This window comes from Acinetobacter thutiue (assembly GCF_030385805.1).
Lineage (GTDB): Bacteria > Pseudomonadota > Gammaproteobacteria > Pseudomonadales > Moraxellaceae > Acinetobacter > Acinetobacter corruptisaponis.
The window spans coordinates 526,612-580,909 of the sequence record NZ_JAUDZE010000001.1 but is presented as its reverse complement, the minus strand read 5'-3'; the positions used below and the strand labels follow the sequence as shown (position 1 = coordinate 580,909).

The 54,298-nt window shown below is 39.7% G+C and carries 71 protein-coding genes, 2 pseudogenes and 1 riboswitch (2 of these 74 running past the window's edge); of the genes and pseudogenes, 39 read left to right on the top strand and 34 right to left on the bottom strand.

All coding sequences use genetic code 11. From position 1 onward, the window contains the following. Both QTA56_RS02825 and QTA56_RS02820 read left to right on the top strand, forming a co-directional pair. Positions 1-503 carry the 3' portion of an acetoacetate decarboxylase family protein gene (locus QTA56_RS02825; protein ID WP_267979435.1) on the top strand. The gene continues 244 nt to the left of window position 1, outside the view, so 503 of the gene's 747 nt are visible here — the last part of the coding sequence; its start codon lies off the left edge, out of view; its stop codon occupies positions 501-503. Positions 504-657: 154 nt separating this feature from the next. Continuing rightward, the gene (locus QTA56_RS02820; RefSeq protein WP_267979434.1) at positions 658-1,896 is read left to right on the top strand and encodes an NADH:flavin oxidoreductase/NADH oxidase family protein; all 1,239 of its coding nucleotides are present in this window, start codon (positions 658-660) and stop codon (positions 1,894-1,896) included. Between the two features lie 89 nt (positions 1,897-1,985). Here the strand turns inward: QTA56_RS02820 and QTA56_RS02815 are convergent. Next, positions 1,986-2,180: pseudogene (locus tag QTA56_RS02815) on the bottom strand (zinc-binding dehydrogenase); the annotation flags it as partial. Beyond that, positions 2,144-3,070 (bottom strand): acetoacetate decarboxylase, encoded by a 927-nt coding sequence (locus tag QTA56_RS02810; protein WP_267979433.1) that lies wholly within the window; start codon positions 3,068-3,070, stop codon positions 2,144-2,146. The gene QTA56_RS02810 and the pseudogene QTA56_RS02815, both read right to left, overlap by 37 nt. Positions 3,071-3,228: 158 nt before the next feature. On the opposite strand from QTA56_RS02810, the pseudogene QTA56_RS02805 reads away from it, so the two are divergent. Continuing rightward, a pseudogene (locus tag QTA56_RS02805) lies at positions 3,229-3,897 on the top strand (saccharopine dehydrogenase family protein); the annotation flags it as partial. Positions 3,898-4,062: 165 nt separating this feature from the next. On the opposite strand, the gene QTA56_RS02800 reads toward QTA56_RS02805, so the two are convergent. The 3 genes from QTA56_RS02800 to QTA56_RS02790 all read right to left on the bottom strand — a co-directional run bounded on the left by QTA56_RS02800 (position 4,063) and on the right by QTA56_RS02790 (position 6,673). Beyond that, entirely contained in the window at positions 4,063-5,067 is a 1,005-nt protein-coding gene (locus QTA56_RS02800; RefSeq protein WP_411956075.1) for an acetoacetate decarboxylase, read from the bottom strand. A 246-nt stretch (positions 5,068-5,313) separates the two neighbouring features. Beyond that, positions 5,314-6,120: a type 1 glutamine amidotransferase domain-containing protein gene (locus QTA56_RS02795; RefSeq protein ID WP_267979431.1), complete on the bottom strand. Its 807-nt coding sequence runs from the start codon at positions 6,118-6,120 to the stop codon at positions 5,314-5,316. A gap of 139 nt (positions 6,121-6,259) precedes the next feature. Next, positions 6,260-6,673 carry a MerR family transcriptional regulator gene (locus QTA56_RS02790; protein ID WP_267979430.1) on the bottom strand — a complete coding sequence of 138 codons (414 nt, stop codon included), beginning with the start codon at positions 6,671-6,673 and terminating at the stop codon, positions 6,260-6,262. 88 nt (positions 6,674-6,761) lie between these two features. Between QTA56_RS02790 and QTA56_RS02785 the strand changes: the two genes are divergently transcribed. Further along, complete coding sequence (locus QTA56_RS02785; protein WP_267979429.1) at positions 6,762-7,451, top strand: type 1 glutamine amidotransferase domain-containing protein; 690 nt, start codon at positions 6,762-6,764, stop codon at positions 7,449-7,451. A gap of 37 nt (positions 7,452-7,488) precedes the next feature. Here QTA56_RS02785 and QTA56_RS02780 read toward each other — a convergent pair whose 3' ends face one another. Together QTA56_RS02780 and QTA56_RS02775 are read right to left on the bottom strand one after the other, a co-directional pair. Next, positions 7,489-8,040 (bottom strand): hypothetical protein, encoded by a 552-nt coding sequence (locus QTA56_RS02780; protein WP_267979428.1) that lies wholly within the window; start codon positions 8,038-8,040, stop codon positions 7,489-7,491. 444 nt (positions 8,041-8,484) lie between these two features. After that, positions 8,485-8,673, bottom strand: a complete 189-nt coding sequence (locus tag QTA56_RS02775; protein WP_208728167.1) for a hypothetical protein — start codon at positions 8,671-8,673, stop codon at positions 8,485-8,487. 124 nt (positions 8,674-8,797) lie between these two features. On the opposite strand from QTA56_RS02775, the gene QTA56_RS02770 reads away from it, so the two are divergent. The 10 genes from QTA56_RS02770 (at position 8,798) to QTA56_RS02725 (ending at position 15,185) form a co-directional block, all read left to right on the top strand. Further along, positions 8,798-8,956, top strand: coding sequence for a hypothetical protein (locus QTA56_RS02770; protein ID WP_267979420.1), 159 nt, complete (start codon positions 8,798-8,800; stop codon positions 8,954-8,956). Then, positions 8,956-10,185: a phage/plasmid replication protein, II/X family gene (locus QTA56_RS02765; protein ID WP_267979419.1), complete on the top strand. Its 1,230-nt coding sequence runs from the start codon at positions 8,956-8,958 to the stop codon at positions 10,183-10,185. The genes QTA56_RS02770 and QTA56_RS02765 overlap by 1 nt, the downstream gene beginning before the upstream one ends. A gap of 15 nt (positions 10,186-10,200) precedes the next feature. Then, a complete protein-coding gene (locus QTA56_RS02760; protein WP_267979418.1) occupies positions 10,201-10,470 on the top strand; it encodes a hypothetical protein in 270 nt (89 codons plus the stop codon). A 403-nt stretch (positions 10,471-10,873) separates the two neighbouring features. Then, positions 10,874-11,077, top strand: coding sequence for a hypothetical protein (locus QTA56_RS02755; RefSeq protein WP_267979427.1), 204 nt, complete (start codon positions 10,874-10,876; stop codon positions 11,075-11,077). Positions 11,078-11,081: 4 nt separating this feature from the next. Further along, complete coding sequence (locus QTA56_RS02750; protein WP_267979426.1) at positions 11,082-11,336, top strand: hypothetical protein; 255 nt, start codon at positions 11,082-11,084, stop codon at positions 11,334-11,336. 138 nt (positions 11,337-11,474) lie between these two features. After that, positions 11,475-12,908: an EB domain-containing protein gene (locus QTA56_RS02745; RefSeq protein WP_267979425.1), complete on the top strand. Its 1,434-nt coding sequence runs from the start codon at positions 11,475-11,477 to the stop codon at positions 12,906-12,908. Then, positions 12,905-13,183, top strand: coding sequence for a DUF2523 family protein (locus tag QTA56_RS02740; protein WP_267979424.1), 279 nt, complete (start codon positions 12,905-12,907; stop codon positions 13,181-13,183). The genes QTA56_RS02745 and QTA56_RS02740 overlap by 4 nt, the downstream gene beginning before the upstream one ends. Next, positions 13,180-14,283 carry a P-loop NTPase family protein gene (locus QTA56_RS02735; RefSeq protein WP_267979423.1) on the top strand — a complete coding sequence of 368 codons (1,104 nt, stop codon included), beginning with the start codon at positions 13,180-13,182 and terminating at the stop codon, positions 14,281-14,283. Before QTA56_RS02740 ends, QTA56_RS02735 begins: the two co-directional genes overlap by 4 nt. A 222-nt stretch (positions 14,284-14,505) precedes the next feature. Further along, on the top strand, positions 14,506-14,688 hold the full coding sequence (locus QTA56_RS02730) for a hypothetical protein (RefSeq protein ID WP_267979422.1): 183 nt from the start codon (positions 14,506-14,508) through the stop codon (positions 14,686-14,688). Positions 14,689-14,996: 308 nt separating this feature from the next. Further along, positions 14,997-15,185, top strand: coding sequence for a hypothetical protein (locus QTA56_RS02725; RefSeq protein WP_267979421.1), 189 nt, complete (start codon positions 14,997-14,999; stop codon positions 15,183-15,185). Between the two features lie 371 nt (positions 15,186-15,556). Here the strand turns inward: QTA56_RS02725 and QTA56_RS02720 are convergent, their stop codons facing one another. Beyond that, positions 15,557-15,745, bottom strand: coding sequence for a hypothetical protein (locus tag QTA56_RS02720; RefSeq protein ID WP_208728167.1), 189 nt, complete (start codon positions 15,743-15,745; stop codon positions 15,557-15,559). A 124-nt stretch (positions 15,746-15,869) separates the two neighbouring features. Here QTA56_RS02720 and QTA56_RS02715 point away from each other — a divergent pair, with 124 nt between their 5' ends. Genes QTA56_RS02715 through QTA56_RS02705 form a run of 3 tightly spaced genes read left to right on the top strand, consistent with a single transcriptional unit; the run spans position 15,870 to position 17,542 of the window. Continuing rightward, complete coding sequence (locus QTA56_RS02715) at positions 15,870-16,028, top strand: hypothetical protein (protein WP_267979420.1); 159 nt, start codon at positions 15,870-15,872, stop codon at positions 16,026-16,028. Beyond that, positions 16,028-17,257: a phage/plasmid replication protein, II/X family gene (locus QTA56_RS02710; protein WP_267979419.1), complete on the top strand. Its 1,230-nt coding sequence runs from the start codon at positions 16,028-16,030 to the stop codon at positions 17,255-17,257. Before QTA56_RS02715 ends, QTA56_RS02710 begins: the two co-directional genes overlap by 1 nt. Before the next feature lie 15 nt (positions 17,258-17,272). Beyond that, the gene (locus tag QTA56_RS02705; protein WP_267979418.1) at positions 17,273-17,542 is read left to right on the top strand and encodes a hypothetical protein; all 270 of its coding nucleotides are present in this window, start codon (positions 17,273-17,275) and stop codon (positions 17,540-17,542) included. 321 nt (positions 17,543-17,863) lie between these two features. Here QTA56_RS02705 and QTA56_RS02700 read toward each other — a convergent pair whose 3' ends face one another. Then, complete coding sequence (locus tag QTA56_RS02700) at positions 17,864-18,199, bottom strand: hypothetical protein (protein ID WP_267979417.1); 336 nt, start codon at positions 18,197-18,199, stop codon at positions 17,864-17,866. After that, on the bottom strand, positions 18,199-18,450 hold the full coding sequence (locus QTA56_RS02695) for a hypothetical protein (RefSeq protein WP_267979416.1): 252 nt from the start codon (positions 18,448-18,450) through the stop codon (positions 18,199-18,201). The genes QTA56_RS02700 and QTA56_RS02695 overlap by 1 nt, the downstream gene beginning before the upstream one ends. 143 nt (positions 18,451-18,593) lie before the next feature. Between QTA56_RS02695 and QTA56_RS02690 the strand changes: the two genes are divergently transcribed. After that, a complete protein-coding gene (locus QTA56_RS02690) occupies positions 18,594-18,923 on the top strand; it encodes a helix-turn-helix domain-containing protein (protein ID WP_267979415.1) in 330 nt (109 codons plus the stop codon). Continuing rightward, entirely contained in the window at positions 18,923-19,198 is a 276-nt protein-coding gene (locus tag QTA56_RS02685; RefSeq protein ID WP_267979414.1) for a hypothetical protein, read from the top strand. Before QTA56_RS02690 ends, QTA56_RS02685 begins: the two co-directional genes overlap by 1 nt. Before the next feature lie 198 nt (positions 19,199-19,396). Here the strand turns inward: QTA56_RS02685 and QTA56_RS02680 are convergent, their stop codons facing one another. Next, entirely contained in the window at positions 19,397-19,732 is a 336-nt protein-coding gene (locus QTA56_RS02680) for a hypothetical protein (protein ID WP_267979417.1), read from the bottom strand. Then, positions 19,732-19,983: a hypothetical protein gene (locus QTA56_RS02675; protein ID WP_267979416.1), complete on the bottom strand. Its 252-nt coding sequence runs from the start codon at positions 19,981-19,983 to the stop codon at positions 19,732-19,734. The genes QTA56_RS02680 and QTA56_RS02675 overlap by 1 nt, the downstream gene beginning before the upstream one ends. 143 nt (positions 19,984-20,126) lie before the next feature. Between QTA56_RS02675 and QTA56_RS02670 the strand changes: the two genes are divergently transcribed. Beyond that, complete coding sequence (locus QTA56_RS02670; RefSeq protein WP_267979415.1) at positions 20,127-20,456, top strand: helix-turn-helix domain-containing protein; 330 nt, start codon at positions 20,127-20,129, stop codon at positions 20,454-20,456. Further along, positions 20,456-20,731 (top strand): hypothetical protein, encoded by a 276-nt coding sequence (locus QTA56_RS02665; RefSeq protein WP_267979414.1) that lies wholly within the window; start codon positions 20,456-20,458, stop codon positions 20,729-20,731. The genes QTA56_RS02670 and QTA56_RS02665 overlap by 1 nt, the downstream gene beginning before the upstream one ends. 147 nt (positions 20,732-20,878) lie before the next feature. Here the strand turns inward: QTA56_RS02665 and QTA56_RS02660 are convergent, their stop codons facing one another. Next, positions 20,879-21,886, bottom strand: a complete 1,008-nt coding sequence (locus tag QTA56_RS02660; protein WP_267980025.1) for an AraC family transcriptional regulator — start codon at positions 21,884-21,886, stop codon at positions 20,879-20,881. Between the two features lie 131 nt (positions 21,887-22,017). Here QTA56_RS02660 and QTA56_RS02655 point away from each other — a divergent pair, with 131 nt between their 5' ends. After that, the gene (locus QTA56_RS02655; RefSeq protein ID WP_267979413.1) at positions 22,018-22,719 is read left to right on the top strand and encodes an NAD(P)H-dependent oxidoreductase; all 702 of its coding nucleotides are present in this window, start codon (positions 22,018-22,020) and stop codon (positions 22,717-22,719) included. A 58-nt stretch (positions 22,720-22,777) separates the two neighbouring features. Here QTA56_RS02655 and QTA56_RS02650 read toward each other — a convergent pair whose 3' ends face one another. Then, entirely contained in the window at positions 22,778-23,524 is a 747-nt protein-coding gene (locus QTA56_RS02650; RefSeq protein WP_267979412.1) for an iron-containing redox enzyme family protein, read from the bottom strand. 346 nt (positions 23,525-23,870) lie between these two features. On the opposite strand from QTA56_RS02650, the gene QTA56_RS02645 reads away from it, so the two are divergent. Continuing rightward, complete coding sequence (locus QTA56_RS02645) at positions 23,871-25,100, top strand: GGDEF domain-containing protein (RefSeq protein ID WP_267979411.1); 1,230 nt, start codon at positions 23,871-23,873, stop codon at positions 25,098-25,100. A 115-nt stretch (positions 25,101-25,215) separates the two neighbouring features. Here QTA56_RS02645 and aroC read toward each other — a convergent pair whose 3' ends face one another. Further along, positions 25,216-26,307 carry a chorismate synthase gene (gene aroC, locus QTA56_RS02640; protein WP_267979410.1) on the bottom strand — a complete coding sequence of 364 codons (1,092 nt, stop codon included), beginning with the start codon at positions 26,305-26,307 and terminating at the stop codon, positions 25,216-25,218. A 10-nt stretch (positions 26,308-26,317) separates the two neighbouring features. Continuing rightward, the gene (gene prmB / locus QTA56_RS02635) at positions 26,318-27,328 is read right to left on the bottom strand and encodes a 50S ribosomal protein L3 N(5)-glutamine methyltransferase (RefSeq protein WP_267979409.1); all 1,011 of its coding nucleotides are present in this window, start codon (positions 27,326-27,328) and stop codon (positions 26,318-26,320) included. A 188-nt stretch (positions 27,329-27,516) separates the two neighbouring features. Between prmB and QTA56_RS02630 the strand changes: the two genes are divergently transcribed. Next, a complete protein-coding gene (locus QTA56_RS02630) occupies positions 27,517-27,783 on the top strand; it encodes an antitoxin (protein ID WP_267979408.1) in 267 nt (88 codons plus the stop codon). Next, complete coding sequence (locus tag QTA56_RS02625; protein ID WP_267979407.1) at positions 27,780-28,193, top strand: type II toxin-antitoxin system VapC family toxin; 414 nt, start codon at positions 27,780-27,782, stop codon at positions 28,191-28,193. The genes QTA56_RS02630 and QTA56_RS02625 overlap by 4 nt, the downstream gene beginning before the upstream one ends. A gap of 16 nt (positions 28,194-28,209) precedes the next feature. Here QTA56_RS02625 and QTA56_RS02620 read toward each other — a convergent pair whose 3' ends face one another. From QTA56_RS02620 to QTA56_RS02585, 8 genes are all read right to left on the bottom strand, one after another. Then, complete coding sequence (locus QTA56_RS02620; protein ID WP_267979406.1) at positions 28,210-29,397, bottom strand: vWA domain-containing protein; 1,188 nt, start codon at positions 29,395-29,397, stop codon at positions 28,210-28,212. 12 nt (positions 29,398-29,409) lie between these two features. Beyond that, entirely contained in the window at positions 29,410-30,261 is an 852-nt protein-coding gene (locus QTA56_RS02615; RefSeq protein ID WP_267979405.1) for an AAA family ATPase, read from the bottom strand. Positions 30,262-30,302: 41 nt separating this feature from the next. Then, a complete protein-coding gene (locus QTA56_RS02610; protein WP_267979404.1) occupies positions 30,303-30,689 on the bottom strand; it encodes a hypothetical protein in 387 nt (128 codons plus the stop codon). Continuing rightward, the gene (locus QTA56_RS02605) at positions 30,682-30,987 is read right to left on the bottom strand and encodes a YcgL domain-containing protein (RefSeq protein ID WP_267979403.1); all 306 of its coding nucleotides are present in this window, start codon (positions 30,985-30,987) and stop codon (positions 30,682-30,684) included. The genes QTA56_RS02610 and QTA56_RS02605 overlap by 8 nt, the downstream gene beginning before the upstream one ends. A 91-nt stretch (positions 30,988-31,078) precedes the next feature. Then, positions 31,079-32,221: a ribonuclease D gene (locus tag QTA56_RS02600; RefSeq protein WP_267979402.1), complete on the bottom strand. Its 1,143-nt coding sequence runs from the start codon at positions 32,219-32,221 to the stop codon at positions 31,079-31,081. A 292-nt stretch (positions 32,222-32,513) separates the two neighbouring features. After that, positions 32,514-33,110, bottom strand: coding sequence for a recombination mediator RecR (recR, locus tag QTA56_RS02595; RefSeq protein WP_004677443.1), 597 nt, complete (start codon positions 33,108-33,110; stop codon positions 32,514-32,516). A gap of 67 nt (positions 33,111-33,177) precedes the next feature. Continuing rightward, positions 33,178-33,507 (bottom strand): YbaB/EbfC family nucleoid-associated protein, encoded by a 330-nt coding sequence (locus QTA56_RS02590; RefSeq protein ID WP_004677441.1) that lies wholly within the window; start codon positions 33,505-33,507, stop codon positions 33,178-33,180. An 11-nt stretch (positions 33,508-33,518) separates the two neighbouring features. Beyond that, entirely contained in the window at positions 33,519-34,706 is a 1,188-nt protein-coding gene (locus QTA56_RS02585) for an O-succinylhomoserine sulfhydrylase (protein WP_267979401.1), read from the bottom strand. Between the two features lie 135 nt (positions 34,707-34,841). Here QTA56_RS02585 and QTA56_RS02580 point away from each other — a divergent pair, with 135 nt between their 5' ends. The 3 genes from QTA56_RS02580 to QTA56_RS02570 all read left to right on the top strand — a co-directional run bounded on the left by QTA56_RS02580 (position 34,842) and on the right by QTA56_RS02570 (position 38,094). After that, a complete protein-coding gene (locus QTA56_RS02580; RefSeq protein WP_267979400.1) occupies positions 34,842-35,927 on the top strand; it encodes an alpha/beta fold hydrolase in 1,086 nt (361 codons plus the stop codon). 3 nt (positions 35,928-35,930) lie between these two features. Beyond that, positions 35,931-36,803: an NAD(P)-dependent oxidoreductase gene (locus QTA56_RS02575; RefSeq protein WP_267979399.1), complete on the top strand. Its 873-nt coding sequence runs from the start codon at positions 35,931-35,933 to the stop codon at positions 36,801-36,803. Between the two features lie 343 nt (positions 36,804-37,146). After that, on the top strand, positions 37,147-38,094 hold the full coding sequence (locus tag QTA56_RS02570) for a metal-dependent hydrolase (protein WP_267979398.1): 948 nt from the start codon (positions 37,147-37,149) through the stop codon (positions 38,092-38,094). A gap of 103 nt (positions 38,095-38,197) precedes the next feature. Here QTA56_RS02570 and QTA56_RS02565 read toward each other — a convergent pair whose 3' ends face one another. From QTA56_RS02565 to QTA56_RS02550, 4 genes are all read right to left on the bottom strand, one after another. Beyond that, positions 38,198-38,398, bottom strand: a complete 201-nt coding sequence (locus QTA56_RS02565) for a hypothetical protein (RefSeq protein ID WP_267979397.1) — start codon at positions 38,396-38,398, stop codon at positions 38,198-38,200. 88 nt (positions 38,399-38,486) lie between these two features. After that, positions 38,487-38,690 carry a hypothetical protein gene (locus tag QTA56_RS02560; protein ID WP_267979396.1) on the bottom strand — a complete coding sequence of 68 codons (204 nt, stop codon included), beginning with the start codon at positions 38,688-38,690 and terminating at the stop codon, positions 38,487-38,489. Positions 38,691-38,760: 70 nt separating this feature from the next. Beyond that, positions 38,761-38,955 carry a hypothetical protein gene (locus tag QTA56_RS02555; protein WP_267979395.1) on the bottom strand — a complete coding sequence of 65 codons (195 nt, stop codon included), beginning with the start codon at positions 38,953-38,955 and terminating at the stop codon, positions 38,761-38,763. Positions 38,956-39,018: 63 nt separating this feature from the next. Beyond that, positions 39,019-39,279 carry a hypothetical protein gene (locus QTA56_RS02550; protein WP_267979394.1) on the bottom strand — a complete coding sequence of 87 codons (261 nt, stop codon included), beginning with the start codon at positions 39,277-39,279 and terminating at the stop codon, positions 39,019-39,021. Between the two features lie 265 nt (positions 39,280-39,544). Between QTA56_RS02550 and QTA56_RS02545 the strand changes: the two genes are divergently transcribed. From QTA56_RS02545 to QTA56_RS02535, 3 genes are all read left to right on the top strand, one after another. Continuing rightward, positions 39,545-39,814: a YARHG domain-containing protein gene (locus QTA56_RS02545; RefSeq protein ID WP_267979393.1), complete on the top strand. Its 270-nt coding sequence runs from the start codon at positions 39,545-39,547 to the stop codon at positions 39,812-39,814. An 86-nt stretch (positions 39,815-39,900) separates the two neighbouring features. Further along, positions 39,901-40,314, top strand: a complete 414-nt coding sequence (locus QTA56_RS02540; RefSeq protein WP_267979392.1) for an HIT family protein — start codon at positions 39,901-39,903, stop codon at positions 40,312-40,314. A 252-nt stretch (positions 40,315-40,566) separates the two neighbouring features. After that, on the top strand, positions 40,567-41,679 hold the full coding sequence (locus QTA56_RS02535; protein WP_267979391.1) for a porin: 1,113 nt from the start codon (positions 40,567-40,569) through the stop codon (positions 41,677-41,679). 60 nt (positions 41,680-41,739) lie between these two features. Here QTA56_RS02535 and QTA56_RS02530 read toward each other — a convergent pair whose 3' ends face one another. Together QTA56_RS02530 and QTA56_RS02525 are read right to left on the bottom strand one after the other, a co-directional pair. Beyond that, positions 41,740-42,363 (bottom strand): YidB family protein, encoded by a 624-nt coding sequence (locus QTA56_RS02530; protein WP_267979390.1) that lies wholly within the window; start codon positions 42,361-42,363, stop codon positions 41,740-41,742. Between the two features lie 166 nt (positions 42,364-42,529). After that, positions 42,530-42,991, bottom strand: a complete 462-nt coding sequence (locus tag QTA56_RS02525; RefSeq protein ID WP_267979389.1) for a DUF6231 family protein — start codon at positions 42,989-42,991, stop codon at positions 42,530-42,532. 30 nt (positions 42,992-43,021) lie between these two features. Between QTA56_RS02525 and QTA56_RS02520 the strand changes: the two genes are divergently transcribed. After that, positions 43,022-43,891, top strand: a complete 870-nt coding sequence (locus QTA56_RS02520) for a DUF2797 domain-containing protein (RefSeq protein ID WP_267980024.1) — start codon at positions 43,022-43,024, stop codon at positions 43,889-43,891. Between the two features lie 28 nt (positions 43,892-43,919). On the opposite strand, the gene lpxB is transcribed toward QTA56_RS02520, so the two are convergent. Beyond that, positions 43,920-45,104, bottom strand: a complete 1,185-nt coding sequence (lpxB, locus tag QTA56_RS02515; protein ID WP_267979388.1) for a lipid-A-disaccharide synthase — start codon at positions 45,102-45,104, stop codon at positions 43,920-43,922. Positions 45,105-45,352: 248 nt separating this feature from the next. Here lpxB and QTA56_RS02510 point away from each other — a divergent pair, with 248 nt between their 5' ends. The 5 genes from QTA56_RS02510 to QTA56_RS02490 all read left to right on the top strand — a co-directional run bounded on the left by QTA56_RS02510 (position 45,353) and on the right by QTA56_RS02490 (position 49,790). Further along, positions 45,353-45,646, top strand: coding sequence for a hypothetical protein (locus QTA56_RS02510; protein ID WP_267979387.1), 294 nt, complete (start codon positions 45,353-45,355; stop codon positions 45,644-45,646). 2 nt (positions 45,647-45,648) lie between these two features. Beyond that, on the top strand, positions 45,649-47,205 hold the full coding sequence (locus QTA56_RS02505) for a PepSY-associated TM helix domain-containing protein (RefSeq protein ID WP_267979386.1): 1,557 nt from the start codon (positions 45,649-45,651) through the stop codon (positions 47,203-47,205). Continuing rightward, entirely contained in the window at positions 47,202-47,492 is a 291-nt protein-coding gene (locus tag QTA56_RS02500) for a DUF1634 domain-containing protein (protein ID WP_267979385.1), read from the top strand. The genes QTA56_RS02505 and QTA56_RS02500 overlap by 4 nt, the downstream gene beginning before the upstream one ends. A 201-nt stretch (positions 47,493-47,693) precedes the next feature. Continuing rightward, the gene (locus QTA56_RS02495) at positions 47,694-48,581 is read left to right on the top strand and encodes a sulfite exporter TauE/SafE family protein (RefSeq protein ID WP_267979384.1); all 888 of its coding nucleotides are present in this window, start codon (positions 47,694-47,696) and stop codon (positions 48,579-48,581) included. Between the two features lie 117 nt (positions 48,582-48,698). After that, positions 48,699-49,790, top strand: coding sequence for a 3-deoxy-7-phosphoheptulonate synthase (locus QTA56_RS02490; protein ID WP_267979383.1), 1,092 nt, complete (start codon positions 48,699-48,701; stop codon positions 49,788-49,790). Between the two features lie 54 nt (positions 49,791-49,844). Here the strand turns inward: QTA56_RS02490 and ppa are convergent, their stop codons facing one another. Beyond that, a complete protein-coding gene (gene ppa, locus QTA56_RS02485) occupies positions 49,845-50,375 on the bottom strand; it encodes an inorganic diphosphatase (RefSeq protein WP_267979382.1) in 531 nt (176 codons plus the stop codon). Continuing rightward, positions 50,368-50,700 carry a DUF190 domain-containing protein gene (locus QTA56_RS02480; RefSeq protein ID WP_267979381.1) on the bottom strand — a complete coding sequence of 111 codons (333 nt, stop codon included), beginning with the start codon at positions 50,698-50,700 and terminating at the stop codon, positions 50,368-50,370. Before QTA56_RS02480 ends, ppa begins: the two co-directional genes overlap by 8 nt. Positions 50,701-50,760: 60 nt before the next feature. Next, a riboswitch (Fluoride riboswitch) is annotated at positions 50,761-50,843 on the bottom strand. A gap of 204 nt (positions 50,844-51,047) precedes the next feature. On the opposite strand from QTA56_RS02480, the gene QTA56_RS02475 reads away from it, so the two are divergent. Both QTA56_RS02475 and QTA56_RS02470 read left to right on the top strand, forming a co-directional pair. After that, positions 51,048-51,548 (top strand): hypothetical protein, encoded by a 501-nt coding sequence (locus tag QTA56_RS02475; RefSeq protein WP_267979380.1) that lies wholly within the window; start codon positions 51,048-51,050, stop codon positions 51,546-51,548. A 76-nt stretch (positions 51,549-51,624) separates the two neighbouring features. Next, a complete protein-coding gene (locus QTA56_RS02470; protein WP_267979379.1) occupies positions 51,625-53,736 on the top strand; it encodes a TonB-dependent receptor in 2,112 nt (703 codons plus the stop codon). Between the two features lie 128 nt (positions 53,737-53,864). Here the strand turns inward: QTA56_RS02470 and QTA56_RS02465 are convergent, their stop codons facing one another. Further along, a protein-coding gene (locus QTA56_RS02465; RefSeq protein ID WP_267979378.1) for a GntR family transcriptional regulator crosses the window boundary here: on the bottom strand, positions 53,865-54,298 show its 3' portion. It continues 259 nt past the right edge of the window; only the last 434 of its 693 coding nucleotides appear in the window; its start codon lies beyond the right edge, outside the window; it ends in the stop codon at positions 53,865-53,867.

The following is a 54,298-nucleotide window of genomic DNA, read 5'->3' as shown; positions in this document are numbered from 1 at the left end:
TGGGCAATAAAACAGGCATTTTTTGTCCGTGGATGATTCTGGATGATGATCGCGCCATGATTATTGGGCGTGAATTGCTCGGCTATCCTAAAAAAACTGGCGAAATCAGTTGGAACAATGATGGCACACGCATTACCAGTAAAGCCTCTCGTCGAGGAACGGTACTGATTGAAATGAATGCAATACTTGGTGATGTTATTGAGGATGCACCGCCTATTTTGGGATTGCCACACCGTAACATTACAGGTGGTTTGGGCTTGACCTTACCAAGAGAGGTCCGTTTTACCCCTAAAGAACATCCTATTGAAGTACGTCATGTGGAGATGGATTTACGCTTTACAGGCACAGAGAATGATCCACTGCATGAAATGGGATTGGGTAAGGTTGTAGAGGCACGTTTACACCGCTGTGATTTGTCTGGCGGCTTGATTCCACCCATTCAAATTCCACGTTTGAGAACACCACTTTTTCTGATGCGCCAGTTTAATCCACGTGTTTTATAAAGGGTCTTGTGCATCAAGTCAGCCAGGATTATTTAAATTTTTTTGCACCCAACTTTCATCTCTGGCAGCACGACAATCGAGTGATGATGGAACAATTAAAGCTGAAATTTCAAATTATTTAAATTTAAACCCTTATGCAAATAGGTATCTTCTAATGAAAAAATTACAAACCAGTCTAGCAAGTCCTTTGCAACAACCGCTGAAATTGCCTTGCGGTATCACCATTCCCAATCGTATTGCGAAATCAGCAATGAGTGAGCAATTGGCTGATCGTCATGGATCTCCAACAATTGCTTTACAGAAACTTTATGCTGCATGGGCGCGGGGCGGGACAGGGCTTTTAATTACGGGGAATGTGATGGTTGACTATCGTGCATTTGTAGAACCGAGAAATGTCGTGTTGGAAGATGAACAATTCTTGCAGGCAAATGCAGAATGGGCACAAGCCGCTCGGTCAAATGGCGGCAAAATTATTATGCAGATTAATCATCCAGGTCGAGTCGCTGTACTGCCGTTGCTAAAAAAACCAATCGCACCCTCAGCAGTTGGGCTGGATTTGCCACTTATGAGTGTAATTCGTATGCCACGTGCCATGAGTGAGTACGAAATTCTGGAACAAGTTCAACGTTTTGCAAATACTGCTGGATTGGCTGTAAAGGCTGGTTTTGACGGCGTTCAAATTCATGCTGCACATGGATACCTGTTATCACAGTTTTTATCCCCCTTATCAAATATTCGTACCGATCAGTGGGGTGGAAATCCAGAAAATCGCCAACGCTTTTTAATTGAAACTGTCCGTGCGGTACGTCAAGCGATCGGAAACAATAAAATATTGAGTGTAAAACTAAACTCGGCTGATTTCCAAAAGGGTGGATTAAGTCAGGAAGAGTCTTTGCAGGTTGCACTGGCATTAGAGGCGGAAAGTATCGATTTACTTGAAATATCTGGTGGTAATTATGAGTCTCCTGCACAGTTGGGCTATGCACCAGAGCGGCAGACGCAACGAGATGCTTATTTTGTTGATTATGCAACCGCATTGCGTAAGATGAGTAAATTACCACTGATGCTCACAGGTGGATTACGCCATGTTGATTTTATGAACCGTATTGTTGCAGACGGAACGGTTGACTTGATTGGTTTGGCACGCCCATTTGCTTTGCAACCAGATTTGGCAAAACAGTTATTGGCAGGAAAATCGGTACAGGAACCAGTAAACATTCCTGTGGTTGGATACAAGCCAATAGATGCTTATCTACAATTGGCTTGGCATGCAGCTCAATTTCGTCGTATTGGTCACGGTCAACAGCCTAAACCGATCAAAGGATTGATACCAACATTGGCTACATTTGGACCACGTATGGGATTTAATATTTTGACTCAGAATAAGTGCTAAAAGTTTGGATGATTATTCGAATGTAATGACGAAACTGAAACCCTGAGAAGTTAGAATTAAACTTCTTAACTTCTCATATCATAAAGCTGTCATTTCTTAACGATCAGGACCAGCTTACCCACATGCTCACCTTGCTGTAGAAATTCATGTGCCTGACGGGCTTCCTCAAGGTCAAATGATTTATATAGCAAAGGCTTTAGCTTCCCTTTGGAAATTAAAGGCCATACTTTTTCCTGAAGTGCTGCCATCACTTCTGCCTTTGCTTCAATGGATTTTTCCTTAAGGGTTTTGGTAAATTCAGTACCACCTGAGCATCCTGAATCACATCTAGACGAAGAATGGTAGAGGCACCAAGCTCATCCAGCAACTGACTTAAAGGCCCACCATGACGAACCAGTTTAACTTTTCTTGGCAACAGCTTCTGGGCAAATGACAGCACATTGGACTGCACCAACGTTTGGTGCCACACACCATCCACCTGATGCAACATGGTGGCCTCAGTCATATGCGACTCAGGTTTCACATGCTGTAGGGCTGGAGTGGGTATGGTTAAACTAAGGTCCACTTTACTTGATGGACCTGTCAGATTTGCCTGCACTTCAGTTTGACCAATATCGACATTAATTTCAGTCAGCCATTTAGGCAGTTGATACCCATATACACCACGCACTCGGGCAATTTCAGTATCGACAGGTAAGGCCAGCACATGGGCATAAAAATGGCGTTGGCGAATCGAATTCACCAATTCCAGCGCATGTGGTCCACGGGCGTTTGGTTTACGCACCACAATCGCAACAGATACTTCGTTGTAGGGATCATTGTCACAAACTGAATAGGTGAAAAAAGTCAGGGCAACCAACCCATAACTAGGAAAGGGTTGTAAGGCTTCGAGTGCTGCAGGCAGTTTTTTCCTGAGCTGTTCAATTGGAGCCAGCATCAGGACTTGAACATTGGCTGTACGGTAATAAAAATTGGGTGCCCATACCTTACCCACTCTCGACCCAACCAGTTTCTTAGGAATAGTACGGAAAAAATCAATATTGCCAGCAGCAGGGTCTTTTGCCACTTCATCCAGGTCAGGATTCATTCTAAAGCGATCATAATACCCCCCTTTAGGTACCTTGACTTTTTGTTGTCCAAACTCAACTTCAGTAAACTGTTTCTTTGTATTCATGTGATTTAGCCTTTAAATTGATTAAATCGCTAAATATGATGATTTAAAGTCATGTCATTCTTAGCGGATAGAATCACTATAAGATTAAAGCTAACTTTAGAGTCAAGCACCAAAATTTAAGATTTGAAAATAAAGCCACCTGTTCGTTTAATCAATGTGATGTGATTCCAACGGATTGCGTTGCGGCTGCACTTAAAGAGGCCCTACCTGATGCAACACATTTGGCATTGGGTTTTGACTCAAAAACTGGACTTTCTCCTGGTACTGCAAAAACCAGTACAGAGGGCATGGCTGAGGGTGGGAAAATCCGTAAAGCGGGTAAAATTACCACAGTCGCCTTAGGCCATCATGTCCGCAAGATTGACTTTGGTGATGGCAAAAAAAGTGCCATGAGTGTACCGTGGGGCGATGTCTCAACGGCATTTTATACCACAGGGATTCCCAATATTGAGGTGTTTGTACCTGCACCGCCTGCAATGATTTTTGGCGCAAAAATGTTGAATTACATACGTCCTGTATTCAAGCTGAAGTCTGTTCAAAATCTGATGAAAACTGCGATTGAAAAATCTGTGGTAGGTCCTGATGAAGAAGTGCGTGCCAAATTACCAACTTATGTATGGGGAGAAGCAAAAAATGCGCAAGGGCAGACTAAAACAGCACGTATTCAGACTGAAAATGCCTATAGTTTAACGATCAATGGTTCACTCACTGTTGTTCGCTATTTACTTGATAATCAAGTGACAGGTGGAACTTATACACCAGCAAAATTAATGGGTTATGGTTTAGTTACCCAAATTTCAGGTTCTGGGCCATTGGTTGTTTCATAATCTTGTTTTTAATATCAAGCCAACTACAGATATTTTGTTTGTAGTTGGCTTTGTATTTATATATCTGCTATTTTTCTAACTCTTACTAAACTTAGTTTTAAAATCAAATAACTTGAACTATATAAAAATGCCCCTTTAAAAGCTAAAGAGGCATTTTGATTGGGCTTATTTCTGCTTACTGTCTTTTGAATTGTCCAAAGATTTCAATGGAATTGGCATATTCAATGCCAACTGAGCATCCTTAACCACATCAAGACGTAACACTTTGCCAGCGCCCAATTCATCAAGCAATTTGCTTAATGGGCCGCCACTACGGACAAGCTGGACATTTTTGGGGAAGAGCTTCTGTCCAAATGCAAGGGTATTGGACTGAACTGAGGTTCGGTGCCATTGACCATCCACCTGATGGAACATGGTCTTGGTTTCAATACGGGATTGAGGTTTAACATTCTTAATTTTTGGCAATGGTGCTGTTAAACTTAAATCAGGCTTACCATCGGTATTAAAAATATGCGCCTGAACTTCTTTGGAACCAATATTCATATCAATCGGAGTGAGCCATTTAGGTAACTGATAACCATATACACCCCGTACACGGGCAATTTCAGTATCTACAGGCAAGGCAAGTACATGACCGTAGTAGTTATGGGTGCGCATTGAGCTGAATAACTCACTGGTATTAAAGTGATGGACGCCTGGTTGACGTACCACGACTGCCACAGACACTTCATCATAGGGGTCTACATCACCAACGGCATATGAGAAGAATGTCAATGACACTAGACCATAACCTGGAAAAGGTTGTAATGGTTCAAGTGGAGCAGGGAGCTTTGCCTTTAATTTTGAAACAGGTGCCAACATTAACAGTTGTACATTGCTGGTACGATAATAAAAATTTGGAGACCAAACCTTACCTACACGTGTCTCTACCAGTTTCTTAGGAATAGTACGGAAATAATCAATATTGCCAGCAGCAGGGTCTTTGGCAACCTCATCTAGATCTGGATTCATGCGGAAGCGGTCATAATAACCACCTTTAGGCACATTCACTTTATATGGACCAAACTCAACAACGGTGGTTGGTTGAGTGGTTGCTATATTTGAATCTAGTTGAGTTTGACTGACACTGGATTGCTCAGCATGAGCAGAGAAACTCAACAATAAACTCATTGATATAGCTGAAATTGAACGATGTAAATAAACTTGATTGAACACAGTGATGTTGCTCCTATAAACCTTAATTAAATGCTAAGATTAAAGTTAGGTTTAAGGTCAAGCTTTTTTTATAATTAAATAAATAATGTTGTTGGACTCTGCCGATATTAAAATTTTGGTTGATCTAGGATAAAAAAGAGCAATGAGTTATAAAAAAACCAGATCAATGTATTGACCTAGTTTTTAGAATAAAGATAAGAACTAATTTAAAGTTCTTAAACGTTTGACAACAGCTTCAGCAATTTCCTTGCTGGACTGAGGATTTTGCCCCGTAATAATCCGATCATCAGAAATCACATAAGAGGTGAATGGAATAAATGCACGCTTGTATTTAGCCCCACGTTCAACCAATCCATCTTGCAATGAGAAAGGCACCTGAGACTTAATTCCTGAAAGTGTCTCTTCAACATTGGCAAAATCTGTTACCACTTTACCTGCAATCAATGGTTTGCCATTTTGATCCTGCAAAGGCAATAATCCACCTACGCCATGACAGACTGCTGAAACTATGCCCCCTTGTTGATAAATCTTTTCACTTATATTTTTAAGCTCTTTATTGTTTGGAAAGTCCCACATAGTGCCATGCCCACCCGTATAATAAACCGCCTTATAGTTGGATGGGTCTATTGCACTTGGCGCCAGTGTAGTTTTAAGACGATACATAAACTTGGGATCTGCCAAGTGTGCCTTTGCAGATTTATCTAAATAAATGGATTTTAAACTACGCTCATCCAGTGGAACAGCACCACCTTGAGGACTGACAAAATCCATGTCATAACCAGCAGCAAGTGCAACATCATAAAAATGGGTGAGTTCAGTCAGCCATAGCCCAGTAGTATCAGATCGGGTAGGATAGGCCGAATGGTTGGTCATCACCACCAGAATCTTTCCGCTAGCTTTTGAAGATATATGTTGTGTGGCAGGTTCCGATGCATATGCATGACTGCCTGCCAAAATCACCATAAAAATACGGATCAACCAGTTTTGAAAATCCCAACGCTTAAACATGACAGGTTCCTCATTAATCACCTGTATCCAATCCTATGCTTAAAGCTGGGTTTAAGGTCAATAGGTTTTAAACATTGTCGATAAATGGAAGAGAAGATATTTTTATGATCGAAAATCTAGGCCTATACCATTGCGGTGGTTAGCCTTTATCATTGGCATAGTAGAGGTTAAGCAAACGCTGGGCATTTTCCTCGCATGTGATTTCATCAGGCTTATTGTTAATGGCATAAATCATCATGCGTAGATTTTGTTTACTGATCGCCAGTTTTTCCTCAAGATCTTCAATATCTTTTACCTTACTTTCTAGAAGACCAATTAGCACATCATGATCCCAATTGGTCACATTTGATGGCAAAAATGCTTTTATTTCCGTTAAAGAAAAACCAACCTGTTGAGCTTGCTGGATCAGGAAAAGCTGTTTAAGGTCATCCTCACTATATTCTCGATAACCATTCGATTTACGTTTTGCCTTGGGTAAAAGTTTGATCTGCTCATAATAACGAATAGTAGGCGTGCTCAAACCGCTTTGTTTCGATAATTCGCTAATATTCATTTTTACTGATTTCCCCTTGACTTTAAAGCTAACTTTAGGCTTATAGTTAAGCAAAAGCAAGATTAAAAATAAATTTAAGAGGTAAAGAATGTCTAAACGTATATTGCATATCGTCACCAATGTCGCAGCCTATGAAAACGTGAATCAGGTTACAGGATTATGGTTGGGTGAGCTAACACATGCATATGATGAATTCGAAAAAAAGAATTATATTCAGGATATTGTCAGCCCATTAGGCGGAAATTCTCCAATTGAACCAAAATCCTTGGGACGTTTTGTTGCAGATGAATCCGTTCTAAAGCGAAAGAATGATCCAGCCTTTATGAAACTCCTTGAAAATACCAAGAAACCATCTGAAATTAATTGGCAAGATTATGATGTGATTTATTATACAGGTGGTCATGGAGTGATGTGGGATTTCTTGGATAACTCTGAACTGCAAGAGATTACTAAAAATATCTACGAGAAAGATGGAATTGTTTCTAGTGTCTGTCATGGCTACTGTGGGCTATTGAATGTTCGGCTTTCAAATGGGCAATACCTAATCCAGGGTAAAAAGCTTACGGGTTTTGCATGGTGTGAGGAAGTCTTGGCAGGCGTAGCAAAAAAAGTACCATATAACGCTGAAGAGTTAGCGAAAGAACACGGCGCACATTATGAAAAGAAATTTATTCCTTTTGCACCCAATGTAGTGCGAGATGGAAATCTCATTACAGGCCAAAATCCTTTTTCTGCACGCATAACGGCCCACGCGATTATTGAGGCTTTGGAAAGTTAATACCTTTTATAAAGATTTAAGGATTTAAACAATAGGTTTAATGTATTAAGTAAAGTTCAGGCAAAATGATGCGAAACTCATCTTGAAGTTCTTCTTTAGACCACAGAACGATAAAGTTGATTTTCGCAGTTTTAATTTTATAACCTGACTTTATTTTCTCTAAAAGTTCCTGTTTAAATTTTTTGGAAAATTTGATCAAATATTGATCTTTTGAGTCTTTACAACCATACATATCTGCATATAAAACATCTCCACTCAATAAATGACGAATAGATTTTGCTTGAGTAATAAAATGATCCAGAATTACATCTTTATGGGTTAGGTATAAAACAAACTCTGATGGTGGAGTAAAAGTATCAATAACTTGCTGCTGATTGATCGAGACCTTAGCAAGTGTTGCTTGTAAATACTTAAAATCATGTGCTATAAAATTATGCCCACAGACATAAGCGACATCATTAATAAAAATTTCTAACTCACGGCTAGACTTCTTATGAAATTGATTTTGATTGCTCGTGATACAGCCAATGTCTAAAATTTTCTGGGTGCTTGGATCAACTTCTAAATCAAGAAATGCAATCAAGGTCATGGCAGAGTCTATAAAGGAAATGTGAATATTGGGATAGCTTAGCTTAGTCTAAAAAACACGTCAATTATCTAAATTATTTATTTCGCATAATATCAATAGGTTATGTTACTTTTCGTTGTCATTGGTACAAATAAAACCACTGGATTTTCCAGTGGTTTTTTTGTCAATGATGCGATTATTTCATGCGCACTCGAACGAAATTTAACATCAACCTACATTATGCGACATCGAAGTTCAAAGTGCGCGGGAGTAGGGAGAAGCGCTTGCCGCGTCCGTCCCGACCTCACGCGCACTTTGAACTTTTGAGAGAGGGCACACTGCTGTCTAATAGTGTGCCTGACTGGAAAATTTTTTTAGAAATCTGCTTATTTACTTAATTAATTCAAATGCTTATTGAATAATGAGAAAGTTTCGCAATAACCCTTGTTTTTGATTATTTTTTACTCACTTTTCTGTGTATTTTTTCTGCCATTCAATTACATCTTCTGCTTTTAAATCTTTTAAATATTTGTCTATTAGCGCATTAACTATGTCTGCTTCATCAATCGGTAATCTAGTTTGAACAATAAAGTCAATATGTGACTTTTGTATCATTGTTACATATGGCGTTTTTACACGATAGGTCTTAGACATTCTTCTAAACTCAGTCAAATATTGCTTATTTTATCATTGTGACAGTGTTGCATTGTTGCGTGCAACTATGGTACAAATGCCTCATTATGTTGCTTGTGACAACATCACAACATTGAGGTGCATCATGAATAAAGAACAAGCTTTAAATCAGATTCCTGATCCATATTTTTGCATTGAATGTAATTCACAATTAGATAAGTCTGAACTTGTTGAGCTGGTAATTCGTATTGGACATTCTGTTTTTGGTTGTCCGCATTGTGGTGCAGTAGTAGTACCTGTCTAATGCTCGATTTTGTACGCTACGCGATCCCGATCATACCTACGCACGTTCGTAGCCTTGATAATCATCATTGGTTCAATGGTGATATTCGCGATTATGGTGTACCTGCTGCAACTCGCCATGTCAGTAAACTGGACGATGGAACGACAATAACAGGGGAGTTGTATCACCCTTACGAATCGCTCCCAAGCGATTACACCGATATGGCCATGAAGTTCTTTACAAATACGATGAACACACCGCCATATGTTGAAATTAAAGGTTCACCTTTGAAATTATTGCAAGGCCATAACGTCTATGGCTTTGAATGTCTTCAATTAGCATCTGACCACATGCTCGGCATGTTGATGGAGGCATTTCCTCAGTTACTTCCAATTTTAGACTTTGCTAATACAGAAGTTCTTTGTGTCGATACGACATATCTAGTCCGTTTACCACACCAATCAATGGTTCAACCAACTTTAGATTACATGGCTAATTTGGCTGCTGGTCATCGTAAGGCTCGACAGGTTAAGTATGAGAATTTCATCTCATGGGGTAATGATGGCGCATCTATTCGTCCAAAGGCTTATGGCAAATTTGAAGAAGTAAAAGCCCAGTTACATAAGATCCAGAAGAAAGCAGACAAGGGGTGCCAACGCTCGAAAGCCTTAGTCTGTGCGATGCATGATGTTCTTCCATTCGCCAATGCTGTTGTCCGTCTCGAAGCACGGATAACTAAAACCTATATGTCCAAGAATGGCATTCCAACGAATTTATTTCAGCTAATCAAGCTGCAACAACAACAGCCAGAATTATTGCTACGACTCTGGCACGTAGCGTTTGACCCGATACTAGATCGAATGAAGGGTAAATATATGAACTTTTCAAATGATGCAGAAATTCTCGAATTATTTAAGTCAAGGTTAGTGACTTATAACATCAAAACTGGAAAGCCAAGCTTTACCAGAGCAAACAACGCAATGAAATTCTACTCATTGATACGTCAGATCGGATTGGTCGCTACTAAAAAACTTTATAACGAATCTGCCTTTTATAAAGCATTAGCGCATTTAGAAGCCTGCGAAATATCAATGGGTCACTTACAGAACCTTGCTAAGAATCCAAACGGCAAGGTTATCCCGTTTGTACGCTTATTCGAATTAAAAATGGCCGATCAATTGCCATCTGATTACGTTCAACCAGTTTCACCATACAGCCCTAAAAAACAGGGTTTATATCTAGTTGCCTAAAGAGAGGTTTTTACAATGCAAATTTCATTTAACAAACGCAACATTTTACCTTCTGTCTATAAAAAGGAAGACAAGGCTTATTACAACACAACGTTGTTTTCGCCAGTCCGTTATAGCCTGAACTTTGGTGAGGGTCTCATGCCAGTTGAGCAAATGAAAGCTGTGCTTGACCAATGCGCTGAGAATGCTCAGGAAGTCGAAGTTGAGTTTACAGAGTCACAGACTAAGTTTGGTCCACAATTGACAGTATTCAGCGTTAAGCCGTTGCCGAAGAAAGCGCCATGATTCATAAGCCATATTTACTTCAATCATTTGTCTTTACCAAGTCTTACTGGGCGTCATATACAGCATGTGATTGGTTTTGGTCTGATGATTATTTGTTATAAATCAAATGCTTAGAACTGATCAATATTAGATCGGTTCGTATAATGTATAATATGTCAATTAAATCAATAACTTACATATAAAAGGTTACCACAATGGACGGTAGAAGTGAAGCTCTTGAGGAAATGAAACAGGCGTTTCTGGATAAATATTCTGGCTTTGTCTCAACACTCAGCGATCAAATTTCGGACACATTACATGAAATGTGTCTTGAAGAACATCACGACTTATTGTCATCGAAAATCGTAAATGACGTGCTAATTAGCATGATCCTTTCTGATTTTCTTCACTAGGAATCTCAGCAATGACAGACGTTTATGCATGTGCATCTTTCGAGATGATCAACAACTTGCAGACGTGTGTTCAGTACATTCAGATTCACCAGTCTTGGCTGGATGAACTGAATAATTTAACCCGTGCCCAAGCCAACGGCATCATTACCGAAGCAATTACGTTTTGGCTTCTGTGCTGGGGGTATAGGGAACTACTTCAATTCATACGGAGATAAAAGTATGGAAAAACAAAACGAACAACGTAAACAGGATTTACGTTCAAAAGTAAACGACATCACAACCAAGGTTGCTGTTGTTGCCACGCCTTTAATCATGGCGACTGGTGCACATGCAGCCGATGGTGATGTGGATGTGGGTGTATTGGCTATCGGCGGTTTAGCTGCTGGTGCTGCTGCGATCTTTGCCGTTAAATCTGCGCCCTCCTTATTAATGTGGGGTTATAACCAGATTCTTGGTTTCCTCAAGCGCGGTTAATCGAATTTGACTCGATCGGGGCTGTATGGGTGCTCTCATACTGTCCCGATTTTTTTTAGGGGGTGTTTATGCAAGTTCTTTATTTAATTGTCGCCCTGATCGGCTATCTCATCATCATTGCACCATAGGCGGTTTTATATGAAATACGTCTATATATTCATTGTTTCTATTCTATTTCTTATCATTTCTTCAATTAATCAATCTTTTGCTGCTGGGTTTTCGGGTGCTGGTGCTTCTGGCGAATGGGATGAACCAGATAAATGTGAACCACAGTATGTTTATAGTATTGGTGGATTTACTGCTGCTACACCATCTGCTGCTTTTGATGCCTGGTTTTCTGCCCAGCCGTGGTCTACTACACATCCGCTTTCATATCCTTGGATTCTAAAATCTACTGTTCAAGTAGGTGATAATTTTAGTTACACTATTCAGTCTAAAAATTATCCAAATTTAACAGAGACTTATACAGTATTTCGTGTTGTTTCTGATGATTATGATCCGAACTGCAAAGACAAGTGCCCTGCGGGTTATGAAGCAGTAAATGGAAAATGTCAGCCGAAAAAATGTCCAGTCGGTCAAACGCTTGTAAATGGTAAATGTGTAGAGAAAAAATGTCCTGCTGGTCAGTCTCTTGATAAAAACGGTCAGTGTTTTGCTCCAGATGACTCATGTCCCGCTGGTCAAAAAAAGGTAAATGGTCGCTGTATAACTCCTCCGCCTGACGATCCAGATCCGAACTCTGAATGGCCCCCATTTTGTGAATGGGCTTCAATCATGTGTCAGTGGCATGAAGAGTGGCAAGAATGGTCTAATGACTATGCAGCCAATGAAGAAAAAGCAAATCTAGATCGAGAAGAGATTAAACGTTTAGCTCTTGATTCAAAAGAGAATCTTGACGACATAAAAGAAAAAATAGACTTAACAAACGATAGAATCGAAAACGCCAACATTAACAACCTTCAGTTCTATGAAGATGTTCGTGAATTTTTGAGGAACTATGATGGTTCGACTGATCCAACTGATGAATTTCCAGGACTACCTGCTTTTTGCGATTGGGCAAACATAGTCTGTGAATGGTACATAGACTGGAAAGTTGCCAACATAGAACATCAGCAACTCATGAATGACCAGATCACCAATGATATTGATTTGGCTGCTAAAAAAATGGAGCAGGATCAGGAATTCTATGCAGTTATGGATAAGGCTGCATCAAATGTGGTTGGCAATCAGGAAAAGGATTTAGAGCAGAACAAGAAGTTTTATGATGATGTACGTGACTTCTTCGACTGGTTCAAGGAACAGAAAGAAGAACAGCCAGAAAATCCTAATAACAACGGTGGCTCAGTTGTAGAAGATCAGAATTTTCAGCCTGACTCAGAACAACGTGTCAACTGGGTCGCTGCCTGTCCATTCGCTCCAAAAACGGACTCAATTGTGATTGAGGGTCAGACCACAAACATCCCCAGTGATTATTCAGAGATGTGCAATATAGCCCAGCAAATGCGTCCTATCGTATTGCTTGCGGGTGCTTTTATCTCAATGTTGATTATTGCAATGGGGTTAAAAAGATGATTCGTGTACTGGTTATACTTGCTGAGTTTCTATTAACACATGCAGTCCGTACCATTTTGCTTGGTGCTGCACTCGGATTAACTTCATCCGCATTTTTATTAACTGCCTTTAATGCTTATTTAAATGGTTTTCTTGGAATGGGTGGTGGAGTTAATTCAGGAATACTCGGTTTAGCTGCAATTGCTGGTCTACATATCGCACTCGGTATGATCATTGGCGCCATTGTTTTCACTGTCACTGTACAGTCAACATTCTTGAGATTCTTTAAAAAATGAGTACTTTACGATTAATCACGGGTGGTATCGGCTCTGGCAAGTCTCTTTGGACTGTAGACCAGTTGTTTAAGCTGAAGGATGAACAACCCGATCGAGTTATTTATACAGATATTACGGGTATTCAACACACTGGTATTATCTCAGTACCCGAAGATTTTGATTGGCGTGATGCTGTACATAATAGCCTTGTTGTATTTGATGAGGTGCAATATAAAGAGTTATTCAGCCGTCATAATTCAAAACGTGACAAACAGATTCTTGATTTAACCACGATCAGGAAAAGAGGTATTGAACTTTGGGTAATAACCCAGCGTGCTCGGTTTTTAAATCCCGATGTACTTGGCTTGGTAAATGAGCATGTGCATCTTGAGAAAAAAGCCTCTGAAGCTGCAAAGGTCTATCATTTTCTTGAAGCTGAAACAGCAATTACAGCTAAAAAGAAGTTGTTTGCGTTTAAGAAATACGTCTTTCAGTATCCAAAGCATCTTTACGGCTTCTATGAGTCGATCAAGCCTGATGCGGTGCATCACAAACGCTCTTGGGTTCATCAGGGTATTGTTCTTGTTATTATCACAATGATTATTGGATTGATTGCCGCATTTTTTACTGTACGCAATGCCACTAATCAGGGTATTTCTGTTCCTGGCATGAAATCTGAAAAATCGACAGATTCCGTAGATAAGACTAAACTTGCTACCAAGTCTGATGGATCGCCAGAGTCAAAGACCACTGAACAGCAAAACCAGCAACAGAACCAAGTGCAGATAGTCAAATACAATCCGAACCAGCCCTATGCAGTTGATTACTCACAATTTGACTATCAGGTATTCGATAAGCCTGTAATTTCTGGCTGTATCATCTATGCAAATGAATGTACATGCTTCACCCAACAAGCCACCAAGCTTGATATGTCGCAAAAGGATTGTAGACGTTATATGTCGGGTGATCGTCCGTTCAATGCTTTCAGGCAACCACAGCAACAACAATATCAGCAACCGCCAGCTCAAGCACAGCAAGAGAATCAGCAGTATGTGAACAACTACGATGCTGAATACATTGAGAAAATGCGGGAAGCCAAGCGTCAGGGGCTAATAAATTGAATTCACGGTCAGCACTCGGAGAGTGCTCTAACTTTTTTAACAAAAAAAAGTTAGTGATAACAACAGAATCACTAACTCAACACTCGCATGAAACGCACGTCTGTGCGCTAAGAATCAACGCAATCGCAAACCTTGACCCTCTGAATACAATGCTCCCATTTGCCGTTACACGGTAACAGCCGAGCGAAGCGACCTCACTTTCTGTTATAAAAAGGACATTTCATGAAACAGCGGTATTTTGTGAATCGGCTTGATTCAATCAATCCACTTTACTTGCAGAACCTGACTAAGAAATGGGTGCAATGCAGCTATTGCGGACGTACACTGATGTATATCCAGTTGATCAAACATCAACAGGTTTTTCATAATGATAACAGTGGTTTTATTCTTGACTGGGTGCTTTGATGACAGAAGATATTTTAGGTGTAACAGTATTGGTGTTTGCTATTCTTAAAACTGGTTTTTTGCTCTGGCTTTATATAAAAGATATGGATGATTATTAATCATGATGAAGATTTTTAATATTGTGCTGACAGTTTTGATGTTTGCTGTTCTTGCTGTTTTTGTTGCTGAAGCTAAGTCATGTCAGGAATATATTGATAAGAATTACCCTTATTGATTGGCATTTTCTTCCAATCTCGATTTAGCTGCAGCTGCGAGATCCTGGCTTAAAGTTGCATCTAAATTATTGATAGTTCGTTGGAGTGAAAAAAATGGATTGGCAAAATATGACATTTTCTTTAGATGAATTAGAAGACATTTGGGAAACATATCAGGCTTATGGTTCAACAAATAATTCTAAAGTTTTGGCAAAAATAGCGACTGAATATACTTATTGTCACTTATGCAATCACCTCATTCCTGTTGCAGATTTTCAGCAGCATTTTGATGATCATTATTAGACTGAGATTTCGCATAATATCAATAGGTTATGTTACTTTTCGTTGTCATTGGTACAAATAAAACCACTGGATTTTCCAGTGGTTTTTTTGTCAATGATGCGATTATTTCATGCGCACTCGAACGAAATTTAACATCAACCTACATTATGCGACATCGAAGTTCAAAGTGCGCGGGAGTAGGGAGAAGCGCTTGCCGCGTCCGTCCCGACCTCACGCGCACTTTGAACTTTTGAGAGAGGGCACACTGCTGTCTAATAGTGTGCCTGACTGGAAAATTTTTTTAGAAATCTGCTTATTTACTTAATTAATTCAAATGCTTATTGAATAATGAGAAAGTTTCGCAATAACCCTTGTTTTTGATTATTTTTTACTCACTTTTCTGTGTATTTTTTCTGCCATTCAATTACATCTTCTGCTTTTAAATCTTTTAAATATTTGTCTATTAGCGCATTAACTATGTCTGCTTCATCAATCGGTAATCTAGTTTGAACAATAAAGTCAATATGTGACTTTTGTATCATTGTTACATATGGCGTTTTTACACGATAGGTCTTAGACATTCTTCTAAACTCAGTCAAATATTGCTTATTTTATCATTGTGACAGTGTTGCATTGTTGCGTGCAACTATGGTACAAATGCCTCATTATGTTGCTTGTGACAACATCACAACATTGAGGTGCATCATGAATAAAGAACAAGCTTTAAATCAGATTCCTGATCCATATTTTTGCATTGAATGTAATTCACAATTAGATAAGTCTGAACTTGTTGAGCTGGTAATTCGTATTGGACATTCTGTTTTTGGTTGTCCGCATTGTGGTGCAGTAGTAGTACCTGTCTAATGCTCGATTTTGTACGCTACGCGATCCCGATCATACCTACGCACGTTCGTAGCCTTGATAATCATCATTGGTTCAATGGTGATATTCGCGATTATGGTGTACCTGCTGCAACTCGCCATGTCAGTAAACTGGACGATGGAACGACAATAACAGGGGAGTTGTATCACCCTTACGAATCGCTCCCAAGCGATTACACCGATATGGCCATGAAGTTCTTTACAAATACGATGAACACACCGCCATATGTTGAAATTAAAGGTTCACCTTTGAAATTATTGCAAGGCCATAACGTCTATGGCTTTGAATGTCTTCAATTAGCATCTGACCACATGCTCGGCATGTTGATGGAGGCATTTCCTCAGTTACTTCCAATTTTAGACTTTGCTAATACAGAAGTTCTTTGTGTCGATACGACATATCTAGTCCGTTTACCACACCAATCAATGGTTCAACCAACTTTAGATTACATGGCTAATTTGGCTGCTGGTCATCGTAAGGCTCGACAGGTTAAGTATGAGAATTTCATCTCATGGGGTAATGATGGCGCATCTATTCGTCCAAAGGCTTATGGCAAATTTGAAGAAGTAAAAGCCCAGTTACATAAGATCCAGAAGAAAGCAGACAAGGGGTGCCAACGCTCGAAAGCCTTAGTCTGTGCGATGCATGATGTTCTTCCATTCGCCAATGCTGTTGTCCGTCTCGAAGCACGGATAACTAAAACCTATATGTCCAAGAATGGCATTCCAACGAATTTATTTCAGCTAATCAAGCTGCAACAACAACAGCCAGAATTATTGCTACGACTCTGGCACGTAGCGTTTGACCCGATACTAGATCGAATGAAGGGTAAATATATGAACTTTTCAAATGATGCAGAAATTCTCGAATTATTTAAGTCAAGGTTAGTGACTTATAACATCAAAACTGGAAAGCCAAGCTTTACCAGAGCAAACAACGCAATGAAATTCTACTCATTGATACGTCAGATCGGATTGGTCGCTACTAAAAAACTTTATAACGAATCTGCCTTTTATAAAGCATTAGCGCATTTAGAAGCCTGCGAAATATCAATGGGTCACTTACAGAACCTTGCTAAGAATCCAAACGGCAAGGTTATCCCGTTTGTACGCTTATTCGAATTAAAAATGGCCGATCAATTGCCATCTGATTACGTTCAACCAGTTTCACCATACAGCCCTAAAAAACAGGGTTTATATCTAGTTGCCTAAAGAGAGGTTTTTACAATGCAAATTTCATTTAACAAACGCAACATTTTACCTTCTGTCTATAAAAAGGAAGACAAGGCTTATTACAACACAACGTTGTTTTCGCCAGTCCGTTATAGCCTGAACTTTGGTGAGGGTCTCATGCCAGTTGAGCAAATGAAAGCTGTGCTTGACCAATGCGCTGAGAATGCTCAGGAAGTCGAAGTTGAGTTTACAGAGTCACAGACTAAGTTTGGTCCACAATTGACAGTATTCAGCGTTAAGCCGTTGCCGAAGAAAGCGCCATGATTCATAAGCCATATTTACTTCAATCATTTGTCTTTACCAAGTCTTACTGGGCGTCATATACAGCATGTGATTGGTTTTGGTCTGATGATTATTTGTTATAAATCAAATGCTTAGAACTGATCAATATTAGATCGGTTCGTATAATGTATATTATGTTAAATAAAGTATTCCATGAACGGTTCGCCACTTGCTCTACCAGTTGTGCGAACCGCATTTGATTAAATCTAATTATTTGAATCCCAACTAATTAAATTTAATCAAATGTACTTTAAGTAACATAATATACATTATGCAAAATCAGGTCTGCTACCAGAGTGTGACCTACTGATCTGAATCCCCTAGCTTTAACCGCATATTATAAATGGGGGTTGCTCGATCTGAATTTTGAGGGCTTTCCTTTGTGTTTTCTTTGTTTTTGGTTGTTTTTTGAACTGGTTTTTCTTCATAGCGAGCCTGAGCAGCATCCACTCTATCTGACCATGTTTTTTGTTGTTCTTGACTAATGAGGTTTAACTCAAGGTATGACTTGATGAAGATACGCATCTTTGCCAAGTCTGACTGGAGAACCTTTTGGGAAATTGGCTTTTTACTCTCAAATTTAGAGATACGTTGTTCCAGTGAATCAACTAGTTTCTGAGTGTGGGCATTAACAATCATTAGCACTCACCCTCTAAAAACTCAGATATTTCAGAGTTGAATTTCTTGTAAGTATCTAAATAAGCGTCAATTTTAGAATAGTCATACGACCAGTCAGAGGCCACAACAGCCAACTGCTCTAAACATCTTTCTGTAGGTATTGCTAGGACACATGCCTCAACACAGGCGTTACCGTGTTCTGAAACGATTCTGGCCACCTCATTGAAAGCAGCCTGTATGAATTCTTGTCGGTCTTTATAAATTATATTCATAGCAAAGTTCACTAAATTGAACATAAATAGCGGTAATCCGCATGATGATTCAATACTCCGCTCAAGTCAACAAAATCATTCATTACTGAGTGATAAAAAGCGTTAAAGTGCGTAATTAATTGCTTTGTTAGCGGAAAACTGCCATGTCCATAGGTGAAAATATTAAGAAAATTTGTATTGATCTAGGAATAAATGGAAGCGATCTAGCAAAACAAGCGAACTTACCCAAGAGAACAGTTCACAGCATAATGAATGATGAGGGCGACCCAAGAGCCTCAAATATCAAGAAAATAGCTATTGCACTTGGGGTTAGTGCTGACACAGTTCTATTTGATGATGAAGAAATTGGAACAGATGGGGATTTAAAAATACTGTTTAGAGAATTAAGTCGCCTACAAGGCGAAAGTCGCGAATATGCAAAAAACGTAATTAAAGCAATCATTATTCAACAAAAAAATAAAGAGCTAAATTAATGAAATACCTAATAATTACTCTATTTATAATAACAAGCACCTATGCTCTAGCGATCGAAGAAAAATATATAAAATACTATGTGACATATAGTGAAAAATCTGGAAAAGCAATCTCAGCAGTAAAAAGTAAAGAGAAAAAGAATGTGGACACGGAAGAAGAAAAAGCAGCGAGCATAAAATGTGAAGAAGAAATAATGAGCCAAGAAGCCCAGCAATTATTCAAAAAAACAACCAACGGAAAGAACAAGATACTTGTATATATATGTAATTTATAGCCAGCCCCGAAGTCGCATAATGTTCGATTATGTTAAATAAAGTATTCCATGAACGGTTCGCCACTTGCTCTACCAGTTGTGCGAACCGCATTTGATTAAATCTAATTATTTGAATCCCAACTAATTAAATTTAATCAAATGTACTTTAAGTAACATAATATACATTATGCAAAATCAGGTCTGCTACCAGAGTGTGACCTACTGATCTGAATCCCCTAGCTTTAACCGCATATTATAAATGGGGGTTGCTCGATCTGAATTTTGAGGGCTTTCCTTTGTGTTTTCTTTGTTTTTGGTTGTTTTTTGAACTGGTTTTTCTTCATAGCGAGCCTGAGCAGCATCCACTCTATCTGACCATGTTTTTTGTTGTTCTTGACTAATGAGGTTTAACTCAAGGTATGACTTGATGAAGATACGCATCTTTGCCAAGTCTGACTGGAGAACCTTTTGGGAAATTGGCTTTTTACTCTCAAATTTAGAGATACGTTGTTCCAGTGAATCAACTAGTTTCTGAGTGTGGGCATTAACAATCATTAGCACTCACCCTCTAAAAACTCAGATATTTCAGAGTTGAATTTCTTGTAAGTATCTAAATAAGCGTCAATTTTAGAATAGTCATACGACCAGTCAGAGGCCACAACAGCCAACTGCTCTAAACATCTTTCTGTAGGTATTGCTAGGACACATGCCTCAACACAGGCGTTACCGTGTTCTGAAACGATTCTGGCCACCTCATTGAAAGCAGCCTGTATGAATTCTTGTCGGTCTTTATAAATTATATTCATAGCAAAGTTCACTAAATTGAACATAAATAGCGGTAATCCGCATGATGATTCAATACTCCGCTCAAGTCAACAAAATCATTCATTACTGAGTGATAAAAAGCGTTAAAGTGCGTAATTAATTGCTTTGTTAGCGGAAAACTGCCATGTCCATAGGTGAAAATATTAAGAAAATTTGTATTGATCTAGGAATAAATGGAAGCGATCTAGCAAAACAAGCGAACTTACCCAAGAGAACAGTTCACAGCATAATGAATGATGAGGGCGACCCAAGAGCCTCAAATATCAAGAAAATAGCTATTGCACTTGGGGTTAGTGCTGACACAGTTCTATTTGATGATGAAGAAATTGGAACAGATGGGGATTTAAAAATACTGTTTAGAGAATTAAGTCGCCTACAAGGCGAAAGTCGCGAATATGCAAAAAACGTAATTAAAGCAATCATTATTCAACAAAAAAATAAAGAGCTAAATTAATGAAATACCTAATAATTACTCTATTTATAATAACAAGCACCTATGCTCTAGCGATCGAAGAAAAATATATAAAATACTATGTGACATATAGTGAAAAATCTGGAAAAGCAATCTCAGCAGTAAAAAGTAAAGAGAAAAAGAATGTGGACACGGAAGAAGAAAAAGCAGCGAGCATAAAATGTGAAGAAGAAATAATGAGCCAAGAAGCCCAGCAATTATTCAAAAAAACAACCAACGGAAAGAACAAGATACTTGTATATATATGTAATTTATAGCCAGCCCCGAAGTCGCATAATGTTCGATTATGTTAAATAATAAATTTTAAAAAATTGATATTCAAATAATTTTTAAAACATAAAATTTTAAATTCTTATATAAATAATTTTCTATTTCACATGAATTTATCTGATTTCTACCCCAAACTATTTCAAAGATGCTTCTCTATAAAATTTTGGTGTAACACTTGTCCATTTTTTAAAAGCGCGTGAAAAATGTGAAATGTCTGCATAACCTAAACGTTCGGAAATTTCTTTAATTGATAACTGATTTTCTCTTAAAAGATTTTCTGCTTGCTGCCTGCGAATTTCGCCAATGATGTTTTGAAAAGATGTTTGCTCATTAGTGAGCTGGCGCTGCAATGTCCTTTCTGATATATGTAGTTTTTGCGCTACCTGTTTTAATGTTAAAGAACCAATATTCTCTTCATTACATGCCAATTGTTTAACCTGTGAATAAATAGAATTTATTTTTCCCTGTTTTAAAGAAAGTTTTTCAATGTCTCGTTTACACTGCTCCTGAATGAGCCGCAGAATCATTAAATCTGCTGTTTCTAAAGGAAAATCTAGTAGCTTTCTATCAAAAATCAGGCAATCATGGCTTTTATTAAAACTACAGTTTAGTAAATGATTATTTTCATAAAAAGTCGGTGCTGGCTGTTTAAACTCTATATCAATATTAAGATCAGTTTTGGCCAAATCTTTTAAGATATTGGAAAAACCTAACACCAGAAACATAACTCCATGATTATTAAATTTAAATTTCTGTAAAGGCTGATCAAAATATAAATATGCCTTATCGCTAATTATGTTTAATTTAGGTTTAAAAACCAGACAATGTAGACCAATATATTGTTCTAATATTTTTATTGCCTGCCCTAAGTTCTCCGCAGCTTTCGCGGCAACACCAATATGTCCATAACATGAGACTTTCATCTCTTGGGATAAATATAAACTAATCGCTGGCTGATTCGTCAGTAAAATCGCCTTTTCCAATAAGTAATTAAAAATACTGAAATCTATATACCAAAATGGCGCTTCTAAATGATGAGTGGAAATACCTGTTCCAGCCAATAATTGTTCTGCCGAAACACTCCATTGCTGCAACGTTTGCACCAAAAGATTAACATAGGTACCTGGTAGTTCAGGACTCATCGTGGTTTCTTGGAAATCCATCATATTGGCGTAAAATGGTAAAGACTGGCGGTTCATGAACTATGCCATGTTTACCATTTCCTGCATAGTAAGTTATCTGAGAAATTTATTATGTTACAGGTTATTAATTTATGAATATTCTGATTGTTCATGCACATCCAGAAGCACAATCTTTTACTACAGCATTAAAAAGCACAGCACAACATAGCTTTGAGCAGCAAGGACATCAGGTTGAAATTTCTGATCTTTATGCGATGAAATTTAATCCTGTAGCCTCACAGGATGATTTTACTGAATTGAATCAACCTGAATATTTTAATTACGCACTTGAGCAGCGTAACGCTTTAAAACAGAATCATTTAGCTGCGGACATTGAAATCGAAATTGAAAAAGTGAAACGAGCTGATCTGGTGATCTTCACATTTCCATTATACTGGACTTCTGTTCCTGCAATATTGAAAGGCTGGATTGACCGTGTGTTTGTCTCTGGACTTTTCTATGGTGGAAAGCGTTTTTATAATCATGGCGGCATGGCTGGTAAAAAGGCAATGCTGTGTTTTACATTGGGTGGTCGTGATTATATGTTTGGTGAAAATTCCATTCATGGACCGATTGAACAGTATTTATCTCCAATTCAACGCGGAACGCTGGCCTATGCAGGTTTTGAGGTATTACCACCTTTTATTGCCTACCATGTACCCTATATCAGCCAGAAAGATCGACAAGATATTCTTGTGGATTTTGAAAAATATCTGAAGCATCTTGATGAAATACAACCTTTAAAATTTCCTGTTCTAGAAAACTTTGATGAAAAAATGCAACCATTAAATTGATCAAAATATAAAAACCAGACAGCTATTTGGTATTAACTAAATAGCTGTTTTATGGATTTTAATTTTTATGCTGCAACTTATAGCACTCATCAAGAGCAAGTTCATAATAGGCCAATCCTTCTTTGGCGGCTAAAAAAGCCTTTCTCTGCAAAACTGGGTCTTTGTCACAGAGTCGCTTGATCAGTTCCATAGCTTCATAAGGATGTAGATCATCATAATGTGCATGTGCTCTTAACCAGGCAAGTGATCGTTTATTAATATTGACTTCTGGATGTTGGGTGTAGGTTTGAATTCCTTTATAAACCTGTATAGTCCAGTCCCCTGTTGCCCACTCAATTGCCAGATTTGTTGCGGCAATGCTTTCGGCCAGACTCCCTCGATAATTGGTTGTCCAGAGAAAATGATTGACTGCATTCATGGCGGCAGGTGGTCTTACTTCATTCAGCATTTCCAGTGTGAGGCCAAACCCCATTGCCCAATCCTGATACCAGTTTAAATGGCGTTCTTCAACCTTAATATTTTGAATAAGCCAATCCCTGGTTTCAGTTACACCATCCAATGAGAAAGAAGTTGCCTTGGCCAATGCTCCTGCCATATAGGAAGGAAAATGAGCCACTAAAGGGTAAAAGTTAAGTAATGCTGAACGAAAACATTCAAGGCTTAATGAACCACTCGCCATGTCTAAAAATAAAGGATGTTTACTCACTCTTTCTTTTGCAGGTAAAAGTTCATCCCAGAACCGTTGAGCCCATTCATTATGAGGGGTAATTTCTAGTTTTGTTGCATATTGATTCATAGCAGTCATTGCGATGCATCCTATTTCGTATGACTTGATTCAATCACATTCCATGATTGTTGCTTTTGTCTAAATTGTATCCTAATACAGTAAATATACAATCATTACTGTTTAATTTGTAACATTTTTTATTTCTTTAAGATTTTATTAAATTGAAACATTATATTAGTTCATTATTAGAACTTCTGATGAAAGTTGGAAATATGATAAATTCTGAATAATAAAACATGATTGAGTTAAAAAATTAATAATTTTTTATAATATGATACACATTTTGTTTAAATCAGTGTAACGTAGTAAAAAAATAATCCCTATTTGACATTTATAACAATATTTGGGAGTGGTGAGAGATAAGATGAAGTTGAAAGCTTCCAATCTATTGGGACAAGAACAAATCGACTTACTAATTTCTCGCGGGCTAAATTTAGTTTGGTTTCCTAAAGAATTAGAAGTGATCTATCGAGATCAGTACAGAAATGAGGCTGCCCATGAGTTTCGTTATCGTGCGCCCATCATTCTAGGTTTATATTTATTTCTTAGTTTCGGTATCTATCAGGTATTACCCCCTGTTTTGCGTCTTGAATGGGTCGCATATTACGGTTGGGTCGGTATTATCATTTTACTCGCCTGGCTACTAGCCTTTGTTCCCATCATGAATAAATGGTTTGACCATTATGTTTGTCTGGGATCAATGGGCGCTGTTGCAATTACATTCACCTTGATCAACGTATTGGAACAAGGCCAGCATAATGTGCTATTTCATGCTGCCATGATGTATGCAGTCGTGATTATCTATGGTTTCGTAGGAATGCGTTTCTACACAGCCATTCTTGCTGGATGGTGTGGTGGGCTTGTGGGTGTGATCGCCAGTACATGGCTAAGTGGTGATATTGATTGGACTTTTTTAAACCGCACCTATACTTTTAGCAGCTTTTTGGGTATGGCATTGGCATATGCCACAGACAGGCAACATCGGGAAAACTATTTACAGAATTGCATGATCGAACTTAATCGGCTGGAGCTCATGCGTCAGGCGCAGCAGCTTTCGATTCTGTCCCAGCAGGATGCCTTAACTGGTTTGGCCAACCGCCGTTATCTGGATGAGGTTCTTGAAAATGAATGGAAACGAGCTATTCGCCATGAAATGCCTATTACGATCATGATGATTGATATTGATTTCTTTAAACTATACAACGATACCTTGGGGCATATTCAGGGAGATCAGTGTTTAAGGCGGATTGCCATTTTATTGGGTTCAATTGCCTCTCGTAGTGGCGATCTCGCTGCCCGTTATGGTGGTGAGGAGTTTCTATTGTTATTTTCCATGACAGATAAGGATCAGGCTGTGATACAGGTACAACGGTTAATGGAGCTGGTTCGCAATATAGGAATTATTCATCCAAGAAGTCATGTTTCCAAGCATGTTACGATTAGTGTGGGTGTTGCAACTGTCACTCCTCATTTAAATGACAGCCTTTCAGAATTTATTTCTCAGGCTGACCACGCATTATATGTAGCCAAAAGTAATGGTAGAAATCAATATCATATTTCTACTTCAGATAATGTTATTTCTGAAGCACTATAATTTTGTTGTTGAATTTAATAATACTTAAAAAGGTTTTAAAGATATATTTAAAATACTATTAAAGCCACACATATTATTCATTCTATGTGTGGCTTAATTATAAGCTTATATTAAATTAAGGTTCAATTGGCTTAAATGGTGGAATCACATCGGCATTTTGTGCACGATGGCGTAGGAAATGGTCCATCAACACAATCGCCAGCATCGCTTCTGCAATTGGTGTAGCCCGCACACCCACACATGGGTCATGACGACCTTTGGTTAACACATCCGTGTTTTCCCGCTCAATGGTAATGGTTTTACCAGACGTGGTAATACTTGCAGTTGGTTTTAAGGCAATCGCAACACGAATGGTTTGACCACTTGAAATTCCACCTAAAATGCCGCCAGCATGATTGGCGAGGAAACCATCTGTGGTCAGTTCATCACGGGTTTCGTGACCAAACTGCCCTGCAACAGCAAAGCCATCACCGATTTCGACACCTTTAACTGCATTAATGCTCATCATGGCATGGGCAATATCAGCATCCAGACGATCAAAAACAGGCTCACCCCAACCCACTGGAACTTTTTCAGCAAGAATTTCCAGTTTTGCACCACAGCTGGTTCCCTGTTCACGCAATGAGGATACAAGCTTCTCAAAGCGTGGCACGGCATCAACATCACCACAAAAAAATGGGTTGTTCGGTACTTCCGACCAATCCAGCTTCTCAGCAACTTCATTACCAATTTGTGTGACATGGCCACGAATATCAATACCAAATTTTTCAGCAAGATATTTCTTGGCAATTGCACCAGCGGCAACTCGCATTGCCGTTTCTCGCGCACTTGAACGGCCACCACCACGATAGTCACGGAAGCCATATTTTTGTGTATAGGTGTAATCAGCATGTCCAGGGCGGAATGTCTGAGCGATATTGCCGTAGTCTTTAGATTTCTGGTCTGTATTGCGAATCAACAGGCCAATCGGTGTACCTGTGGTTTTACCCTCAAAAACACCTGAAATAATTTCAACCTGATCAGGTTCTTTACGCTGGGTCGCAAATTTAGAGGTTCCTGGTTTACGGCGGTCTAAGTCCTTTTGCAAATCATCTTCACACAGTGCCAAACCTGGTGGTACACCATCAACAATCGCCATTAATCCGACACCGTGCGACTCACCACAGGTGGTTACCCGAAAAAGTTGACCAATACTGTTCCCTGCCATTTTTAGCCCCTTAATTTTGAATGGATTGCTGGAATATATCTTTATAGCGGCGGCATTGTTCAGCAGTGAGTGCAAAAATACCTGTACCACCTTTCTGGAATGTCAGCCAATGGAAGTCAACGGTATTAAAGTTCTGACGCATTGCCCATTCAGAGTTGCCCACTTCAATCACAATCAGGCCATCCTCAGTAAGATAGTCAGCCGCTTGCGCCAACATCTTGCGAACCAAGTCCAAACCATCCTGACCCGCAGCCAAGGCTAACTCAGGTTCATGCAGGAATTCATCTGGTAAGTCCGCCATATCTTCTGCGTCAACATAAGGAGGATTGCTCACGATAAGATCATATTGATGTTCAGCAGGAATTTTTGCGAACAGGTCAGATTCAAGCAATGCAATTTGATACTGCTTGTTATGATGTTCTGCATTGATTGAGGCAACTTCCAGTGCTTCTTTGGAAATATCGGTTGCATCCACTTCCGAGTCTGGGAAAGCATAAGCCAAGGCCACAGCAATACATCCCGAACCTGTACACATATCCAGAATACGTTGCGGCGTTTTTGGTGCTGGATTCTCAGGTAAATTATTCAATGCTTCACGTATCTGCCCATTTTCATCCAGACAATATGGCGCAAAACGTTGTTCAATCGCCTCTGCAATTGGTGAACGTGGAATCAGTACACGCTCATCAACATAAAAAGGCTTATTAAAGAAATATGCAAGATTCAATAAATATGAGGTCGGAACACGCTCATTAATACGGCGTTCCAATAAACTTAAAAATTCAGCTTTTTCACTTGGTAAAAGTTTGGCGTCCAGAATCTCAGCATCGGCAGACCATTCCAGTGACAGTGTTTGTAAAACCAGAGCTGAACTTTCTGCAAAATAATCTTCTGTACCTTGCCCTAAATGTGCATCGTATTGGCGTAATGCGCTCACCCCAAAACGGATAAAATCCCGAATTGTTGATAAATGCTCAGACGCTTCTTGTAAATGTTCAGGGGAAATGGTTGGTCGATCCACGTAGGTCTCCACAGGCAAGGATTGCAAAACGGCTTATTCTACCGTGTTTTCGTGTTTTTTTTTCATGTTTATCTATGAATCTCCCGAAAACACAAAGTGAAGTTTTTCAGAATTGATTAAATACTATTCAATATTTGGATTTTATGCTTTAATGTACACACTATATGTACATACATTGGAGAACACTCATGAGTACACCAATTACATCCAGAGTATTTATGAATGGTAATAGTCAAGCAGTTCGCATTCCACAAGAGTTTCGTTTAAATACCAAACGAGTAGAAATTTTTTTAAATCAAAATGGTGATCTAGTGATCCATCCCATTGCAGAATCAAGTGAAAATCGAGGTGAAGCACTTTGGCAAGCCTTACAGGAATTTGATACTGATTTTGTTGAAATTTTGGAAAAAAATCGCCTTGATGATCATCAAGCCCAAGAGCGAGACGCTTTATGAAATATATGTTGGATACCAATATTCTGATTTATTTCATGAAGAATAAACCCCTGAGTGTGATTGAACGAGTCAATCAACTCTCACAGGATGATGAATTATGCATGTCATTTATCAGTTATGCAGAATTATTAAAAGGAGCATATGGTAGCCAAAGAAAAACTGTTGTTTTAAAACAGCTTGAAAACCTAATTCTGCGAATCCCTGTCCTTTATAGCACTCAACAACAACTCTGTGAGTATTATGCTCATCATGCACTATTACTCAAACAAGCTGGAACACCGATTGGTAATAATGATTTATGGATTGCAAGTCATGCACTTGCCGAAAAATGTATTTTGGTGACCAACAATTATAAGGAATTTAATCGTATTACAGATTTAACACTAGAAAACTGGGCTGATCCAGTATGAATCAGCCTTTTGATGTTTAACGAGATAAATACTTGGTCATATCCTCAATGCCTTTTAAGGTCATTGGATACATATGATGATCAAATACTTCCTTAATCCATTGAATGGTCTGGGTATAATGCCAATAACCCTCAAGTTCAGGATTCAGCCAAGCGGTTTTATCATAATGCTGGCGTAAGCGTCTTAACCACACCTCCCCAGCTTCATCATTCATATATTCAACTGAACCACCCGCAGACTTTAACTCATACGGTGCCATGCTGGCATCACCCACTACAATCACACGGTAATCACGCCCATAAGTGTGAAATAGATCCCATGTATTCATGCGTGTTGAACTACGGCGATGGTTGTCTTTCCAGACATAGTCATACAGACAATTATGGAAATAGAAATATTCGAGGGTTTTAAACTCAGATTTGGCCGCACTGAACAGTTTTTCGCATTCAGCGATATAGGCATCCATTGAACCGCCCACATCAAACAGCATCAGTACCTTGATACGGTTACGGCGTTCAGGCACAAGCTGTACATCCAGAATACCCTGTTTTGCGGTCTCACGGATGGTGCCGTCAACATCGAGTTCTTCGGCTGCACCCTGACGGGCAAACTTACGCAAACGGCGCAACGCAATTTGCATCTGGCGCGTGCCTAGAACCTGATCATCATCAAGATTCTGGTATTTACGCTGTTCCCACACCTTTACCGCTGAACGTTTACGCCCTGGCCCACCTATTCGGACACCTTCTGGATGATCACCAAAAGCACCAAAAGGTGAAGTTCCACCTGTGCCAATCATGCGATTGCCACCCTGATGTTTTTTATGCTGTTCCCGCAAGCGTTCTTCCAGCATTTTCATCAGTTCTTCGAGTGAACCTGCTTTGAGCAGTTCTGCACGCTGTTCAGGAGTGAGATGTTTCTCCAATAATTCAAGATCAAACCAGTCTTTTGGCAATTTGTGAACCTGTTTAAGCAGTTCATCCAGATCAAAAGTTTCAATGCCATCAAAGTAGTCTTTCATGGCACGGTCAAACTTGTCAAAGAAACGCTCATCCTTGACTAAAATGGTTTTAGCCAATTGATAGAACTCTTCCTGATCTGCAAAAACCAGACCTGATGCCACCGCCTGATTGAGATCAATCAGCTCACGAGTTGTTACAGGTACACCATATTTGCGTAAGGTGTAAAACAATCGTACAAACATTGGTAAACACTCTTAGCGGCGTGACATAAATGCTAAACGTTCAAGCAGTTGCACATCTTGTTCATTCTTGATTAACGCGCCATACAATGGCGGAATCGCTTTTGACTTATCGTGATTACGCAACACATCCTCAGGCATATCATCTGCCATGAGTAGGCTTAACCAATCAATCAGTTCAGAGGTTGATGGGGGTTTCTTCAAGTTTGGAATTTCACGTAACTTAAAGAACACCTGTAGGGCTTCACTGACCAAAGTATTTGAGATATTCGGGAAATGAACCGCGATGATGTCACGCATGGTGGCTTCATCTGGGAACTCAATATAGTGGAAGAAACAACGGCGTAAAAACGCGTCTGGAAGTTCTTTCTCATTATTTGAGGTGATGATCACAATCGGACGTTGGGTCGCAGTGATGGTTTCACCAGTCTCATAGACATAGAACGACATTTTATCGAGTTCATGTAACAAGTCATTTGGAAACTCAATATCAGCCTTGTCAATTTCATCAATCAGCAATACACAACGTTCTTCGCTGGTAAACGCTTCCCATAATTTACCTGGTTTAATATAGTTCTTAATGTCGTAGACACGGTCATCACCCAACTGACTGTCACGTAAACGTGAAACAGCATCATATTCATACAGGCCTTGCTGGGCTTTGGTGGTTGACTTGATATGCCAGGTAATCAGCTTTAAGCCCAAACTTTCAGCCACCTGTTCTGCAAGCAAGGTTTTACCTGTACCTGGCTCGCCTTTGACCAAAAGTGGTTTTTGTAAAGCACGCGCAGCTTTTACTGCCAGTTTCAGGCTTTCAGTTGCAATATATTGATCTGTACCAGTGAAGTGTTGTGTATCAGCAGACATTTAAACAACCTTATTTTTCTATCTTTACTTTGTGTGAATATTTAAGCGGAACGTACGGTTTTATTTGCAGCATACTTTGACCAGCAAAATCCAACCAGTAAACCTACACCAATGACAAACAGGATCAGTGACAGGTTTGACCAAATTAAAATATGCTCTTTGGTCAATACACCAAAAATCAGGCCAAAGACTGCTGGTGCCAATGCCGAGTTTGGACCCTCGGAAATCGTAGGCGTTGCCAGAATGGCAAATACAACAATCCATAGGATTCCACCGACTGGATTGGGTAAACGTGACATCAGGCGATACCAGCACCATAACGCAATGAGGGTCCCTGTCACATAAACAATGATCGCAACATTCTCTTCTGGGAACTGATCCAGTACTGACAGGATGTTGGACCAAATTGCTGTTAAAGTTTCAAGCACCGCGCAAACCCTCTGGTTCCACCGCATTTGGATTAATTAATCCCTCAGGTGGCACCTGGATAAAAAATCCCTTGGTGTGTAGTGAGTCTAAAACATGAAGAACGTTCACACGGGCAAGCTTGCGCTCATTGTGAAGCTCTAGATGCATGACAAAAGTCGCCTTGCCAAATGCTTGCAATACGGCTTCAGGAATACCATCAAACAGATTTTCTGGTTCCTTGTCATCAGGATAGTTTGGACGAGCAATATACATATACATTTCGTCTTTTTTGCTCGATCTATAAATATCGCAGTGCATGTTTACTCACAACTCTTATCAATCAAAAACAGCATACATGAAAAAAATAACAGGTACATTAAGGAATGTTAACGCAACAGTCGTGTTTTGTTTACTGGGAAATCTTCATTTGCGTAGCCAAATACTCAATGTCCTGCCGCAGCAGTTCAATCAATGGCCTGGTTAAGATTTCATAACGCCAGCCCAATAAATAGTTGGGTAAATCCTGCTCATCCAGATGAAAAACCACATGCTCATAAATCGCATTCAGCCATTTTTTTCGCAGCAAGACTTCTTTGGGAATGGCTGTTTCAAGAACCACACGCTCTATTAAAATCTCTATTTGTGGTGCCACTTCCTTGGAATTACTTTTTACAGGTCGAGCCATTCTTAATGGCCACTCATTTTCAGGGGGCAAAAACTTCAATAAATCTAAAATGGTTTTACCATGTTCACGCACAATATTCGGACGTATGTCTTTCACCTGAGCAAGCTGGAAATTATTACGTGGATTTTTCTCCACCAAATCAATCATGGTGGCATTTTTAAGGATAAAACTGCGTGGTTGATTAAGTGCCTTGGTGATTTGTTCCCGCCAGATACTGAGTTGTTGTAACTGCATTAACTCTCTACGTGAGTGGCGGTAATTACCAATATCTGTATAAAGCGCTGCAAGTGGTGTTTCCAGTGCAATTTCTTTGGTGAGATTTTGGCAATCCTCCAATACATATTGATAGAGACCTTTCACTTTTAGGTCATTCTTCAATGCATCAGCAAGTTTGGTTAAATAAAGAACATCATTGGCTGCATAGCTCATTTGCTCCTGAGTGAGTGGTCGAGCCAACCAGTCTGAACGTGTCTGGTCTTTCTCTATATCAATATTCAAACGAGTTTTTAAGGCATTCTGGTAGCTGACTTGTAGGCCATGTCCCAAAAACGCCATTGCCACCTGAGTATCAAAAACATTGCCAAGTGGTTTCTGGTCTGCATAATGATAAATCAGGTCAATATCTTCACCACAGGCATGGAAAATGTTCTGTTGTGCATTAAATATTTTTTGCCAGAACTTTACCAAATTCAGTGCAGTTCCATCCAACAAGGAAACCTGGCCATTTAAATTGATTTGGCACACCCCAAGTTTTGGATATAAGGTGTCAACCTTAATAAACTCAGTATCAAGTGCATAGGTGGAACATTGTTCCATTTGAGTAAGGAGAACAGCTAAATCTTGTTGCTGCTGGATAAACTGAAACATATTTGCTCAAGTAAAATAATAAAGAACCATTAGCAATAGCACTGCCAAATTGCAGTCATTGCTCAAGCGAAATCAAATGCAAAAATAAATTTAATCAGTATTCCACATGCAATACATGAAATTACTCCTTTTTCCATATCATCAAAAAACGAAAATCCTTTTCGCCTGCCAATAGTGCCACAAATTACAGCAAATATATCAACGATAATGTTAGACAAAATGTAAAACTTAATTATTTGTTTAAATTAACAGCATGAATTTAAAATAGATAAAATAATAATGGATAAACATCCTATTTCATCTTCATGCGGTTGTGTACAGCCTGGCTGAGTGTATGGCTATCCACATACTCAAGTTCACCACCCTGTGGTACACCTTGAGCAATTCGGGTCATGTGAATTGGCAAATGTTTAGTTGCCTCAACCAGATAATGCGCCGTTGCCTGCCCCTCAACTGTCGCATTGGTGGCAAGAATCACCTCTTCAATTTTCCCCTCACTTAGGCGTTGAACCAGATAGGGAATTCCAATTTCCTCAGGGCCTATCCCATCCAATGGTGACAAATGTCCACCGAGCACATGGTATTTACCACGAAAACTGCCGCTTTGTTCAATTGCCATCACATCCGCAGGCGATTCCACCACACAGAGAAGTTGTTCATCACGCTCCACAGAGGCACAAATGTCACAAATTTCGTTTTCAGTTAAGGAATGACAAATACGGCACTCATGGATATGGCTTGATGCCTCATGTAAGGCGTGCGATAAAGCGAATGCACCTTCACGGTTTTTCATCAGCAAATGCAATGCCATACGTTGTGCTGATTTTGGACCAACACTGGGTAAGATACGTAATGCCTGAACCAATTGTTCAAATCGTTCACTAAACACAAATAAACTCGATTGTTTTAGAAAAGCTTCTCCAGTCTTTTATAAAAAGACTGGAGAGTTTCTTGAATTAGAATAAACCAGATAAACCTGGTGGCAAGCCCATACCTGAGTTGGCACCTTGAAGCTTTTCTTCAGAAATCACTTCGGCCTGACGTACCGCATCATTAATTGCAGCGGCGATCAAGTCTTCAATCATGTCCGCTTCGTCCTGTAACAGCTCTGGGCTGATTTCGATACGCTTTACAACATTGCGGCAGGTCATGGTCACTTTAACCAAACCACCGCCCGCCTCAGCGTGAACTTCGGTTTTTGCAAGCTCTTCTTTGGCTTTTTTAATATTGGATTCCATATCCTTTTGCATGCGCTGGGCTTGCTGCATAAGCATATTAATGTTCATAAGTCTCTCTCTTAAATTAAATCTAAACCGCGTGATAAGTCGCGAATAATATCATTAATATCTTCCAAGCCAACAGAGACACGAATTAATCCTTCTTCAATCCCTGCGGCTTGTTTGGCTTCGGCAGACATTCTACCATGCGAGGTGGTTGCTGGATGGGTAATTGTTGATTTTACATCGCCCAGATTACTGGTAATCGATAGGAAACGCGTATTGTCAATCACCGTCCATGCGCCTTGACGCTCACCTCTTACAACAAATGAAACCACACCACCAAAACCCTTTTGCTGTTTTTTAGCAAGCTCGTGCCCTGGATGGTCAGGCAGCCCTGCGTAATACACTTTTTCAACCTTGTCATGTTGATGCAGCCATTCCGCCAGTTTTTGTGCACTTTCACAATGCGCTTTCATACGGATACTGAGTGTTTCCAAGCCCTTGAGGAAAATCCATGCATTGAATGGACTCATTGAATTACCTAGGGTACGCACAACGCCGTTAATTTCTTCAACTAAATCATTCTTGCCAACAACAGCACCACCTAAAGCCCGTCCCTGGCCATCAATATATTTGGTTGCTGAATAAAGAACCAAATCGGCACCAAACTTAATCGGCTGCTGTAACACAGGCGTACAGAAACAGTTATCCACTGCAAATAAAGCACCATGCGCGTGGGCAATATCTGCAATTGCCTGCATATCGCCCACCTGAGCCAGTGGGTTGGACGGCGTTTCAATAAACAATAGTCGTGTATTTGGACGAATTGCCTGTTTCCATCCCTCAAGATCACCCAAATCAACAAAAGTAACTTCAACAGCAAATTTGGCAACGTACTTTTCAAATAAGGCAATGATTGAACCAAAAACGGCGCGTGAACAAATCACATGATCGCCCGCTTTTAAATACGCCATACACATGGCATGTACTGCTGCCATTCCTGAACTGGTTGCAACTGCACGCTCTGCGCCATCCAGAACAGCCAAACGTTTTTCAAAAGCCTGTACGGTTGGATTGGTATAGCGTGAATAGGTATTACCCGCAATTTGTCCAGAGAATTTTGCAGCGGCATCAGCTGCACTTTCGCAAACAAACGATGAGGTTAAAAAGATAGGTTCACTATGTTCACCCTCAAAGGTACGATCATGCCCTGTGCGAATCGCCAGAGTGTCGAGTTGATATTCTAAATCATCGCTTGGATTCATGGTTTTGTATGCCTTATGATCATCATGCTTCAATATGCCAACATTTTGAGCGCCTAAGGTATTTAAGGTCAAGGCGTAAGATGAAATTATCGCTTAGACTTCATGCAATCTTGACTCATGATGAGACTTTCAAAGATGAAATCGCTTGTGGAACAACAAAAAATAAACTTTAAACATTTAGCCATGCGTGTGTTTGACGCAGATCGGCTGGTGCTGTCTCAATCAACCCCCTATCAAGTGATTGCCGAGTTTAAACAAACCCGTGTTCGTTTTTACGCCTCAGAAAACAAACGTTATAAAGAGCCGCTGGTCTTTGTTGCTCCGCTTGCGATCAATATGGATATTTATGACCTATATCCATATCGCTCTTTAGTCAAACATTTCCAGGACAGTGGTTTTGATGTGTACCTGATTGACTGGGGTAAACTGACCTATAAAAACTATCAGGTTAACTTTTTATCCTTTATTGATAAATTTATTCCAAAATGCATTGAAGCGATTCAACAACATTCTAAATCTGAAAAAATTTCTCTACATGGCTGGAGTATGGCAGGTATTTTCGTAACGCTTTACACAGCCCGCCATCCATCTAATCCAGTTAAAAACCTGGTCGTACTCGGTAGCCCAATTGACAGTTATGCTTCAGGCTATATTGGTAAGCTATACAAAACACTGGCTTATATCACGACACGCAACCCAACCATTAAGCACTATATCTACAACCGTTTACCAAAGCTGATGATTCATTCACCAGGCTTCTTAAACTCTTTAGGATTTAAACTACTCGATCCTAAAGGCTGGATTGATGGCAATATCCAGCTACTCAAAAATCTGGATAATCTCAAGCTGGTTCAGGAAGATGCCACCCTGAGCCATTTTCTGAATAATATGATCGACTATCCAGGCGGTATCAATCAGGACATGCTGTTTAATGTATGGCTACAAAATCCATTGAAGCATGGCGCAATCAAACTCAAAAATAAGACCATTGAACTTAAGAACATCAATTGTTCTTTATTGGTAGGTGCTGGTAAAGGTGACCAACTGGTTACATCTGATGCCGCTTTTCCACTGACCCAGTTGACAAGCAGTCAGGATGTCACGTTTACTTTAATCCCTGGCGGGCACTTAGGTTTAATGTCCAGTCAAAACAGTTCTATTGAGTTCTGGCCAACACTGACAAACTGGTTAGCCGAACGATCAACTTCTATCAAAAGGTAAACTATGAGTCAATCTGTTGCATTTATTGGTTTAGGCGCTATGGGCTATCGTATGGCAGCCCATCTACCAAAGCATTTCGAGAAAGTTTATGTCTGGAATCGAAACTTTAGTAAGGCTGAACAGCATGCAGCAGAATATGGAACTATAGCGGTTGAACTGGCTCAGGCAGTACAGGCAGATGTTATCTTTTCGTGCCTGCCAACAAGTGCAGATGTTGAGGCCTTGATTGATGGTGTTGAGATTAAAACAGGTGCAATCTGGATTGACTGTACCAGTGGTGTGCCAGAGACGGCCCGCCATCTGGCCGAAAAGCTAAAAGTACGGAACGTGGATTTTCTCGATGCACCTGTGAGTGGACAAACCATTGGTGCAGAGAATGCGACTTTAACCGTAATGGTAGGTGGCGATGTTCATGCGTTTGAACGTGCATATCTTGCAATGGCAGCCGTTGGAAAATTGATTCAGCATGTCGGTGATTCAGGTGCAGGCTTTGCAGTAAAAGCCATCAACAATATGTTGCTTGCCGTCAATTTATGGTCAGTTGCCGAAGGATTTACCACATTAAAGGCGCATGGTGTCAATCTAGATGCAGCACTCAATTGTATTAATGCTTCCAGTGGCAAAAGCCTTGTGACGGAAAATATCTTCCCTCAACGTGTATTGAGTCGTGAATTTCCATGCACCTTTGCCTTGCCCTTATTGGCAAAAGATACAGGGATTGCCTTAGACTTAGTACATGATGCAAAGCTTCCAGCCCCTATACTTGCCTTGACCCAAAGCTTGATTCAGGCTGCAAGTTTAACTGCCGAAGCGAATAGTGATTTCTCCGCAGCAGTTAAAATGTATGAATCATGGAGTAAAATTACGCTGGAATAGGATTATTTTTTAAAAACAATTGGTTGCGTTGTTTTTAAATTTGAGTGAATTTGACATTTGCCCTATATGATTTTGGGAAAATGGTCCTTTTCAATCAAAAAATCATGATTTGGAGGGAGGTGCAAACATTCCCTCACTTGACCTAAGGCCTAGGAAAATTTTAAGAAATACGGTGCTATGGCGGAAAGGTTTATGAAGAATGTTAGAAAGACTAATATAGACTTCTTATCTTTAAAACCATTTTATAGAGAATTTTGTCCTATAAGCACATGGTGATCTATTTTACTCAATGCTAAAAATTATCTATTCAATTTAATTAGTAATTTCGCATTGGGTGGCATATATGATCACAGAACATCATCAAATCAAAGCAAGAAAAGTATATTTCGATTTTTCTGAGTCTTCGGTATGTTGGATGCCGAATGATCCTCTGTGTTCACATATCGCCAATGGCATCAATATGCTTTTGCCAGCAGGTGAATTCTGGTTCTGCCGAGTATTCAATAAAGCCGTTCCTTATATTACAGATGAGAAATTAAAAGAAGAGGTTATTGGTTTTGTCCGTCAAGAAGCTGCCCATGCCCGTGCACATGAGAAAGCACAAGATTTTCTAAGGGAAAATGGCTACGATATACAAGACCCATTAAACCGTGCGCATCTTATTTTTAATGTCCTGTTGGGTGATAAACCTTTGGGTATTCCTTTTCTCAAAGGTGAAAAACTTGAGGAATATTGGCTGTTGTTCCGAGTAGGTGTAATTGCTGCCATTGAGCACTTTACAGGTACGATTGGACAATGGACACTTGATAGCAAGTCATGGGATACAGCAGATCCTGCAATGACTGATTTATTCCGTTGGCATCTTGCTGAAGAAGTTGAACATCGTTGTGTGGCGTATGACCTATTTGAACATCTGTTAACAAACAAACTTGGTTTTTATATTTCTCGCCAAGTCATTATGATAGCAATTTTCCCACTGTTTATTTATTTCCTTGCAGATTTCGCACGTAGTCTGGGTAAACAGGACTTAGAACATCAGGACATTCAGAAATTAATGCGTCGTGGATTTTTCACTTTTATTCGTGAATTTGAAAAAACTGCAACAAAAACAGATAACTTGCCAACCATTAAATACTTATGGAAAGCCACTTTACGTTGGGTGTCTCCAAAGTTTAATCCGATTCATGAGGGTGATACGGAACAGGCTTTGGCCTATATGGCCCGCTCACCAGCAGTACAGTACTTTGAACAAATAGCACAAGACAGTCCAAAGGCGGCTGTATTAAGTTAATGCCGCAAAAAATTATGCGAATTTTCTTAAACCTATTGTAGATAATTAACTTCTTAATTATTTTGACTTATTAAAAAAGCCCGCTTAATAAAGCGGGCCTTATTTATTCCTCAATCTCTATTGGATCACCATCTTCTGGGCGAATGTGTCGTTCACCATCATCCGCTGGGTCAACACTAGAACCGTCTTTGGTAATGCTATTATATAACTTATCCTCTTTCTTATCATCAATGAATTCCTCATCTTCAAAGTCTAGCGGTTCATCATCATCTTCAAAATTTAAAGGCTTATTCTCATCAATCATGTCGTTCTATCCCTTATTTAAGTTATGTCATTTCATGCTTAAATAATTGGCAGATACATTCAACAGTGAACATTCATCATTTATGTAATTATTTGAATGATTCTATTAATAAATTGACCAGCCTAGACGCTTCTTCCTCATTACCCTTGTTTACCACGTATGAACCATGACCGCTTGCTGTGGTAACCGTATCAATCGTTATCTTCACATTGCCATCTGGTGAAGTAAAAGTAGAAACCGCCACAATGTGATGCGTATTCAAATAATTTTCAGAATCAATTTTGACTAACATACTTATCTCCTTAATTATTGGAGAAATATATATCACAAGGATGTGTAACGCTTCGTGAGAGCGCTGTCATTCATTTGTTTCTCATTTGCCTTTCACGCCTATAAAGTCCCAATACCGATTTTCGCACATTGATTTCTTCTTCAGAGAAAGGCAGATGCAAAATCAACTCGGCACTAGTCAGGGAACTATTTTCAATCAGAAAACAGTCTTGGTCTGTAGTCCAGTTTGAAATGGGAAATTCAGGTTTTAAGCGGGTTCTTTTCATTCCCGCATTCTAATATATTTTGGGCAATTAAAAAGTCTACCTTTCAAGAAACTTTAGGTTGAATCACTTACTCATTCTATTGGTACAGTAATTATATTTTTCTTCTTTATTTTCGATTCCCACCGTATGAATACACGAACAAAATAGAAGTACCTTGCCATGTTCAATGGTGCTTGGTACATTTACCCCATAACACTTGCTATCAATCTCCCCTAGCCTGTACGCCATAATCCATTTACCTGAGTAAAAGGGATACCCCAACCCACCAACGACAATGGCGATAAGGATAAAAATAGGAAAGTTGTTTTTAATATATTTCAGCATCTTTAGATTCTTGGCAAGAAAAGCCCACCATCATGATAAGCCTTGAATATTAATTGATTAGCTTACATTTTGATTACAGTTAAGGTATAAATATTACCTGTCTTGCATAAGATCAAGTTTAAAAAAGCTTATTAGATATTCCAATACACTATTGAATTTTCATTAATACGCCTTATATTAGTACTAACGTTGCGACCAAAAGCATGCAGAATCTTTTATTCTACAAGACTTTTGGTTTATACCTTTTAAATTAGAGGATCACCTCATGAAGAAGTTTACAGTTGCGGTTTTTGCTGGATTAATAACCCTTACAGGGTTTAGTGTTCAAGCCGCAGCACCAGAACAAGAATGTAAAAAGTTGCAGGATGACTATAACCTCATTTATGCGTCTAAGGGTTTCTGTTTCAAGGATGCAGATGCCAAAGCCAAGTACGGCAATGAAAACTGCCATACCACCAAGCCAAAGTTTTCTGACAAAGAGCAACAACGTCTAGATGAGATTAAAGCTCGTCAAAAAGAGCTGGACTGTAAATAGAAACTGATTATTAGATTTTGTCCTCTCCTTTTTATTTTTTAGGAGAGGAAACTTGAATTATTCATATCCATATTAAGGGACTCATCATGGCTTACGATGACCAAAATATTTTTGCCCGAATTCTTCGTGGCGAATTGCCTGCGATTAAAATTTATGAAGATGATCAGGTTCTTGCCTTTATGGATATCATGCCCCAGGCAGATGGTCACGCTTTAGTGATTCCAAAGACTCCCGCAGTGACATTGTTAGACCTCCCTGCCGATGCAGCCGCCTACACCATCCAGATCGTTCAAAAGATTGCCCGTGCGATTGAGTCAGCACTGGATGTTAAAGGTATTGTACTCATGCAACTTTCTGGCGAAGCTGCTGGTCAAACTGTGCCGCATGTGCATTTCCATTTGATTCCAAGCTCAATTCATCATCTAGGCCGACACGCGGCTCAAATGGGTGATCAGGAAAAGATTAAGGCGATGGCTGAAAAGATTAAGGCTGCCCTGTAACTGATAATTTTTTCGTAAACGGAGTTGTTACTCCGTTTTTTATTTTATAACTATTTAATAATAAATGAGAAATAGAATTATTACTAAATATAAACCGTCATCAAATTGTCATTTTTCTTTCACTTCTCTGTCACACAGTTTGCCGATACTGCATACAAGTCAGTGAGCTGTGTAACTTTTTGTACATAAGCAAGCTTATAACAGTAACTAAGGCAACTGCCATTTACAAAAAAGTGTTTTGGAGAAATCTCAATGAAAAAATTGCTTCTTGCTGCTACTGTAGCAACTTTAGCCATGAATGCAGCGCAAGCAGCACCAACATTGTATGGTAAGCTCAATGTGACTTTGGATCAAATTGATAAAAATGGCTTTAAAGACGAAAGCGTAACTAAAGTAAATTCTAACGCTTCGCGTATTGGTGTAAAGGGTGAAGAGAAACTTACTGATAGCCTTTCAGCAGTTTATTTAGCAGAATGGGGTGTTTCAACTGATGGCGCTGGTTCTGATGCTGACTGGGGTATGCGTAACCGCTTTGTTGGTATCAAATCTGATGGGATTGCCACTTTAAAAATCGGTCAGTTTGATTCTTACTTAAAAACTGCTGCGGGCAACAACCAGGATATCTTTAACGATCACACTGAACTGGATATGACCAAGGTTCTTGCTGGTGAAGATCGTTTAAGCAACGTCATTGGTTTTGAAACTGATAAAAAATTACTGGGTGGATTAGCATTTAACATTATGTTCCAGCAAGGCGAACAAAATGAAAATGCAACAACCAAAGATCCTGTGACTGGTAAAGATGTCACTATACCTTTAACCAATGCTGCAGTTGGTCAAAAAGGTAGCCGCAATGGTTTTGGTGATGGTATCTCGACCTCGATCACTTATGAAAATAAAGATTTTGGTTTAGCGGCAGCAGTTGCGGGTAACTTTGCAGTTGCATCAAAGTATAACGCTTATAGCTTATCTGGTGTTTATACTGACGCAATTCGTGTAACTGGTTCACTAGACTTAAAACCAGCAGGCCTTGATGGTTTGGTACTTGGTGGGTTATGGCAAACTGCTCAACCAACAGATGATACTGTGACTGGTTTTAAAGGCTTAAAAGAAAATGCTTTTGGTGTAACGGGTGCTTATGCAATTCCATCAACACCAATTAAGTTAAAAGCAGAATATATCTCTGCTAAAACTGAAGTTGATGGTAAAGAAGACCGTAAAAACGATTTGTATGGTGTAGGTGCGGATTACCAAATCAATAAGCAAGCGCGTTTTTATGGTGTAGTAGGACAGCAAAAAATCGATTGGCAGAAAGATAACGACAAAAAAACCACAATCGGTTTAGGCATGGAATATAACTTCTAATTTGAAGTTCAGTTCTAAATAAAAAACAAAAGGGCGATATGCCCTTTTGTTTTATCCATTTTATTTCTTTAAGAAACCACTGACCAAGTTTAAAACTTGTTGAATATCATTGTTGGCTTCCTGTGGATTGGTATTTCCACCTTGTGGTGTTAAGGAATCAATCACTTGGGGCAAGACTGAAGCAATTGCACCATAAATGGCTGATTTAGGTGTTTGAGTTTGCTGGGCAACCTGCTCCACGTCTTGGTCATCAAATAGGCTTTGAATATTTTGCGCTGGAATATCCTGTGCATTTTGCTGTTGTGGATCGACCCAGCTTTGCACCTGGTTTGCCAAACCTGCATTTTTCAGTTTATCCAGTGCACCCTGCAAACCGCCCTGTTTTTGAATCCATGCAAGAATTAAAGGCAAAACGGCGATTAACAAGGTTTGTGCTGTGTTGCCACCTGCCGCATTACTTTGTGTTGAAGTATTGCCACCACCGCCTAATTGACCTAGCACAGAACCAAGAATTCCACCTAGACCACCTTGTTGCTGGTTTTGGGTATTTTGTTGCTGTTGTCCACCAAGCTGTCCCAATACCGAACCTAAAATTCCGCCTAAACCACCACCCTGACCTGATTGCTGCTGACCGCCTAAAGCCTGTTTTGCTAAAATTTCAACAATGTTGGTTAAATCTGTCATGACTTATATGTTCCTTTTGGAATTATTTATCCAAAAAGAATACGCTGCTTTGAATACACAAAACAAAATTGAATTGTTAAATTTTGCAAGAGCTTGCGATAAATCTCTATTCAATCTTGCCTGTTGAATGGTTGAAGTTCCACAGAAATTAAAACATTGCTGAGATTTACCAGCGGAATTTATTCCAGTTTTCAGGATTGGCCCAGAACTTGGAGTTAAACCAGTCTGGTACATGCTTATAGGTCAAAATATTAAACTGCCATAAAGCAAAATTACTATCATGTGTGGTCTTGTCAATGAGCTGGGTAAAACCCAGCGACCGCAACAGCTTTTCATCATCTAGTTTACTGACCACAACAATTCGTTTTGCCATGAGGTCACGCAGCTTCACCAATAACTGCGCCTTTTGTGTTTCATTGATGTCCTGCATCTCTTCAGTATCAAATAATACAAAACCTAAATCATAACGCTGTGTAAATGGCAGACTTAAAAAGTCAGTTACGTTAAAATACTGCCATTGAATTGAAGCATGATGGTCAATGTTCTGACCAATACACAGTGCGGTCGCAATGGGCTGTTCCTTAGATAAATCGTCTAGCATCGAAGTGATGACATTTTGTCCAGCCATAAGCCACCTAAGTTGAAAAGAGAGAGGATGATGGAACTACAAGGCATTTGCCATAAAATGCACGCAGCGCTCAAGACGCATAGTGTACCCGATCAGGCAATCCACAAGGCAAATGTTGAATATAAATTTATATTGGATCGTTCAGAAATCGACCTACCCTTTGTTTTAGGGCAAGAGTTGGAGATTGAATGGACAGGTAATATTTTCTGTACCTCATGCGGTGCCAAAACCCCAAAGTCATATTCACAGGGTCATTGTTTTAAATGTTTTAAAACCAAGGCGGAATGTGATTTGTGCATTATGAAACCCGAAACCTGCCATTACCATCTGGGTACATGCCGTGAGGATGAATTTGCACATAGTGTGTGTTTCCAGCCACATATCGTTTATTTAGCCAATTCAAGCGCCTTAAAAATCGGGATTACCCGTATTGTGAATATGCCCACCCGTTGGCTGGACCAAGGCGCAACGCAGGCACTTCCTATCCTGAAAGTGGGCTCACGCCGTTTGTCTGGACATTTGGAAACCTTGTTTGGCACACAGATTGCCGATAAGACTGACTGGCGTAAATTGCTTAAAGGTGAAGCTGAACCTTTAAACCTAATTGAACAGCGCGACCAGATTCTTGAGGAGTTTGCCCCTAAAATTCAAACAATTCGTGATGAATTTAGCCAAAATCTTGAGTTTAATGAAAATCTGGAATTTTTGGAAAATGAATTGCCTAGGGAATTTATTTATCCAGTTGAGCAATATCCAGAAAAGATTAAATCGTTGAATCTGGACAAAACACCCACAATTCGTGGTGTCTTGCAGGGAATTAAAGGTCAGTATTTATTACTTGATATTGGGGTGATCAATATCCGTAAATATACGGGTTATGAATTAATCCTACGTGCGTAAATAAAAAGGTGGCATTTAAGCCACCTTTTTATACTTCTTCTGTTTTTAAGCAACTCAAAATTGCCTGTACTGGGTCTTCCGTATTTCCTGAGATTAACTGTTTATGCATACTCAGGTGTTGCATCATTTGAATATGCGCCGTTTCGTGATTCATCAATCGTTCAATTTCTGCTGCCAAATGCTGTGGTGTGGCATCTGCCTGAATCAGTTCCTCAATCACTTTTTTGCCTGCGATAATATTCGGCAATGAATAATAAGGAATTTTGACCAGGAACTTGGCAATAATATAAGTCAGCCAGTTCAGTTTATAGAACGTCACCATTGGACGATGCAACAACATGGCCTCAAGCGTCGCCGTACCAGAGGCAAGTGCCACAATGTCGCTGGCATTCATCACCATACGACCAATTTTGGATTCTGCATCAGTATCTTCCAGAATATGGATTTTTACCTTTAGATCGGTATCCAGATTCTGAATCCCTTGCTCAATCTGCTGCTTACGTGCGTCATTAATTGCAGGGATTAAAAACTCAAGATCAGGATATTTCTTATGCAAAATTTCGGCTGTACTGATTAATAAAGGCAGTAAACGCTCGATTTCACCCCGACGGCTACCTGGGAGCAAGGCAATATGGGTTTTATGGGCAGACAGTCCAAGCTGATGCTTTGCTTCGGTAATTGGGTTTTTTAAGGGCAATTGCTTTGCCAATGGATGCCCGACAAATGCCGCAGGAACATCATAGTTTTGATAAAAGGTTTTTTCAAAAGGAAATAAACACAATACCAAGTCAATACTGCGTTTAATACCATGTACCCTCCCTTGCCGCCATGCCCAGACAGATGGGCTGACATACTGAACGGTTTTAATGGGTAGATTGTTTTCCTTGATGGTTTTGGATAAACGTAAATTAAAATCAGGTGCATCAATGCCAATAAAAATATCGACTGGATGTTCAGTCCAGCGCTCAACCAGACCATCGCGGACTGCAAATAATTTTTTCAGGTCCTTTAATACTTCAACAATCCCCATGACGGATAGAATTTCCATTGGGTAATAACTATGGAAACCCTCGGCAATCATTTGTGGACCACCGATCCCTTCAAATTCAGCGTCAATTCCTTGTTCGCGAAAACTACGCATAAGCTTTACCCCTAGAGTGTCTCCAGAGACTTCACCCACAACAATGCCAATTTTTAGTTTTTGCTTTAACAAGACCTACGCCCCTTGCCAGTATTTAAAAGTATTCTAACAAAATGATTTTACACCGAATCATAAAAAATCATGTAATTTGTTGATGTGCAGTAAAAATTGCTTCTCATCTAAGATAGCATTAAATAATCCTAATACCATCTGGATTTGCGATAAAGGAACAATTGCTTGAACTTTACTTAAATAATATTATTAACAATAATCATTTTCATCTTTTATTTCTTCTCTTCTTAGTGTTTTTATGACTATTTATGGCTAAATCCACCACCCCAACTTTTGTCTATCGACTCAGTATTTTTTATCGTTTTGCTTTCACGTTCATATTGGGTTATGTCTGTATGGTGTATTTAAGCCTATGTCTAGGCACTTTATTTACCCACTTTATGGATAAAGCGGAAAGCATTTACCTTGCGGCATTTATTTCCATCCTGTTTTACCTAGTTTTTATCATTATCAGTTTTTGTTCACATTCATTGGTGAAACTCACATTGGTTAGTCTGATTTTAGCAGGCGCATTATTTGGCTTATCTGTAGGTTTAAATTAAAAATGCAAAATAAAGGCGTTCGTCAATCAATGGCATGGTTACATGCCTGGACAGGCTTAATTTTTGGATGGTTGTTGTTTGCCATTTTCCTGACAGGAACCAGTGCCTACTACCGACACCACATTAATCTATGGATGCAACCACAGCTTGCTCAGTACCAAGTCAATCAGGAAACTGCGATCCATACAGCAACAGAATATTTAGAAAAACATGCTGCCAATGCAAAGTCGTGGTATCTGAACATTGCCAACCATGAAGAACCTGTCAATCAAATGTATTGGGAAAAAGCGGATGATGGTTATGAAAGTCGTACACTGGATGCAAATACAGGACAGGAACTCAAGTTATCAGCCACTCAGGGTGGAGATTTTTTCTACAGCTTTCATTATCAGCTTTATGGTATTCCCTATCTGGTGGGGCGACTGATTGTCTGCTTTGCTGCCTTTATCATGCTGATTGCATTGGTTTCAGGCATTATCACCCATAAAAAAATTATCACTGATTTCTTTACCCTCAGAACCTTTAAATCACAGCGCTCATGGCTGGATTTTCATAATGTTTCCTCTGTGCTGGCATTACCGTTTTTCCTGACCATTACTTTTACAGGTTTGGCGATTTTCTTCTACCTATACCTACCATGGGGAATGAAGAAGTTATATCCAGACAATTCTTTTCAGTTCTTCACTGAAATCAGGACGGTGAGTCAAACACCAAATAACACTACACCACCAAGTAAAGCGAATATGCTGCCTATCGACACATTGTTGCAGCAAGTGAAGCAACAATGGGGAGATCAGGCTTTAGCTTCAATCGAGGTGAAAAACCCGAATACTGATCAGGCCATCATTACATTTAAGCAGCTTGAAGACCGTTCCATTACCTTAAATCAGGCAGAGATTAGCTTTGATGGAACGGGTAAAATTCTAGGCAATACCAGAAACAATAGCGCCGTCGCCACCCTCCATTCAGGCGTGTATGGCTTGCATATGGCAACCTTTGCACAGCCTGCACTTCGATTTGCTTTTTTCTGTTCGGGTATTTTGGGCTGTTTAATGATTGCCTCAGGTTTGCTGCTATGGAGCTTAAAACGTCAAATCCAGAATAAATCGGATCAGTTCCATGTTGGATATTATCTGGTTGACCGTTTAAATGTTGCCGCATTGATTGGATTGCCAATCGCAATGTTAAGTTATCTGTTGGCAAACCGATTGGTGCATATTACCGAAGCTACGCCAAACTATGAAATTTATACATTTTTCACGGTTTGGGGCTTAAGCTTTATCATTGCACTATTCACTAAAAAACAATATTTATGGAAATCCCAAATTGTTGTGTTTGGATTACTTGCACTTGCCATACCTTTATATGACCTGATTTATTTGATCAATCATCAACTGATCTCAGATATGAAAAATTATTGGGTATTCTTGAGAGTCGATTTATTCCTGATTGTTTGCGCGATATTTGCAGTGTTTATCTTTAGAAATATCCAGCCGATTCAGACAAAGTCCGTGCACAAAATTAAAGCCAAGCTGGCAAAAAATGAGGTGAAAGTATGATCATTTTTAGCCTTTTACTCATACTTATGGGCATGCTCATTTTATATAAATGCAGCGCCAAACAAATCACCAAAGCCAAGCCAACACAACAACAGTTTTTAAATCGTTTTAGAACACAGCTCAGACTTGCTGCATTTTTATGCTTCCTGCTTGCTGGTAGTTTGCTGTGCTTCAAATATGGCAGTTCAATTGGATTTATCAGTTGGTGGATTTTCGCCACCCCTATCACTTTTTTACTGGTTTTATGGGTGAATGATGTCACCAAACAACCGCAGAAAAAATCATAGCTGGTTCATTTGGAAACATCATCAACAACCGTCTATTTTAAGCAAGAAACCCAATAAAAATATTGGAATGTTCAAATAAAGCTAAAGCATTTTTAAAATTCTTTAGCTTTTTTTTGCATAAGTAAATCACTATTCATCACAACGAGTTATCTAAAAAAAGCATAAGATATGCGAGTTTTAGCATAATTAGGCATATTGTTGATGTTTGGTCCTATTGAGTTCATTTTAGCTGGTGTTTTAGTTGGCTTCTGTGTGGGAATTACAGGTGTTGGTGGAGGTTCATTGATGACCCCTATCCTTATCAGTTTATTTAAAATTGAACCCCATATCGCAATTGGTACAGATTTACTTTATGCCTCAATCTCAAAATTCTGTGGTTCAGTTGTTCACGCCAAAAAGCTGAATATTGTATGGCCAATCGTGCTGTGGCTTGCATTGGGAAGTATTCCCGCTTCTTTTGCAACCTCCTGGATGCTGGAGCATTACTTAAGCCAGTCAACACACTATAAAGCTGTATTAACCATGGTTTTGGGTTTTATGTTGACCTTAACAGGGATTTCAATTGTCTTCCGTGCCCAAATTGAGAAACTGTTTGATCGTTTCCGTAACCGTGAACAGGCCAATATGGAAAGCGAGCAGCACGCGCTACAACATAAACGTCATTACATCCTGATTATGGGCGTGGTGTTAGGTATTTTTGTGACCCTATCCTCTGTAGGCGCGGGTGCTTTCGGTATCATGGCCTTGGTGATTATGTTCCCGAACTTACCCATGATTCGTATTATTGGTTCAGACGTGGTTCATGCCGTATTGCTGACCGCAGTTGCTGGTTTAAGCCATATGTCTTCTGGAAATGTCGATTTCACCCTGTTGATGTGGTTACTTGTCGGTTCTATTCCAGCCATTATTATCGGTACTTTAATCAGCTCGCATATGCCTGAAAGACTAATTCGTAGAATTCTGGGTATTACCTTGTTTGCCCTGGGGGTGAACTTTATTATCAACCCTGTGAAAGCCAAGCCAAAACCAGTTGAAACCCATCAGGCGGTGGTGATCCAGCAGCCTAGTTCAGCAACAAGCCCTGTTTAAAACCCAATTGCCGATTGATTCTGCACAAATCATGCGATTCGCTAGTTAATCAATCGGCTTTTCATGCTATATTCGTAGACAAAATAACCTCTTCTTTCGATTGAATTTGTGACAGCAATGAATACTCTACAGCCAAATCCAGTTTCCCAGCCAGATATCAATGACGTTAATATTAAAAGCATTCAAACCTTAATTACTCCAGCGGAACTCAAAACCGACCTGCCTTTGTCTGACATCGCCTCTCAAACGGTACTGCAAGGTCGTGAAACTGTACGTAATATTTTAGATGGTAAAGACAAACGTCTGTTCGTGGTAATTGGCCCTTGCTCCATCCATGACCCAAAAGCAGCGCATGAATATGCTGACCGTTTAAAAGAACTGAGTGAAAAGGTCAAAGATACTTTATATCTGGTGATGCGTGTTTATTTTGAGAAACCACGTACTACTGTGGGCTGGAAAGGCCTGATCAATGACCCTGACATGAATGATTCATTCAATATTGAAAAGGGTTTGCATATTGGCCGTCAACTGTTGCTTGATATTAATGAAAAAGGGCTACCATGTGCTACTGAGGCGCTTGACCCGAACTCACCACAATATTATCAGGACCTGATTTCATGGTCTGCGATTGGCGCACGTACCACTGAAAGCCAGACGCATCGTGAAATGTCTTCAGGTTTGTCTTCTCCAGTTGGCTTTAAGAACGGTACAGACGGCGGCTTGACTGTTGCAACCAACGCAATGCAGTCGGTTAAGCATGGTCATAGCTTCCTGGGCCTAAATGAAAATGGCCAGGTTGCGATTATCAATACCAAAGGCAACCCTTATGCCCATGTGGTATTACGTGGCGGTAATGGCAAACCGAACTATGATGCAACTTCCGTTGCCGAAGCTGAGGCTGCTTTGGCAAAAGCAAAAGTCAGCAACAAGATTATGATTGACACCAGTCATGCCAACTCAAACAAAGACCCGTACCTGCAACCTTTGGTTTTAAAGAACATCACGGAGCAAATTCTGGATGGCAATAAGTCAATCGTGGGAATCATGGTGGAAAGTCATTTAAAAGGTGGTCGTCAGGATATTCCTGAAAACCTGTGTGACCTTGTATATGGTCAATCTGTGACAGATGGCTGTATCGACTGGGATACCACTGAAAAAGCCCTGCTGGAAATGGATGCGGCATTAAAAGAGGCCTTGGCAAATCGCTAAGACTGCTTAAGTCAAAAGAAAAGCCCATAATTTTTATGGGCCTTTCTTTATCCATTATTCTTCATGTGCTGGATAAGCCTGTACCGATTTTATAATCTCATCCCTTGCTTTCTGGGCATTCTCCCAGCCTATAAACTTAACCCATTTACCCTGTTCCAAATCCTTATAATGTTCAAAAAAGTGCTGGATTCGGGCTAGAATCAGCGGATGAATATCATCAATATCCTTGATATGGTCATATAAGGGTGAGGTTTTACTGTGTGGAACGGCAATAATTTTTGCGTCCATACCATGCTCATCTTCCATATACATTACACCAACTGGGCGGCTACGAATCACTGAACCTGCCACCACAGGATAAGGCGCAAGTACCAACACATCCAGCGGATCGCCATCTTCACTCAAGGTTTGTGGAATATAGCCATAGTTCGCAGGATACGACATTGCCGTACTTAGAAAACGGTCAACGAATAAAGCATTGTATTCTTTATTCATTTCATATTTTACGGGTGCATTGTTTTCTGGGATTTCAATCAGGCTATAAAAATCATCAGGAATATTCAAGCCAGCAGCCATATTAGTCATTGTTGTTCCCCTTGTTGCCTACACTGCCAAATTCAATTGATGTTTTGCTATAAAAGATTGAAATGTTTTCTTGGGAAAGTGTTGCGAACAAAGACTGTTCCTGCTCAATATCCACGATAAATTCAATTTGTACTGGACGATCAGCCAGTTCAAAAAAATGGGCTGAGTGAGGTTTGCCTTGACGGTCAAAACTCTGGATACCGTTGTTTACGGTTGCGCCTTTTAATCCTATTGTTTTGGCTACTTCAAGTAACCATTCATAAAGGGGTTTTCCTTTATAATTCTCATTTTCTTCAAGATAAAACTTGAGTAGATAACCTTTCATACGCATCTCCAAAAATAGAATGCGTAAACCTACGCACCCTATTTATTGCTATAAACTTAGGGTAACGTAGGCATCATCAGCCACCAATGACTGTCAATCATGGGGCAGTTTGTAAAAGGAAGAATGCCATTTCCTTATCTGAACAGATTTATCATATTCCTATCAAAGGCAGTTTGCAATTGAGTGTTTAGCATTGCAATCAAAGTCATTCATTCAAAAATCAATATACAAATAAGGCATATATAACTGAGATATGCTTTCAGTAAAACGTATCCAATATGTTTTGTACTGTCATATTTTTTTAACTATACTGCTGCCACATTTCCCCTACGACCTATATCGCTGATATGAAGTCCAGTTTTCGTCAACACTTGCTCAAGTGGCGTGCCTCTCTCGGTGCGATCACTTTGCTTTGTTTACTCTGGCATATCTTGTTACCCACGATGGTACATACAGGGGTCGTACCCGCACTTTATGCAATGCCAAGTCATTGTCAGGTCACGGAAATTCAGAATAGCTTGATGGGTTCAGAGTCACATTCTGGTCATCATCAGCACACTATGAATGAAATGCATCAGCAGCATTTACACGTGGCTGAACATCATCCGCTCAGCAAATATGCTAAGGAGGTTTTTGCCCTTGCCAGTCAAATCATGAAGCATTGTCCTTTATGTACGCATGGACTGGATGCGGCTGTGATTGTGCCCCTGATTGCACTGGTTTTGCTATTTGTACTGGGCTGGTTTAGTCGTATACGATGCCTATGCCATGTGTGGACAGAAGATCTGCACATTCCACGCCTCTTTTATATTTTTCCCATCAAGCAGGCCCCACCACTTGCCCTATAAACCGCAATTTTTTATACAACGTATCCAGTGAAGCACTGCGGTACAGCCTTGTTTATTGCTTTTTATAGAGTTGAATATGAATACTCAATTTCGTTTGTCAGTATTAACGGCGGCATGTCTTTCGGTGAGCTATAGTGCGGGGACATGGGCAGATACTTCATCTAAGGATGAGACCAAAACCCTCGCCACAATTGTGGTCACCGCCAGCCGTGATGGTGAATCCATCAACAATACCCCCGCTGCCATCAGTAAAATAAGCAATCAGACCATTGACGATAAGCACGCCACCTTTATTGGTCAACTCGTCAATCAAACGCCTGGCGTTTTAATGAATGATCTGGGTAATGAACAGCACATGATGTCCATTCGCCAGCCGATGACCACGGCGGCGGTTTATCAATATCTGGAAGATGGGATTTCGATTCGTCCTGTTGGCGTGTTTAACCACAACGCACTTTATGAAGTGAATTTGGCAGGCATTGATAATATTGAAATCCTGCGTGGCCCAGCAAGTAGTCTATATGGCAGTAATGCGATTGGGGGAACGATCAACTTTTTGACCAAAGCACCGAGTTTAAATCCAACGGCAGATTTGGGTCTCAGCGCAAGTTCAGAGGGATACCGCCGCGTAGATCTTGGCGCATCCAATACCTTTGATACAGAGTTAGGTGAACAGGGATTAAGACTGTCTGCTTATGCAACTGATCGTGGTGATAGCTGGCAGGACCATGCGGAAAGTAACAAGCAAAGTGTCACGTTACGACATGACTGGCATATTTCCGATGCAACCCAAGTCAAGAATATTGTCAGCTATAACCACTTAAAAGCGGATATGACAGGCAGCTTAAATTTAGATGACTACAACAGACGGCCAGGTTATAGCTATCAAACATTTACCTACCGTGAAGTTAACGCAACGCGGCTTTCATCTCAATTAAGTCATCATTGGAATGATCAGCAACAAAGTCAGATGATGGTGTATTATCGCGATAATACCACCGAGCAAAATCCAAGTTATAACATCCGTACCGATGTGAAAAATGGTAAACCAACTGGAACCTATAGCGGACAAACCACCTACAACGCCTTTCAATCTTATGGTTTAAATGTACAACATTCAGCCAATCTGGATCAGGTTAAACTGACCGTGGGTGCAATGGCGGATCATTCTCCAAATCAAGCCAAAACCAATGATATTGAAGTATTCCGTGACCCAGAAACGCTGGTTTATACAGGTTATCAGCAACGTCAATTGCTGCGTGACTTCAATGTTGATGTCAATAATCAGGCGATTTACACACAGGCGAATTGGCTGGCTCTACCGAATCTAAATCTGGTCGGTGGTGCGCGCTATGACTGGATTGCTTATGACTATGACAACCAATTAACACCATCAAAAGTGACAGGTGCACCTGACGAGAAACGTAGTTTCCATAAAGCCAGTCCACAACTGGGTTTCGTCTGGAACATCACACCAGAAATGGATATTTATAGTAATTGGTCTCAGGGTTTTGTTCCACCCGAAGTCAGTAGTTTATATGGTGCAAATTTGGTTACGCCTAATCTAAAAGAAGCAACATTTAACAATGTCGATGCTGGTTTACGTTTTAAATTATTAGATGATCGTCTTGATGGTGAAATTACCCTGTATCGTTTACAAGGCAAAGATGAGCTGATCAGTTATACCAAAGTTGACAATACCCGCGAGCCACGTAATGCAGGAAAAACACGACACCAAGGCATTGAAATTGGTGGGACATGGAAAATCAATCAGGTTTATGACCAGCGTTTAAAACTGTCTGGCAGTTTGGCAAAACATGAATATAGAGAATTTGAGCCATCCACTATTCTCGACTATAGTGGCAATGCCATGCCAAGTGCCCCAAAAACATTTGGTACAGTTGAATACCAGATCAAGCCCATTCCTGAACTGTTACTTTCAGTTGAGGGTGTGTATGTGGGTTCTTACTGGATCAATGATGCCAATACTGAAAAGTATAATGGACATACTGTTCTCAACTTGCGCGCCAATTATCATCGCAATACTTATGAAGTCTATGGACAAATTCTTAATGCGGCAGATGTACATTATGCTGAAAGTACCTCTTTTAGCAACAATCAGGTAGGTTATACTCCTGCTGCACCGCGTACCTATTTAATGGGTTTGCGTTATCATTTTGGTCAATAGTAAATAAAATCTCTATCTTTACCTCTCCCTGCCTCTCTCCTAAAAAGGAGAGGGAATTCACGAATTCTATAGGGGGTTGAATTTTCGTATGTTTACCTCTTTTTATAAAAGATGAGGAATATATTCCCTTAGTAAAACTGACTAGAATCCAGCATTTGCAGGGTGATTTTTTTCACTTCATCACGGCTTTGCATGATATGGCTTTCTATCGCAATTAAAGCCTGATCAACCTGACGCTCAAAAATAAAACCCAATATTTTTTGATGTTCCTGATAGGTTGCCTCTACCCGATATTGCTTGGAAAAATCCAGACGGCGAATAATACGAATTCTTTCGCTTAAATCTCGATGAATTCGTGCCATTTCATTATTACCCGCAGCCCTGACCAAAGCACAGTGAAAATCTTCATCCTGCTGTGATAATTGTTTAATATCTTTTAAATATTGATTTGGTTCAATCATCCATAAATCTTTTAAAACCGATAATTCAACTGAATTTTGATGATCAATTTGGCAAAGTTTTCGGATTGAATCTTTTTCCAACACGATGCGGATATCGTACA

Bases quoted from the DNA above. Each gene is read 5' to 3' on its own strand.
- QTA56_RS02820 (WP_267979434.1), top strand. From the start codon at position 658: ATGAAAAAATTACAAACCAGTCTAGCAAGTCCTTTGCAACAACCGCTG.
- QTA56_RS02810 (WP_267979433.1), bottom strand. From the start codon at position 3,070: ATGAATACAAAGAAACAGTTTACTGAAGTTGAGTTTGGACAACAAAAA.
- QTA56_RS02800 (WP_411956075.1), bottom strand. From the start codon at position 5,067: ATGAGTTTATTGTTGAGTTTCTCTGCTCATGCTGAGCAATCCAGTGTC.
- QTA56_RS02795 (WP_267979431.1), bottom strand. From the start codon at position 6,120: ATGTTTAAGCGTTGGGATTTTCAAAACTGGTTGATCCGTATTTTTATG.
- QTA56_RS02790 (WP_267979430.1), bottom strand. From the start codon at position 6,673: ATGAATATTAGCGAATTATCGAAACAAAGCGGTTTGAGCACGCCTACT.
- QTA56_RS02785 (WP_267979429.1), top strand. From the start codon at position 6,762: ATGTCTAAACGTATATTGCATATCGTCACCAATGTCGCAGCCTATGAA.
- QTA56_RS02780 (WP_267979428.1), bottom strand. From the start codon at position 8,040: ATGACCTTGATTGCATTTCTTGATTTAGAAGTTGATCCAAGCACCCAG.
- QTA56_RS02775 (WP_208728167.1), bottom strand. From the start codon at position 8,673: ATGTCTAAGACCTATCGTGTAAAAACGCCATATGTAACAATGATACAA.
- QTA56_RS02770 (WP_267979420.1), top strand. From the start codon at position 8,798: ATGAATAAAGAACAAGCTTTAAATCAGATTCCTGATCCATATTTTTGC.
- QTA56_RS02765 (WP_267979419.1), top strand. From the start codon at position 8,956: ATGCTCGATTTTGTACGCTACGCGATCCCGATCATACCTACGCACGTT.
- QTA56_RS02760 (WP_267979418.1), top strand. From the start codon at position 10,201: ATGCAAATTTCATTTAACAAACGCAACATTTTACCTTCTGTCTATAAA.
- QTA56_RS02755 (WP_267979427.1), top strand. From the start codon at position 10,874: ATGACAGACGTTTATGCATGTGCATCTTTCGAGATGATCAACAACTTG.
- QTA56_RS02750 (WP_267979426.1), top strand. From the start codon at position 11,082: ATGGAAAAACAAAACGAACAACGTAAACAGGATTTACGTTCAAAAGTA.
- QTA56_RS02745 (WP_267979425.1), top strand. From the start codon at position 11,475: ATGAAATACGTCTATATATTCATTGTTTCTATTCTATTTCTTATCATT.
- QTA56_RS02740 (WP_267979424.1), top strand. From the start codon at position 12,905: ATGATTCGTGTACTGGTTATACTTGCTGAGTTTCTATTAACACATGCA.
- QTA56_RS02735 (WP_267979423.1), top strand. From the start codon at position 13,180: ATGAGTACTTTACGATTAATCACGGGTGGTATCGGCTCTGGCAAGTCT.
- QTA56_RS02730 (WP_267979422.1), top strand. From the start codon at position 14,506: ATGAAACAGCGGTATTTTGTGAATCGGCTTGATTCAATCAATCCACTT.
- QTA56_RS02725 (WP_267979421.1), top strand. From the start codon at position 14,997: ATGGATTGGCAAAATATGACATTTTCTTTAGATGAATTAGAAGACATT.
- QTA56_RS02720 (WP_208728167.1), bottom strand. From the start codon at position 15,745: ATGTCTAAGACCTATCGTGTAAAAACGCCATATGTAACAATGATACAA.
- QTA56_RS02715 (WP_267979420.1), top strand. From the start codon at position 15,870: ATGAATAAAGAACAAGCTTTAAATCAGATTCCTGATCCATATTTTTGC.
- QTA56_RS02710 (WP_267979419.1), top strand. From the start codon at position 16,028: ATGCTCGATTTTGTACGCTACGCGATCCCGATCATACCTACGCACGTT.
- QTA56_RS02705 (WP_267979418.1), top strand. From the start codon at position 17,273: ATGCAAATTTCATTTAACAAACGCAACATTTTACCTTCTGTCTATAAA.
- QTA56_RS02700 (WP_267979417.1), bottom strand. From the start codon at position 18,199: ATGATTGTTAATGCCCACACTCAGAAACTAGTTGATTCACTGGAACAA.
- QTA56_RS02695 (WP_267979416.1), bottom strand. From the start codon at position 18,450: ATGAATATAATTTATAAAGACCGACAAGAATTCATACAGGCTGCTTTC.
- QTA56_RS02690 (WP_267979415.1), top strand. From the start codon at position 18,594: ATGTCCATAGGTGAAAATATTAAGAAAATTTGTATTGATCTAGGAATA.
- QTA56_RS02685 (WP_267979414.1), top strand. From the start codon at position 18,923: ATGAAATACCTAATAATTACTCTATTTATAATAACAAGCACCTATGCT.
- QTA56_RS02680 (WP_267979417.1), bottom strand. From the start codon at position 19,732: ATGATTGTTAATGCCCACACTCAGAAACTAGTTGATTCACTGGAACAA.
- QTA56_RS02675 (WP_267979416.1), bottom strand. From the start codon at position 19,983: ATGAATATAATTTATAAAGACCGACAAGAATTCATACAGGCTGCTTTC.
- QTA56_RS02670 (WP_267979415.1), top strand. From the start codon at position 20,127: ATGTCCATAGGTGAAAATATTAAGAAAATTTGTATTGATCTAGGAATA.
- QTA56_RS02665 (WP_267979414.1), top strand. From the start codon at position 20,456: ATGAAATACCTAATAATTACTCTATTTATAATAACAAGCACCTATGCT.
- QTA56_RS02660 (WP_267980025.1), bottom strand. From the start codon at position 21,886: ATGAGTCCTGAACTACCAGGTACCTATGTTAATCTTTTGGTGCAAACG.
- QTA56_RS02655 (WP_267979413.1), top strand. From the start codon at position 22,018: ATGAATATTCTGATTGTTCATGCACATCCAGAAGCACAATCTTTTACT.
- QTA56_RS02650 (WP_267979412.1), bottom strand. From the start codon at position 23,524: ATGACTGCTATGAATCAATATGCAACAAAACTAGAAATTACCCCTCAT.
- QTA56_RS02645 (WP_267979411.1), top strand. From the start codon at position 23,871: ATGAAGTTGAAAGCTTCCAATCTATTGGGACAAGAACAAATCGACTTA.
- aroC (WP_267979410.1), bottom strand. From the start codon at position 26,307: ATGGCAGGGAACAGTATTGGTCAACTTTTTCGGGTAACCACCTGTGGT.
- QTA56_RS02630 (WP_267979408.1), top strand. From the start codon at position 27,517: ATGAGTACACCAATTACATCCAGAGTATTTATGAATGGTAATAGTCAA.
- QTA56_RS02625 (WP_267979407.1), top strand. From the start codon at position 27,780: ATGAAATATATGTTGGATACCAATATTCTGATTTATTTCATGAAGAAT.
- QTA56_RS02620 (WP_267979406.1), bottom strand. From the start codon at position 29,397: ATGTTTGTACGATTGTTTTACACCTTACGCAAATATGGTGTACCTGTA.
- QTA56_RS02615 (WP_267979405.1), bottom strand. From the start codon at position 30,261: ATGTCTGCTGATACACAACACTTCACTGGTACAGATCAATATATTGCA.
- QTA56_RS02605 (WP_267979403.1), bottom strand. From the start codon at position 30,987: ATGCACTGCGATATTTATAGATCGAGCAAAAAAGACGAAATGTATATG.
- QTA56_RS02600 (WP_267979402.1), bottom strand. From the start codon at position 32,221: ATGTTTCAGTTTATCCAGCAGCAACAAGATTTAGCTGTTCTCCTTACT.
- QTA56_RS02590 (WP_004677441.1), bottom strand. From the start codon at position 33,507: ATGAACATTAATATGCTTATGCAGCAAGCCCAGCGCATGCAAAAGGAT.
- QTA56_RS02585 (WP_267979401.1), bottom strand. From the start codon at position 34,706: ATGAATCCAAGCGATGATTTAGAATATCAACTCGACACTCTGGCGATT.
- QTA56_RS02580 (WP_267979400.1), top strand. From the start codon at position 34,842: ATGAAATCGCTTGTGGAACAACAAAAAATAAACTTTAAACATTTAGCC.
- QTA56_RS02575 (WP_267979399.1), top strand. From the start codon at position 35,931: ATGAGTCAATCTGTTGCATTTATTGGTTTAGGCGCTATGGGCTATCGT.
- QTA56_RS02570 (WP_267979398.1), top strand. From the start codon at position 37,147: ATGATCACAGAACATCATCAAATCAAAGCAAGAAAAGTATATTTCGAT.
- QTA56_RS02565 (WP_267979397.1), bottom strand. From the start codon at position 38,398: ATGATTGATGAGAATAAGCCTTTAAATTTTGAAGATGATGATGAACCG.
- QTA56_RS02560 (WP_267979396.1), bottom strand. From the start codon at position 38,690: ATGTTAGTCAAAATTGATTCTGAAAATTATTTGAATACGCATCACATT.
- QTA56_RS02555 (WP_267979395.1), bottom strand. From the start codon at position 38,955: ATGAAAAGAACCCGCTTAAAACCTGAATTTCCCATTTCAAACTGGACT.
- QTA56_RS02550 (WP_267979394.1), bottom strand. From the start codon at position 39,279: ATGCTGAAATATATTAAAAACAACTTTCCTATTTTTATCCTTATCGCC.
- QTA56_RS02545 (WP_267979393.1), top strand. From the start codon at position 39,545: ATGAAGAAGTTTACAGTTGCGGTTTTTGCTGGATTAATAACCCTTACA.
- QTA56_RS02540 (WP_267979392.1), top strand. From the start codon at position 39,901: ATGGCTTACGATGACCAAAATATTTTTGCCCGAATTCTTCGTGGCGAA.
- QTA56_RS02535 (WP_267979391.1), top strand. From the start codon at position 40,567: ATGAAAAAATTGCTTCTTGCTGCTACTGTAGCAACTTTAGCCATGAAT.
- QTA56_RS02530 (WP_267979390.1), bottom strand. From the start codon at position 42,363: ATGACAGATTTAACCAACATTGTTGAAATTTTAGCAAAACAGGCTTTA.
- QTA56_RS02525 (WP_267979389.1), bottom strand. From the start codon at position 42,991: ATGGCTGGACAAAATGTCATCACTTCGATGCTAGACGATTTATCTAAG.
- QTA56_RS02520 (WP_267980024.1), top strand. From the start codon at position 43,022: ATGGAACTACAAGGCATTTGCCATAAAATGCACGCAGCGCTCAAGACG.
- QTA56_RS02510 (WP_267979387.1), top strand. From the start codon at position 45,353: ATGGCTAAATCCACCACCCCAACTTTTGTCTATCGACTCAGTATTTTT.
- QTA56_RS02505 (WP_267979386.1), top strand. From the start codon at position 45,649: ATGCAAAATAAAGGCGTTCGTCAATCAATGGCATGGTTACATGCCTGG.
- QTA56_RS02500 (WP_267979385.1), top strand. From the start codon at position 47,202: ATGATCATTTTTAGCCTTTTACTCATACTTATGGGCATGCTCATTTTA.
- QTA56_RS02495 (WP_267979384.1), top strand. From the start codon at position 47,694: ATGTTTGGTCCTATTGAGTTCATTTTAGCTGGTGTTTTAGTTGGCTTC.
- QTA56_RS02490 (WP_267979383.1), top strand. From the start codon at position 48,699: ATGAATACTCTACAGCCAAATCCAGTTTCCCAGCCAGATATCAATGAC.
- ppa (WP_267979382.1), bottom strand. From the start codon at position 50,375: ATGACTAATATGGCTGCTGGCTTGAATATTCCTGATGATTTTTATAGC.
- QTA56_RS02480 (WP_267979381.1), bottom strand. From the start codon at position 50,700: ATGAAAGGTTATCTACTCAAGTTTTATCTTGAAGAAAATGAGAATTAT.
- QTA56_RS02475 (WP_267979380.1), top strand. From the start codon at position 51,048: ATGAAGTCCAGTTTTCGTCAACACTTGCTCAAGTGGCGTGCCTCTCTC.
- QTA56_RS02470 (WP_267979379.1), top strand. From the start codon at position 51,625: ATGAATACTCAATTTCGTTTGTCAGTATTAACGGCGGCATGTCTTTCG.